The following is a 57,309-nucleotide window of genomic DNA, read 5'->3' on the forward strand; positions in this document are numbered from 1 at the left end:
TAAAGTCGTCGCCATCGGCGCCGGTATTCAGGCGGATATTCTGGTCGGCAACAAGCCGGACAGCGAAATGCTGCTGCTCGACGTGATCCCGCTCTCGCTTGGGCTGGAAACCATGGGCGGCCTGGTCGAGAAAGTGATCCCGCGCAATACCACCATTCCGGTGGCGCGCGCCCAGGAGTTCACCACCTTCAAAGACGGCCAGACCGCGATGTCCATCCACGTGATGCAGGGCGAGCGCGAGCTGGTGCAGGACTGCCGTTCGCTGGCGCGTTTCGCGCTGCGCGGTATCCCGGCGCTGCCGGCGGGCGGGGCGCATATCCGCGTCACCTTCCAGGTGGATGCCGACGGTCTGCTGAGCGTCACGGCGATGGAGAAGTCCACCGGCGTTGAAGCCTCGATCCAGGTAAAACCCTCTTACGGGCTGACCGATGGCGAGATCGCCACCATGATTCAGGATTCAATGAGCTTTGCCGAACAGGATGTGAAGGCGCGTATGCTGGCGGAACAGAAAGTCGAAGCCGCACGCGTGCTGGAGAGTCTGGAAGGCGCGCTCGTTGCCGATGCCGCGCTGTTAAGCGCCGCAGAGCGTCAGGTTATCGACGAGGCCGCTGCCGCATTACGCGCCGCCGCCGCGGGCGATGAGGCTGACGCAATAGAACAAGCCATTAAAAACGTAGACAAACAAACCCAGGAATTCGCCGCACGCCGCATGGACCAGTCGGTTCGTCGCGCGCTGAAAGGCCATTCCGTGGACGAGGTTTAATATGCCAAAGATTGTTTTTTTGCCTCATCAGGATCTCTGTCCGGATGGCGCAGTTCTGGAAGCGAAGCGCGGTGAAACTATTCTTGACGTTGCGCTGCGCAACGGCATCGACATTGAACACGCCTGCGAAAAATCCTGTGCCTGCACTACCTGCCACTGCATCGTGCGTGAAGGTTTTGACTCACTGCCGGAAAGCAGCGAAGACGAAGACGACATGCTCGATAAAGCCTGGGGTCTGGAGCCGGAGAGCCGTCTGAGCTGTCAGGCGCGCGTCACCGACGAAGATCTGGTGGTGGAGATGCCGCGTTACACCATCAACCATGCGCGGGAGCACTGATATGGGACTGAAATGGACCGACAGCCGCGAAATCGGCGAGGCGCTGTATGACAGCCGCCCGGACGTGGACCCGAAAACGGTACGCTTCACCGACATGCACCAGTGGATTTGCGATCTTGAGGATTTTGAAGACGATCCTCAGGCATCAAACGAAAAAATTCTCGAAGCAATTCTGCTAGTCTGGTTAGATGAAGCAGAATAATCATACTCTTCGTATGGCGGGAAGCAGAAAGCCTGAGCGCGCAAGCGCTGAAATATTTCTGCAACGCGCCTCATTCAGGGTATAGCGGGCTGCCTCCGGGCGGCCCGTTTTCATGTTTACTCATGAGCCAACAAGGACACAACAATGACAACAGAAGCCATGAACATTACGCTTACCATGCAACCTGCCGATGCGCGCTGGGGTGAGAACGCAACGTACAGTATCAACAGCGATGGCATCACGCTGCACCTTAACGGGAAAGACGACCTCGGGCTGATTCAGCGCGCGGCGCGCAAAATCGACGGTCTGGGCATCAAGCACGTGCAGCTGGCGGGCGAAGGCTGGGATACCGACACCAGCTGGGCATTCTGGCAGGGCTACAAAGGTCCGAAAGGCTCCCGCAAGGTTGAATGGGCGCAGCTCGACGAGGCGCAGCAGCAGGAGCTGACCAGCCGCCTGAAAATCATCGACTGGGTGCGCGACACCATCAACGCCCCGGCGGAAGAGCTGGGTCCGGAGCAGCTGGCGCAGCGCGCGGTGGATCTGCTGAACGACGCGGGCGGCGACCACGTCAGCTACCGCATCACCAAAGGGGAAGATCTGCGCGAGCAGAATTACATGGGTCTGCACACCGTGGGCCGCGGCTCGGATCGTCAGCCGGTGCTGCTGGCGCTCGACTACAACCCGACCGGTGACGAAAATGCCCCGGTATATGCCTGCCTGGTCGGCAAAGGCATTACTTTCGATTCCGGCGGCTACAGCATCAAGCAGAGCGCGTTCATGGACTCGATGAAGTCCGACATGGGCGGCGCGGCCACCGTGACCGGGGCGCTGGCGTTCGCCATCACTCGCGGGCTGAACAAGCGCGTGAAGCTCTACCTGTGCTGCGCCGACAACATGATCAGCGGCAACGCCTTTAAGCTCGGCGATATCATTCGCTACCGCAACGGTAAAAAGGTTGAGGTGATGAACACTGATGCCGAAGGCCGTCTGGTGCTGGCCGATGGCCTGATCGACGCCTGCGCCCAGAAACCGGAGCTGCTGATTGACGCCGCTACCCTGACCGGCGCGGCGAAAACCGCACTCGGCAACGACTACCATGCGCTGTTCAGCTTCGATGACGCGTTAGCGGGTAAACTGCTGGCGAGCGCGGCGGCGGAAAACGAGCCGTTCTGGCGTCTGCCGCTGGCCGAGTTCCACCGCCATCAGCTGCCGTCTAACTTTGCCGAGCTGAACAACACCGGCAGCGCGGCCTATCCGGCGGGTGCCAGCACCGCGGCGGGCTTCCTGTCACACTTTGTGGATAACTACCAGCAGGGCTGGCTGCATATCGACTGCTCCGCCACCTACCGTAAATCAGCGGTCGAACAGTGGTCGGCGGGCGCCACCGGTCTGGGCGTGCGCACCATTGCTAACCTGTTAACCGCAGAGTAACAGCCTGCCCTGCGGGGTATGGCGGGTCGTAAGGTGGGTAGCTTCGCGCGCCCACCTTCTTCATTGCGGGCACCGGCGGGTAGCCCGGCGCAGTTAATATTGATCCACAGAGCAAAACCATGACACACGAGAAAAATACACTGGAAACCCTGCTGGAGCAGGCGGCCACCGAGCCTGCCTGGCGTCCGGCCTTCTTTCGTGAACTGCTGAACGCCACGGTGTGGGTGCCGGGCAGCGCGGCGGAAGGGGAGGCGGTTGACGCCGACAGCGCGCTCGATCTGCAGCACTGGGAAAAGGATGACGGCGCGTCTGCCATTCCGTTCTTCAGCTCGCTGGACGCGCTGCGGCAGGCGGTGGAAACCGAGCAGGCGTTTGTTGTAATGCCGGTGCGCACGCTGTTTGAGATGACCCTCGGCGAGACGCTGTTCCTGAATCCGAAGCTGCCCACCGGCAAAGAGTTCACCCCGTCGGAAATCCAGCATCTGATCGGCAAAGAGGGCAGCAGCCCTTTGAGTACCCAGCAGGTGCTGGAGGGTGGCGTCTCGCTGCTGCTTTCTGAAGTGGCCGAACCGCCGGCGCAGATGGTGGACTCCCTGACCACACTGTTCCGTGAGCTGAAGACGGTTAAACGGGCGTTTATCTGCTCCATCAAGGAACAGGCGGACGAGCAGCCGAACCTGCTGATCGGTATTGAAGCGGACGGCGATATCGAGTCGGTTATCCAGACGGTAGGAAGCGTTGCCACCGACACGCTGCCGGGGGATGAGCCCATCGATATTTGCCAGGTGGTGGAGGGCGAGAAGGGCATCAGCCACTTTATGATTGCCCACATTACGCCGTTCTATGAACGCCGCTGGGGCAGCTTCCTGCGGGACTTCAAAAACAATCGCATTATCTGATGCTCGCCCTGCTCGTTCCGGGCAGGGTCACTCCGTGGCATTGAGCAGCAGCAAATCCATCAGCAACACCAGGTTGGACTCGAACGAGGTGATGCCCGCGGCTTCAGCGGCAAAGTGCACCGCCTCGTCGTACAGCGGGAAGTGCAGATCCGCCATCCCGGCCAGGGTATTGGGCGAGGCGCGGGTAAACGCCACCACGCTCATTCCCACGTTGCGCGCAATACGCGCTTTATCCAGCACCTGCTCCGTCTCGCCGCTGCGCGATACCGCCACGAACACCTCGTAGCGTGAGGCGTTGCTGAGGAAAATATTGCGGCTGTCCCCCGGCCCGGAGATAAACGCCGTCTTGCCCAGCACCTGCAGTTTTTTGGTCAGGTACTCGGCAAACAGGTAAGAAAACCCCGCCCCGTAGAGAAAGAAGTGCTCCTTCTCGCGCAGCAGCTGAGAAAACGCCGCCATCTTTTCCGCCGTCACCCAGTGAAAGGTCTGCCGGTAGTTAGCCAGAAAGCGGTCAAACAGCGCCGGGAGCTCACGCTCCTGGCTGACAGGATGCGGGGCGATATGCGGTGCATCGGCCAGCAGCTGCTTGCAGTGCCACACCAGCTCGCTGTAGCCGCTGAAGCCGAGCTTCTGACACAGCCGCATGATGGTGGCGGTTGAGACAAAGGTCGCCTGAGCCAGGTCGCGCACCGTGATTTTTCCCACCAGCAGCGGGTGCTTCGTCAGGTGTGACAGCACGCGGTATTCAGCGCGAGTTAACGACTCTCCACGCTGGAGCAGCGAGGCCAGGCGATTATCCATGACTACTGCGCCGGTTCGATGGGGGTATCGCTGCGGCTGCCCCATTCACACCAGGAGCCGTCATACAGCGTGACGTCTTTCACCTCAAGGGTTTCCAGCGCCAGCATCAATACCGCTGCGGTAACGCCCGAGCCGCAGCTGGCAATGATTGGCTTATCGAACGCTACCCCCTGGCGGGCGAAAATCGCCTCCAGCTCGTCGGTGGTTTTCAGCTGGCCATTGATCACCAGATCGGTCCAGGGCACGTTGAACGCGCCGGGGATGTGGCCGCGCTTCAGGCCAGGACGCGGCTCGTCGGCTTCGGCATTGAAGCGCGCCGCGGAGCGCGCATCGACGATCTGTGCGCTGCCTTCGAAACTGGCGACCATCACCTCCGGCAAGCGCTTCACCAGCGCCGGGTCGAAGCTGGCGTTGAACTCGCCTTCGGGTACGGTGACGTCGCCCTGCTCCAGCGGCAGCTCATCGCGCTGCCACTCCGCCAGGCCGCCCGCCAGAATCGACACATTCACCACGCCGAATTTACGCAGCATCCACCAGGCGCGCGGGGCGGAAAACAGGTTACCGCCGTCATACACCACCAGATGCTTATCGCTGTTGACGCCCAGTTCGCGCATCGCCACGGCAAAGCTCTCCGGGCGCGGCATCATGTGGGGAAGGGGGCTGGTGTGATCGGAGAGGGCATTGATATCGAACCAGAGCGCGCCGGGAATATGGCCGGCGCGATAGTCGATGGAGATATCCAGATGCTCCTGGCCGGCCGGGGCCATGCGCGCGTCGAGGATCTGGATTTCCGGGTCATTGATGTGCTCTGCCAGCCAGTCGGCAGCGACAAAGAAAGGGGTCGACATAGGTGCCTCCGTTTCATACATAGTTAACGGATTGTCGGTGTTTTTTGGCATACCGACAAGCACACCCCTGCTAAGTCGCGAGCACGGTTGGATTTATTTCACGGCTTCACCGTCCTGCCAGGCTTTTTTCAGCTCCGGCCAGTACGCCGCGTTGGCTGCGATCATCTCATCCAGAATCGCTTTCGCGTGCTGCATACTCGGCACGGTGCGATTCAGAGTGAATGCCTGCAGCGCTTTCTCGTAGCTGCCCTCAATAGTCGCTTCCACCAGCAGTTGCTCGGAGGCGAGCTGCTGCATCAGCAGGGTCTGGTGGAACAGCGGTACCGCGCCCATGCGCACCGGCTCAGGGCCGTTGGCGGTGATGTAAGCCGGTACTTCCACCATGGCATCGTAAGGCAGGTTGGCGATGGCCCCTTTGTTTTCCACGATCACCAGATGGCGCTGGCGCAAATCAAAGGCCAGCGAGCAGGCGACATCGACAATAAACGCCCCGTGCACCCCGACGTGGAACGCGTCCGGCAGTATCCCGGTGCGCTTGTACTCCTCTGCGGCGGCAAACAGCTTTTTCTCGCGCCCGTCCATCACTTCGTTGGCCCGGGTGTAGTCCGGACGCTGGTGCGCCACGATGTCGTTCGGCATCAGGTAGTACTGCAGATACGGGTTGGGCAGATACTCCGGGAAGTGTTCCATGATCGGCTGGATGTTGCGCCAGGTTTTCACCCATGACGGGTCCGAGTGCTGCGGGTCGGTTTGCGCCGCGTCCTCGGTGAGCAGGCCAAATTTTGCAATGTGGCGACGCAACTCCGGCAGGCGATCTTCCCCGTCTACCATCACGCGGGTAAACCAGCCGAAGTGGTTGAGGCCGAAGTAGTCCACCTCCAGCTTATGGCGATCGACGCCCAGAATCGCACCCATATTGCGCATCGCCGCCACCGGCATATCGCAGATGTTCAGCACCCGCGCCTGCGGGCGCAGACGACGCACCCCTTCAGCCACAATCGCCGCCGGGTTGGAGTAGTTAACAATCCAGGCGTTGCTGTCAGCGTAGTGTTCCACCAGATCGATCAGCTCGACCATCGGCAGAATGGTGCGCAGCCCATAGGCCAGCCCGCCGGGGCCACAGGTCTCCTGACCCGGCACGCCGTGGCGCAGCGGGATCTTTTCATCCTGCTCGCGCATCTTGTACTGGCCGACGCGCATTTGAGCAAAGACGAAATGCGCACCGCGAAAGGCCGTTTCCGGGTCGCTGGTGGTGGTAAAGGTGATGGTCTGACTGTGATCGCGAATCACCTTCTCCACCACCGGCGCGATGGTGTCCTGCCGGCTGCTGTCAATGTCATACAGGCGGATCTCCGCCAGCGGGAAATCCTCCAGCCGCACCATCAGGCTTTTAACGATGCCCGGGGTATAGGTGCTGCCGCCGCCGGCGATGGCTAAGATAAAAGGGGGTTTCAACATGATTTATCTCCTTCAGAGCAGCGGTTCGACTGCTTCACGCATTTTCTTCACATGCAGCCCGTAGACCACCTGAACGTTATTACCTTGTTTGATGATGCCTTTCGCGCCGGTGGCCTTCAGCTGCGGTTCGTCGATGGCGGTCACGTCGCGCACCGTGACGCGCAGGCGGGTGTAGCAGTTATCCACCACGTCGATGTTGTCGCGTCCGCCGAGGCCGGCAACGATAGCCGCGCCCAGCGCGTCGTTATTGCCCTTCGCCTGGTACTCCTGCTTGCTGTAGAGGCGCGTCTCCTCGTCATCCTCTTCCCGGCCAGGGGTCTTCATGTCGAAGTAGCCAATCAGGAAACGGAATACCAGGAAGTAGAGCGCGGCCATGATCAGCCCGACCAGGATGTACATCGGCCAGTTTGATTTGGTGGTGCCGAGCGGCAGGTTATAGAGGATGAAATCGATGAAGCCATTGGCCCCGATGGCATGCACGCCAAAGAGATGGAACAGCATCATGCCAATTCCGGTCAGCACTGCATGCACCACAAACAGCAGCGGGGCGACGAACAGGAACGAAAACTCAATCGGCTCGGTGACGCCCACCAGCATGGAGGTGAGGGCGGCGGGAATAAGGATGGCTTTGGCGGCGGCTTTACGCTCCGGCTTCGCCATCATGTACATCGCCAGCGCGGCGGCGGGCAGGCCAAACATCTTACTGATACCGCGCGCGTCCCACACCGTGGTGGCACTCAGCTGCTGCACCGACGGGCAGGCCATTTCCGCGAAGTAGATGTTGCGTGCGCCCTGATACACCGAGCCGCAGACCTCTTGCGTACCGCCCAGTTCGGTATAAAGGAACGGGGTGTAGACCAGATGATGCAGCCCGGTCGGCACCAGAATGCGCTCCAGGAAGCCGTAGATCGCCACGCCAAACGGCCCGGCCCCTTTGATGCCCAGCGCCAGGGCGCTGATACCCTGCTGGGCAAACGGCCACAGCTCGCTCATGATCACGCCCAGCAGCATGGAGACCGGCAGCATGATAATGGCAACGAAGCAGTGTCCGGAGTAGATCGCCATCGCGCCGGAAAACTGCACCCCCGAATAGCGGTTATACAGGTAACCGGACAACGCGCCGGTGAGGATCCCGGCGAACACCCCCATCTCCAGCACCTGCACGCCCAGCACCATGCCCTGACCGGCAGCGCGCATCTGTTCTGCCGGGGCGATGTCGCCCTGCAACTGCAGCGTCACGTTCATGGCGTTGATAAAAACGATAAAGGTCACGAGGCCAATCAGCGCGGCGTAACCTTTATCGCGACTGGCAAGACCGATGGGGATACCCACCGCAAACACCATCGCCAGGTTCGCCAGCACCGACACCGCTGATTTGGCGATAAACTGCCCGGTATTCTGCACCGCCTGATGGCCGAGGAAGGGCAGGTACTCGGCGAGATTGCCATTGCCGAGAATATTACCAACGGCAATAAACAGCCCGACAATGGGCAGGATCAGTACCGGACCGTAGAGGGATTTACCGAAGTTTTGCAGGGCATTCACGGCTCGTCTCATTTAGCGCTCTCTTGTTATCGTCTGGCTAAAATGCGCACCGGGGTGCGAGATGGGAGTAAAGGTAGCAACCGCGCAGGGGGGATGGCTAACTATCTGCTTGTTTTAAAAACAAATAACCCAAAAGGTAACATGTAACGTTTCAGGCTGTGATCGCGCTGGCATTTCTGTGAAGGCGCGATGCGTTGAGGCTGGCGATTGTCCGGAAGTCACATTACGCACTCATCATGGTGAGGATTGCAGGGCATAATCAGGGTGCAGCGGGAAGGCATATCCCGGCATCAGACGGCAAACTGCGGGTAAATTGCGCGGTGTTGCCGATAATCGCGCAATTTTAAAAAAATGTTACCTTCATCCATAGGCAAGGGCGCAACGGGCCTTTATAATCCGCGCCACGCCAAAAACCGGCAGCGTTTGCTGGTGCTAACAGAACAACTCACAGAGGTAATCAATGGCTATTGAACGTACGTTTTCCATCATCAAACCGAACGCCGTCGCTAAAAACGTAATCGGTGCAATCTTCGCGCGTTTTGAAGCCGCTGGTTTCAAAATCGTCGGCACCAAAATGCTGCACCTGAGCGTAGAGCAGGCTCGCGGTTTCTACGCTGAGCACGACGGTAAGCCGTTCTTCGACGGTCTGGTGGAATTCATGACCTCTGGCCCGATCGTGGTTTCCGTACTGGAAGGCGAAAACGCCGTACAGCGTCACCGCGACATCCTGGGTGCTACCAACCCGGCGAACGCGCTGGCCGGTACCCTGCGTGCCGACTACGCTGACAGCTTCACCGAGAACGGCACCCACGGTTCCGACTCCGTAGAATCTGCTGCGCGTGAAATTGCCTACTTCTTCGCAGAAGGCGAAGTGTGCCCGCGCACTCGCTAATCCTGTCGCCGGGGATATTTACACTTTATTTACCCCCGTCAGCGTTCAGTGATGGCAACCCTGCCTGAGAATTTGTACAATACTGCGCCCCGGCAAGCTTACGCTGCCGGGGCCTTTTTATTTAATTCACCCTCCTGGGGCCACAACGTGTAACAACGAGGCCGGAAGAAAATTATGTCTGAATGCACTACCACGCCTGAGGTGTCATCCTCGGCGCTCTCCCCGAAAGCTGAAAAAATCAACCTGCTGGATCTTAACCGTCAGCAGATGCGCGAGTTCCTTCAAACGCTAGGCGAAAAACCGTTTCGTGCCGACCAGGTGATGAAGTGGATCTATCACTATTGCTGCGACGATTTTGATGAGATGACCGACATCAACAAGGTGCTGCGCGGCAAACTGAAGGAAGTGGCGGAAATCCGCGCACCGGAAGTGGTCGAAGAGCAGCGCTCCTCCGACGGCACCATTAAGTGGGCCATCGCAGTCGGCGACCAGCGGGTTGAAACCGTGTATATCCCGGAAGAAGACCGCGCTACGCTGTGCGTCTCCTCCCAGGTCGGGTGCGCGCTTGAGTGTAAATTCTGCTCCACCGCGCAGCAGGGCTTTAACCGTAACCTGCGCGTGTCGGAAATCATCGGCCAGGTGTGGCGTGCGGCGAAAATCATCGGCGCGCAGAAAGTCACCGGCACTCGCCCTATCACCAACGTGGTGATGATGGGGATGGGTGAACCGCTGCTGAACCTGACGAACGTGGTGCCGGCAATGGAAATCATGCTTGATGATTTCGGTTTTGGCCTGTCGAAACGCCGCGTTACGCTCTCCACCTCGGGCGTGGTGCCTGCGCTGGACAAGCTCGGCGATATGATCGACGTCGCGCTGGCGATCTCCCTGCACGCGCCGAACGATGAAATTCGTGACGAAATTGTACCGATCAACAAAAAGTACAATATCGAAACCTTCCTCGCCGCGGTGCGCCGTTATCTGGATAAGTCGAACGCCAACCAGGGTCGCGTTACCATCGAGTACGTGATGCTCGATCACGTCAACGACGGCACCGAACACGCGCACCAGTTGGCAGAAGTGCTGAAAGACACGCCGTGCAAAATCAACCTGATCCCGTGGAACCCCTTCCCGGGCGCGCCTTACGATCGCAGCTCCAACAGCCGCATCGACCGTTTCTCCAAGGTGCTGATGAGCTATGGCTTTACCACTATCGTGCGTAAAACCCGCGGCGACGACATCGACGCTGCATGCGGACAGCTGGCGGGCGAGGTGATTGACCGTACCAAACGCACCATGAAAAAGCGTTTGCAGGGTGAACCAATCGCGGTGAAAGCCGTCTGACAGTGAGTCAATATGCCGCTCGCCAGGGTTGTCGGGCGGCATGTTCAGCATATCCAGTGGGATATAACTACTGTTTATGCGTTCTGTGCTCTGCCCGGCGTAATAATTACGGTGCGTTTTTTTCCGGTTTGAGGCAGTATGTAACGGCACAACAACAGGTTAGCGAGATGGCATCGTGACGAGCGGACTGGCGTGCGCAGACAGTGGGGTAAAAGCTGTCTATGGTTAACAGAGCCAGAGCGTCCGGATGACCGTTCAGGGGTTAATCTGCAAGGGATGCATCGCTTATACCGGGTGGGTAGCGGGCAACACCGCTTTTCGCAGAGCGCTTACGCGGTGCGGGCTGAACCAACGGGTTCTGGCTCTGCATCAGGTTCTTTTAATTTAAACAGTACCACCAGTCCAGCTAATGAATACTGAAGCCACTCACGACCAAAATACAGCACTCTCCACGGGCCAGCGCCTGCGCACCGCTCGTGAACAACTCGGACTGAGCCAGCAGGCGGTTGCTGAACGCCTTTGCCTGAAGGTTTCTACCGTCCGTGACATCGAAGAGGACACCCTGCCGGCCGACCTGGCAGCGACGTTTCTGCGTGGTTACATTCGCTCTTACGCCCGCGTCGTTCACATTCCTGAAGAAGAACTGCTGCCGGCGGCGAAAAAAGAAGAACCTTTTCGCCCGAAAGTGAATACCGTCCAGGGCATGACCCTCGGCAAGCGCCGCAAAAAGCGCGATGGCCTGCTGTGGAGCTTCACTATCCTGGTGGTACTGGTTGTTGTCGGTCTGACCGGCACCTGGTGGTGGCAAAATCATCAGGCGCAGCAGGACGAGATCACCTCAATGGCCGATCAGTCCAGCGCGCGTCTGAATGAAGGCAACCAGACCAGCCAGCCGATTGACCTGAACACCGGTGCGGCGTCGACAGACACCACTGCGGTGGAACCTCAGGCTATCACCCCGGATCAAACCGTTTCGCAACCGGCTCCGGTTGCGCCAGCCGCAGAACCGGCACAGCCTGCAGAGGCGGCACCGGCTACCGCGGCCACTGACAGCCCGGCTGCCGCAGTGGTTCCTCCTGCGCAAACCGATATCAGTACGCTGCCGCAAACCCCGGCGACTACCGCAGACGCCGCGCCAACCGGTGCGGCGGCGGATGCCAATGCGCTGCAGCTGAGCTTCAACGCCGACTGCTGGCTGGAAGTGACCGATGCCAGCGGCAAAAAACTGTTCAGCGGCATGCAGCGCAGCGGTGGCAACTTAACGCTTGCCGGCCAGACGCCGTACCGCCTGAAAATTGGCGCGCCGGCGGCCGTGCAGATTCAATTCCAGGGTAAACCTGTCGATCTCAGTCGTTTTATCAGAACAAACCAGGTTGCTCGTCTCACCCTCAATGCCGAACAATCAGCAGCACAGTAACAGACGGGCGATTGCTGAGGGAAAAGTATGCATAACGAAGCGCCAATTCAGCGCAGAAAATCGAAACGGATTTACGTAGGTAACGTCCCGATTGGGGATGGTGCGCCGATCGCGGTTCAGTCCATGACCAACACTCGCACCACGGATGTGGAAGCGACGGTGAATCAGATCAGGGCGCTGGAGCGCGTGGGTGCCGATATCGTTCGCGTATCCGTGCCGACAATGGACGCCGCCGAGGCGTTTAAACTTATCAAGCAGCAGGTTAACCTGCCGCTGGTTGCCGATATTCACTTTGACTACCGTATCGCCCTGAAAGTGGCCGAGTACGGCGTCGATTGTCTGCGTATCAACCCGGGCAATATCGGTAACGAAGAGCGTATCCGCCAGGTGGTGGACTGCGCGCGTGACAAAAATATTCCTATCCGCATCGGCGTCAACGCCGGCTCGCTTGAGAAAGATCTGCAGGAAAAGTACGGCGAACCTACGCCGCAGGCGCTGCTTGAATCCGCCATGCGCCACGTTGATCATCTCGATCGTCTCAACTTCGATCAGTTCAAGGTGAGCGTGAAGGCCTCTGACGTGTTCCTTGCGGTGGAATCCTATCGCCTGCTGGCAAAGCAGATCGATCAGCCGCTGCACCTCGGGATCACCGAAGCGGGCGGCGCGCGCAGCGGGGCGGTGAAATCGGCGATTGGTCTCGGCCTGCTGCTTTCTGAAGGTATCGGCGATACGCTGCGCGTTTCGCTGGCCGCCGATCCGGTGGAAGAGATCAAAGTCGGTTTCGACATTCTCAAATCCCTGCGTATCCGCTCGCGTGGCATTAACTTCATCGCCTGCCCAACCTGTTCACGCCAGGAGTTTGACGTGATCGGTACGGTGAACGCGCTGGAGCAGCGTCTCGAAGATATCATCACCCCGATGGACGTCTCCATTATCGGCTGCGTGGTAAACGGGCCGGGCGAAGCGCTGGTTTCGACCCTGGGCGTCACTGGCGGTAACCGCAAAAGCGGCTTCTACGAAGACGGCCTGCGTAAGGATCGTCTCGACAACGACGACATGATCGCCCAGCTCGAAGCCCGCATCCGCGCGAAAGCCACGATGCTGGATGAGAGCCAGCGTATCCACGTCCAGCAACTTGAAAAATAATCTCAACATTGGGAAGCAGATAGCTTCCCGTGTATGATTGAACCCGCGAGGCGCCCGGCAAGCCGGTGTCGCCGGGAACGGGTTCATTTTTTGTATCAGACAGCAGAGAACTAACGTGGCAAAAAATATTCAAGCCATCCGCGGCATGAACGACTACCTGCCTGCCGAGACCGCACTCTGGCAGCGCATTGAAGGTACCCTCAAGCAGGTGCTCGGCAGCTACGGTTACAGCGAAATCCGTTTGCCGATTGTAGAGCAGACCCCGTTATTCAAACGCGCTATCGGTGAAGTCACCGACGTGGTTGAAAAAGAGATGTACACCTTCGAAGACCGCAACGGCGACAGCCTGACGCTGCGTCCGGAAGGCACTGCGGGCTGCGTGCGCGCCGGCATCGAACATGGTCTGCTGTACAATCAGGAACAGCGCTTGTGGTACATCGGGCCGATGTTCCGCCACGAGCGTCCGCAGAAAGGGCGCTATCGTCAGTTCCACCAGTTAGGTCTGGAAGTGTTTGGCCTGCAGGGGCCGGACATCGACGCTGAGCTGATTATGCTGACCGCCCGCTGGTGGCGTGCGCTCGGCATCGCGGAGCACGTCTCGCTGGAGCTCAACTCCATCGGCTCTCTGGACGCGCGCGCTAACTATCGCGACGCGCTGGTGGCCTTCCTGGAGCAGCATAAAGAGAAGCTCGACGAAGACTGTCTGCGCCGCATGTACACCAATCCGCTGCGCGTGCTGGATTCGAAAAACCCGGACGTGCAGGCGCTGCTCAACGACGCCCCGACGCTGGGCGACTATCTCGACGACGATTCGCGCGAGCACTTCGCGGGTCTGTGCGCCTTCCTGGACGCGGCGGGCATCAGCTATACCGTGAACCAGCGCCTGGTGCGCGGTCTCGACTACTACAACCGCACCGTATTTGAGTGGGTGACCAGCAGCCTCGGCTCACAGGGCGCCGTCTGTGCCGGTGGCCGTTATGATGGCCTGGTAGAACAGCTGGGTGGCCGCGCTACGCCAGCTGTGGGCTTCGCGATGGGCCTTGAGCGCCTCGTTTTACTGGTTCAGGCGGTTAATCCGGAATTTAAAGCCGAATCCGTTGTCGATATTTACCTGGTCGCGTCTGGCGAAGGTACGCAGACGGCGGCAATGGGGCTGGCAGAGCAGGTTCGCGATGCTATCCCCGGCATCAAACTGATGACCAACCACGGCGGCGGCAACTTCAAGAAGCAGTTTGCGCGTGCAGACAAGTGGGGCGCACGCGTCGCACTGGTGCTGGGCGAGTCTGAAGTAGCAGACGGCAACGTGGTGGTGAAGGATTTGCGCACCGGTGAGCAGCAGAACATCGCACAGCGCGAGCTGGCCGCTCATCTGCAGGCGCTGCTGGGGTAATCCCGGTAATTTATCGTAAGGAGAAGGACTGCGTGGAAATCTACGAAAACGAAAATGATCAGATGGAAGCGGTTAAGCGCTTCTTTGCTGAGAACGGCAAAGCGCTGATTGTCGGTGTGGTGCTGGGCGTGGGCGCGCTGATTGGCTGGCGCTTCTGGAACGATCATCAGACCGACGCGGCGCGTGAAACCTCGCTGGCCTATGACAACGCTATCGCCGCGGTAAAACCCGGTGATGCGCAGACGCTGGCCCCGGTTGAGAAATTCGCCGCGGACAATAAAAACATTTACGGTGTATTCGCGTCGCTTGAGCTGGCGCAGCAGCACGTGGATAAAAATGAGCTTGATAAAGCGGCACAGCTGCTGAGCCAGGCCCAGGCTGCCACCAAAGATGAAAATATGAAAGCCATCGTCAGCCTGCGCCTCGCGCGCGTTCAGGTTCAGCAGAAGCAGGCCGATAACGCGCTGGCGACGCTGGATACCATCAAGGGTGAAGGCTGGTCAATGATTGTTGCCGATCTGCGCGGCGAAGCACTGCTGAGCAAAGGCGATAAGCAGGGTGCGCTGGATGCATGGCGTAAAGGGGCGGCACTGAATACCTCCCCGGCGCTGAGCGAAATGTTGCAGATGAAAATTAATAATTTGTCCGTCTGAGAGGGACCCGATGCAATTGCGTAAATTACTCCTGCCAGGACTGCTTTCTGCCACACTGCTGAGTGGCTGTTCCCTGTTTAGCGGCGAAGAGGACGTGGTGAAGATGTCACCGCTGCCGACCGTAGAAAACCAGTTTGAACCGCAAACCAACTGGAGCACCTCCGTGGGTGACGGTATTGGCGATTTCTACTCCAACCTGCACCCTGCGGTGCAGGACGGGATTGCCTACGCGGCTGACCGTCATGGCAAAGTGAAAGCGGTCAACCTCAGCGACGGTAAAGAAGTCTGGTCCATCGATCTGGCGGAAAAAACCGGGTTCTTCTCGGCAAACCGTCCGGCGCTGCTCTCTGGCGGCGTCGCCGTTTCCGGCGGCAATGTTTACGTTGGCAGCGAAAAAGCACAGGTTTATGCGCTCAATATCGCTGACGGCAGCGTAGCGTGGCAGACCAAAGTAGCTGGCGAAGCCATCTCCCGTCCGGTGATTGCCGACGGCATGGTGCTGATCCATACCAGCAACGGTATTCTGCAGGCGCTGAACGAAAATGACGGTGCGGTGAAGTGGACCGTTAACCTCGATATTCCGTCGCTGTCACTGCGCGGTGAATCTGCCCCGGCAACCGCGTTCGGCGCGGCAATTGTTGGCGGCGATAACGGTCGCGTCAGCGCTGTGCTGATGCAGCAGGGCCAGATGATCTGGCAGCAGCGTATCTCCCAGGCCACCGGTGCGACCGAAATCGATCGCCTGAGCGATGTCGACACCACGCCGGTTGTCGCGGGCAATGTGGTGTACGCGCTGGCTTACAATGGCAACATGACCGCGCTGGATCTGCGCTCCGGTCAGGTGATGTGGAAGCGTGAGATCGGCTCGGTTAACGACTTCATCGTTGATGGTAACCGCATCTACCTGGTGGATCAGAACGATCGCATCGTGGCGCTGAACACCGAAGGCGGCGTAACGCTGTGGACCCAGAGCGATCTGCTGCACCGTAACCTCACTTCACCGGTGCTGTATAATGGAAATCTGGTGGTCGGGGATAGCGAAGGCTATCTGCACTGGCTGAATACCGCTGATGGTCGCTTTGTCGCCCAGCAGAAGGTAGACAGCTCCGGTCTGCGCACCGAGCCGGTGGTTGCCGAAGGCAAACTGCTGATTCAGGCAAAAGACGGTACGCTGTACGCAATTACGCGTTAATCGCCGGGCGAAAAACCTGACAAAAACGGCTCCTGCAATGCGCAGGGGCCGTTTGCTGTTTATAAAAATGGCGTATTTTCGCGCCATTGAAATAATGAATTATTGAGTAAAGAGGCTTTCAAAATGGTACCTGTGGTCGCGCTGGTCGGGCGCCCTAATGTTGGAAAATCCACATTATTTAACCGCTTAACGCGCACGCGTGATGCGCTGGTCGCGGATTTCCCGGGGCTGACTCGCGACCGTAAGTACGGTCGTGCTGAAGTAGAAGGGCGCGAATTCATCTGTATCGATACCGGCGGTATCGACGGCACAGAAGAGGGCGTGGAAACCCGTATGGCGGAGCAGTCGCTGCTGGCGATTGAAGAAGCTGACGTAGTGCTGTTCATGGTGGATGCGCGCGCGGGCCTGATGCCTGCCGATGAAGCAATCGCCAAACACCTGCGCTCGCGCGAAAAGCCGACTTTCCTGGTGGCCAACAAAACTGACGGTCTCGACCCGGATCAGGCGGTGGCAGATTTCTACTCTCTCGGCCTGGGTGAGATCCATCCGATTGCCGCGTCGCATGGCCGCGGCGTAACCAGCCTGCTGGAGCAGGTGCTGGTGCCGTGGATGGACGATGTCGATCCGCAGGAAGAAGTGGATGAAGACGCCGAATACTGGGCGCAGTTTGAAGCCGAAAACGGCGAAGGCGTGGAAGAAGAGGAAGAAGACGACTTCAACCCGCAGGATCTGCCAATCAAGCTGGCTATCGTTGGTCGCCCTAACGTAGGTAAGTCCACGCTTACTAACCGTATTCTCGGTGAAGACCGTGTGGTGGTCTTCGACATGCCGGGCACCACTCGCGACAGCATCTACATTCCGATGGAACGCGACGAGCGCGAGTACGTGCTTATCGATACCGCCGGGGTGCGCAAGCGCGGCAAGATCACCGATACCGTAGAGAAATTCTCGGTGATTAAAACGCTGCAGGCGATTGAAGACGCTAACGTCGTAATGCTGGTGATCGACGCCCGTGCGGGCATCTCCGATCAGGATCTCTCCCTGCTGGGCTTCATCCTCAACAGCGGTCGTTCGCTGGTGATTGTGGTCAACAAGTGGGATGGCCTGAGCCAGGAAGTGCGCGATCAGGTGAAAGAGACGCTCGATTTCCGCCTGGGCTTTATCGATTTCGCCCGTGTGCACTTTATCTCCGCCCTGCACGGCAGCGGCGTAGGCAACCTGTTTGAGTCGGTACGTGAAGCCTATGACAGCTCCACTCGCCGCGTCAGCACCGCGCTGCTTACCCGCATCATGAACATGGCGGCAGAAGACCATCAGCCGCCGCTGGTGCGCGGTCGTCGCGTGAAGATGAAGTATGCGCATGCCGGCGGTTATAACCCACCGATTGTGGTGATCCACGGCAACCAGGTGAAAGACCTGCCGGACTCCTACAAGCGCTACCTGATGAACTATTTCCGCAAGTCGCTGGACGTCATGGGTACGCCGATCCGCATTCAGTTCAAAGATGGCGACAACCCGTTCGCCAACAAGCGTAACACCCTGACGCCTAACCAGATGCGTAAGCGTAAACGTCTGATTAAGCACCTGAAGAAAGGGAAGTAAGCCCTCACCCTTACTCTCTCTTTGCGCGAGAGGGTAAGGGAAAACCCCACCCGGAGGCTCTATGGAACTCACCTGTCCTGAATGCGGTAACAGCATGGTGCCAGCCGACAGCGGTGCGCACTGCGAATATTGCCAGCGCGATTTCACCCCTGAAGCCCGTTGTCCCGACTGCCATCAGCCGCTTGAGGTGCTCAGAGCCTGCGGTGCAGTGGACTACTTCTGTCAGCACGGCCACGGCCTGATCTCAAAAAAACGCGTCGAGTGGGTGCCGCTCCCGCGCTAGTCACAGATACAGTCTTCGCCACGCTTCCATAAATTCTGCAACCCCTGCGGCGCCGCATTCTCCGGAACCAGCAATACGATGTCGGCATAGCCCGCGCTGTCATGCCGGGTCCAGACGATCTGGATGCGATAGTAGCGCTGATCGCCCCGACCCGGTGAATCAGGCTGGCCCGGCGGAAATGCCTGGGGCAGCGCCTGCTGAAGAATATCGAGCAAGCGCTGACGCTGCTCCGCATTCAGCTCAGCCAGCACAATGCGCCGCGGTGCCGAAAGGCGCGGAATAAACGCCACGCCGCCTTCACGCGCCAGCTCGATGACTGCATCATCGGTCAGCTCGGGCAGCTTCATTACAGTACTCCTGTCGCCTTCCACGCCTCTTCGATGGCGGCCGCTACCCCGGCGTCAAAGCGTCGTTCGCCGTGGCTGATGGTCAGCCGGGCAAAGGTAGCGAAATCGGCATCCTGAGGAAGTGAGCGGTCACAAACGGTGTCATACCAGGCCCGGCCTGCTTTCTCCCAGGCGTAGCCGCCCTGCGCTGTCGCGGCAAGGTAGAAGGCGCGGTTGGGAATGCCGGAGTTGAGGTGTACGCCGCCGTTATCTTCCCGGGTGCGGATAAAATCATCCATATGGCCCGGCTGCGGGTCTTTCCCCAACAGCGGATCGTCATAGGCGCTGCCCGGCTCTGACATCGAGCGTAGCCCGGTGCCATTGATGCCTTCCGCCAGCAGTCCCTCGCCGATGATCCAGTCGGCCTGATCAGCGGTCTGATTACGCTGATACTGCTTTACCAGCGCGCCGAATACGTCAGAGAGCGATTCATTCAGCGCCCCGGCCTGCTCGAAGTAAATCAGTCCTGCTTCGGTTTCCGTCACGCCGTGGCTCAGCTCGTGCGCTACCACGTCAATGGCAATGGTGAAGCGATTGAAAATCTCGCCGTCGCCATCGCCAAACACCATCTGCTGACCGTTCCAGAAGGCGTTCTGGTATTCGCGCCCGTAATGGACGGTGCCCGACAGCACCAGCCCCTGGTTATCAAGCGAGTCACGCTGCCAGTTCTTCCAGAAAAAATCGTGGGTGATGCCGAGGTAATCGTAAGCTTCGTCTACTGCGACGTCGCCGTTCGACGGCTGGCCTTCAAATCGCACCTGCTCGCCGGGCAACTGCTCTTTGTTCTGCGCGTCGTAGATATCGCGCGTCAGCTGGCCCGCTTCGGCGACGTGCGGCGCAGCAGGTTTCGGAATGCCGTGGGCCATCAGGGTCTGGACGTGGGTCAGGGTCTGGCGCGCGCAGCGCTGCTGCAGTTCAGACCCGTGGTCGATAATTTTACGCAGGATGTAGGGCGGGATTACTGAAGCGTACCGGGATGCTGTCATGCCGATCTCCTTGTTAAGGCGGGTGCCGTAAAAAAAGGAATATCAGCAGTATAGTTAATGACCGGCCCTGATGCCGTTACGGATTTTCCGGTTTACGCTTGCGGGTTTTCTTCGCCGGAGTGACGGTTTTCACCTCGCTCTCCACCCAGCCGTCCTGCACGCGGGTAGTCAGCACGTCACCGGGCTGCGCCTGACGCGTCTGCTTCAGCACTGCGCCATCCGGGGCCGTGGTGACGCTGTAGCCGCGTGCAAGGGTCGCCAGCGGGCTGACGGCTTCCAGATGGGTGAGGGCACTACCAAAGCGCTCACGGGTGCTGCTAAGGCGAGCTGCAATCGTCTGGCTGAGACGATACTCCAGCTGCTGATACCGATTCTGCGCCCGGTGTAGCCGTCCCTGGGGATGCTGCTGATTCAGGCGCTGTTCAGCGCGCTGCTGGCGCTGACCACTCCGGCGCAGCTGATTATCGAGCGCGCTGCTCATGCGCTGGCGCAGGCGGATAAGCGCGGTCTGCTGACGCGCCAGCCGCAGCTGGGGATGCTGCTGCTGTAAACGATGCTGAAGCCGGGTCTGGCGCTGGGTGCGGCTCACCAGCAGGTAGTCCATCGCCATCTCCAGCCGCTGGCGGGCGGCCAGCACCTGGCGCAGCAGCTCCTGCTGGTTGCGGCTTACCACTTCCGCGGCGGCAGAAGGCGTGGGCGCGCGCAGGTCGGCAACAAAATCGGCGATGGTGACGTCGGTTTCGTGTCCGACAGCGCTGACCACCGGAATGCGGCTGGCAAAAATGGCCCGCGCCACGCGTTCGTCGTTGAAGCTCCAGAGATCTTCCAGCGAGCCGCCGCCGCGCCCAACGATCAAGACGTCGCACTCGTTACGGCGGTTCGCGAGTTCAATGGCGCGCACAATCTGCGCCGGGGCGTCGTCACCCTGCACCGCGGTGGGATAGATAATCACCGGCAGGGAGGGGTCGCGGCGCTGCAGGACGTGCAGAATGTCGTGCAGCGCCGCTCCGGTTTTAGAGGTGATGACGCCCACCTGGCGCGCCGGGACGGGCAGGGGCTGCTTATGCTGCTGGGCAAACAGCCCTTCATCCGCAAGGCGCTGCTTGAGCTGCTCATACTTCTGCTGCAGGAGCCCCTCACCCGCCGGCTGCATGCTTTCGACGATAATCTGATAGTCACCGCGCGGCTCGTAGAGCGTGATGTTGGCGCGCACCAGCACCTGCTGGCCGTGCTGCGGACGAAACGTCACCCGGCGGTTGCTGTTGCGGAACATGGCGCAGCGCACCTGGGCGGTATCGTCCTTCAGCGTGAAGTACCAGTGACCGGAGGCGGGCTGGGTAAAATTGGAAATTTCGCCGCTGATCCACACCTGACCCATCTCCTGCTCAAGCAGCAGACGGACGGTCTGATTGAGGCGGCTTACGGTAAAAATAGTGGAGCTGGCGTTTGCTGGCATGTGAGCGGGATCAAATTTTAAATCAGGGGGTTAATCAATCGATAGTAACGTGGAACGACGCATTAGCAAGGTTTTTTCTGAAAAAAGTGTGGAAGCAATCGGTTACGCTCTGTATAATGCCGCGGCAATATTTTATCTGTTCTCATTCACCTCCAGGTTGAGATATTGCCATGCTACGAATCGCTAAAGAAGCTCTGACATTTGACGACGTTCTCCTTGTTCCCGCTCACTCTACCGTTCTGCCGAACACCGCAGATCTCAGCACCCATCTGACTAAAACCATTCGCCTGAACATTCCTATGCTCTCCGCAGCAATGGATACCGTGACCGAAGCGCGTCTGGCGATTGCGCTGGCGCAGGAAGGCGGCATCGGCTTTATCCACAAAAACATGTCCATTGAGCGCCAGGCTGAAGAAGTTAAGCGCGTGAAAAAACATGAGAGCGGCGTGGTCACTGACCCGCAGACCGTGCTGCCAACCACCACTCTTCAGGAAGTGAAAGCCCTGACCGAGCGTAACGGCTTCGCTGGCTACCCGGTGGTGACTGAAGATATGGAGCTGGTGGGCATCATCACCGGTCGCGACGTGCGTTTCGTGACCGATCTGAGCCAGCCGGTCAGCGTCTACATGACGCCGAAAGAGCGTCTGGTTACCGTGCGCGAAGGCGAATCCCGCGACGTGGTGCTGACAAAAATGCACGAAAAACGCGTCGAAAAAGCGCTGGTTGTGGATGAGAGCTTCCACCTGCGCGGCATGATCACCGTAAAAGATTTCCAGAAAGCCGAGCGTAAGCCTAACGCCTGTAAAGACGAGCAGGGCCGCCTGCGCGTGGGCGCTGCGGTTGGCGCGGGCGCGGGCAACGAAGAGCGCGTTGATGCGCTGGTTGCCGCTGGCGTAGACGTTTTGCTCATCGACTCCTCCCACGGCCACTCCGAAGGCGTATTGCAGCGCATCCGTGAAACCCGCGCTAAATACCCGGACCTGCAGATCATTGGCGGCAACGTAGCTACCGGCGCAGGCGCTCGCGCGCTGGCCGAAGCTGGCGTCAGCGCCGTGAAAGTGGGTATCGGCCCAGGCTCCATCTGTACTACCCGTATCGTTACCGGCGTGGGCGTTCCGCAGATCACTGCGGTATCTGACGCGGTTGAAGCGCTGGAAGGCACCGGCATCCCGGTCATCGCCGACGGCGGTATCCGCTTCTCCGGCGACATCGCGAAAGCCATTGCCGCTGGCGCAAGCGCGGTGATGGTCGGCTCAATGCTGGCGGGCACCGAAGAGTCACCGGGTGAAATCGAACTCTACCAGGGCCGCTCTTACAAATCCTACCGCGGCATGGGCTCGCTGGGCGCGATGTCCAAAGGCTCATCCGACCGCTACTTCCAGACCGACAACGCCGCCGATAAACTGGTGCCGGAAGGTATCGAAGGCCGCGTGGCGTATAAAGGCCGTCTGAAAGAGATTATTCACCAGCAGATGGGCGGCCTGCGCTCCTGCATGGGCCTGACTGGTTGCGGTACCATCGATGACCTGCGCACGAAAGCGGAATTTGTCCGCATCAGCGGCGCCGGCATCCAGGAGAGCCACGTCCACGACGTGACGATCACCAAAGAGTCGCCGAACTACCGTATGGGTTCTTAATTTTTCTCGCCCGGTGCCAGCACCGGGCGTTTATTTATTGTCAGCTACTTTCTGGAAAACGCGTCAATGACGGAAAATATCCATAAACATCGCATTCTTATCCTCGATTTTGGTTCGCAGTACACGCAGCTGGTCGCGCGCCGCGTGCGTGAGCTGGGCGTCTACTGTGAGCTCTGGGCGTGGGACGTTACCGAAGCGCAGATCCGCGACTTCAACCCGAACGGCATCATTCTCTCCGGCGGCCCGGAAAGCACCACCGAAGAGAACAGCCCGCGCGCCCCGCAGTACGTGTTCGAAGCTGGCGTCCCCGTTCTGGGCGTGTGCTACGGCATGCAGACTATGGCGATGCAGTTAGGCGGCCACGTGCAGGGTTCTGACGAGCGTGAGTTCGGCTATGCGCAGGTGGAAGTGAAAACTGACAGCGCACTGGTACGCGGCATCGAAGACGCTCTGAGCGCCGACGGCAAGCCGCTGCTGGACGTGTGGATGAGCCACGGCGACAAAGTTACCGCGATCCCGTCCGACTTCGTGACCGTTGCCAGCACCGAAACCTGCCCGTTCGCCATCATGGCCAACGAGGAAAAACGTTTCTATGGCGTGCAGTTCCACCCGGAAGTGACGCATACCCGTCAGGGCCTGCGCATGCTGGAGCGTTTCGTTATCGATATCTGCCAGAGCGAAGCCCTGTGGACCCCGGCGAAAATCATCGACGACGCCGTCGAGCGTATCCGCCAGCAGGTGGGTAACGACAAGGTGATCCTCGGCCTCTCCGGCGGCGTGGACTCCTCCGTCACCGCAATGCTGCTGCACCGCGCCATCGGCGACCATCTGACCTGCGTATTTGTCGACAACGGCCTGCTGCGCCTGAACGAAGCCGAGCAGGTGCTGGACATGTTTGGCGACCACTTCGGTCTCAACATCGTTCACGTTCCGGCAGAAGCGCGTTTCCTGGATGCGCTGGCGGGCGAGAACGATCCGGAAGCCAAGCGTAAGATCATCGGCCGCGTGTTCGTGGAAGTGTTCGACGAAGAAGCGCTGAAGCTGCAGGACGTGAAGTGGCTGGCACAGGGCACCATCTACCCTGACGTGATTGAATCGGCGGCCTCTGCCACCGGTAAAGCGCACGTGATCAAGTCGCACCACAACGTGGGCGGCCTGCCGAAAGAGATGAAGATGGGCCTCGTCGAGCCGCTGAAAGAGCTGTTCAAAGACGAAGTGCGCAAGATTGGTCTGGAGCTGGGCCTGCCGTACGACATGCTGTACCGCCACCCGTTCCCTGGGCCGGGACTGGGCGTGCGCGTGCTGGGCGAAGTGAAGAAAGAGTACTGCGACCTGCTGCGTCGTGCCGACGCGATCTTCATCGAAGAGCTGCGCCGTGCGGATCTGTACGACAAAGTCAGCCAGGCTTTCACCGTGTTCCTGCCGGTACGTTCGGTCGGCGTGATGGGCGATGGCCGTAAGTACGACTGGGTGGTTTCCCTGCGTGCGGTTGAGACCATCGACTTCATGACCGCGCACTGGGCGCACCTGCCGTATGATTTCCTCGGCCGCGTCTCCAACCGCATCATCAACGAAGTGAACGGCATTTCCCGCGTGGTGTACGACATCAGCGGTAAGCCGCCTGCGACGATTGAGTGGGAATAATCCCTGCGTCTGTTGCCATTCGTTATCAAGCCCGCAGGATGCGGGCTTTTTTATGGGTGCATTCTGGGCCGGGCAGGGGATATCCGTGCGAGAGGGGTCATCACGTCAGGGCCAACCGCTGGTGCGAGCGTTTTAACAAAACGGTATTAGCGCGTAATCAGGACGCAAAAAATCCCACCCCGCGAAGGGCGTCAAAAAACCGTGGTTAACAAGCTAGCGTTCGGTAGTGGTCGGTTCGATAGTCTGACTGATTTGCTGGATCTGCTGTTTGTCCTGGTGGTGATGCCAGGCGCCAACGGCGGAATAGACGAAGCGGCAGAAAAAGAGGAGGAAGCTGATAAGAAGCACGATGCGCGTCATTCGACTGTTAAAACGATGTCGTCTTCGCATTGCCGTAGCCTGTGTCACGAAATTACCCTTAGTGTTTACCCGGCCTTGCGGGCGATTCGGTTATTAAGTCACAGGGAAGCGGGGAGGTCAATTATTAATCATGTAAAAAAAGGTCAGTTGCGCAGGGTAGCGACGAGATGTGCATTTTTCAGCCTTATTAAGCGCAGCGCTGGCGCGGATCCGGCAATGAAAAAGCGCGATTTGTCTTTTGAGTTCGCCCCCGGAGAGCGGTATCATCTTCCACCGTAGCTACATAATAACCATTATTCTCTACACACCACGGTGGCGCGTGCTTCGTTGCACACAGGTCAGGGTCAGACACCAGCGTGAATCCTCGTCTGGCATACGGTTTTTCTCGAGCATCTATGCACTTAGCAAACTGGTACAAACGTCATAAAGATAAGTGGTGGGGCTTACCCCTGCTGCTGCCGCTGCTGCTGTTGCCGCTGGTCAGGCTCGGTAACACCTATACCACCATGGGCGACAGCACCGCCGTGCTTTACTATCTCCCGGTCGCCCTGTTTATCGCCCTGATGGTGTTTTTCGGCTGGGCAGCACTTCCCGGAATTATGCTGGCGCTGGTGGTACATCATTTAAACGACGTCGGGCCGAAAGAGACCGCCGTGGTGGTAATTCACTTTTTGACCACCATTATTATCAGCTGGGGTTGCTACCGGATATTTGTGCCGCATCGCTACGCCACGCTGTACGGGAATCATCGCGTCGGGGTGCAGCGCCTGTTCTGGCTGGTGCTGTGCAGCGCCTCGCTGTTCCTGATGCTGTTTCAGATGGCGAGCTTCGCCGGATTCTATGACTACCGCACCAGCATGGCGTCACCAAATCCCTTCTCGATACGCACGCTGATTAACTATCAGGGGCTGCTGGTGGGCGGGCTGACCGGGATCCCGCTGTGCTATTTCATCATCCGCGTGATCCGCCATCCACGCTACCTGCGCAGCTTTTTCTCACAGATGCGTAAGCAGTTCGATAAGCGGGTGACGCCGTTTGAAGTGTTGCTCTGGTGCGGAGTTGTGGGATCGCTAATTGCCCTGCTGCTGGTGCCGCTCAACAACAGCAACACGATTTTCAACAGCAATTACACGCTCTCGCTGCTGCTGCCGGTAATGCTGTGGGGGGCGATGCGCTTTGGGGTGATTTTTATCACCGCCGTCTGGACGCCGGTGATCATCCTGTTGACGCACTACTTCTCGCGCTACATTCCCGACTATCAGGGCTTCGACATTCAGCTGGCGATCGCCTCATCGAGCTTTGCGGTGTTCTCGTGCATCATCATCTTTATGGCGTTGGTGAGCACTCGCCAGCGCGAGCTGCATACCCGGGCGCGGCGCGTGGCCTATCTCGACCCGATTATCCAGCTGCCGAACCTGCGCGCGCTGAATCAGGATCTGGCGCGCACCCCCTGGTCGGTACTGTTTTTGATGCGCATGCCCGACCTCGATCTGCTGGGGCGCAACTACGGCGTGATGCTCGGCATCCACTACAAACAGCAGCTGGCGAGCTGGGTGCGGGAGGTGCTGCATCCCGATGAGCTGGTCTATCAGCTGTCGGGGGATGACATGGTGCTGCGCCTGAATACCGAGTTTCACAAAGAGCGCATTGATGAACTGGATAAGCGCATCAAATCTTTCCGCTTCGTCTGGGACGGGATGCCGCTCCAGCCGCAGGTGGGCATGAGCTACTGCTATGTGCGCACCCCGGTGACCCATCTGCCGCTGCTGCTGGGTGAAATGAGCACCATGGCGGATCTGTCGCTGGCGACACATCATCCGGAAAGCTTGCAGCGCACCGGCGCGAATCACGTCCAGCGCGCGGTGAAGATCAAAGTTGAGATGATGAACCGCCTGCAGCAGGCGCTGGATAACGATGAGTTTCGTCTGGTGGCGCAGCGTATTGAGGGCGCGCGCGGGGATCACTACTACGAGATCCTGCTGCGTATGCTGGATGACGACGGCGAGCTGATTACCCCGGACAAATTCCTGCCGGTGGCGCATGAGTTTGGCTTCTCGTCGCGCATCGACAACATGGTGCTGGAGAAAACGCTGCGCTTCATGCATACGCACCGCAAGGCGTTACCCGCCAGCCGCTTCTCCATCAACCTGACTCCCGCCTCGGTGTGCCGCGCGGTATTCACCAGTGAAGTGCGCCAGATGCTGGAACGGTATCAGGTGGAGCCGTGGCAGATTATTTTCGAAGTGACCGAGAGTAACTCACTCTCCAACGTTGAGCAGGCCAACCTGACGCTCTCCCGCCTGCAGGCGATGGGCTGCCGGGTGGCCATCGACGACTTCGGCACCGGGTATGCCAGCTATGCGCGCCTGAAAAACGTCAATGCCGACATCTTAAAAATTGACGGCAGCTTTATCCGTAACCTGCTCTCCAGCAGCCTCGACTATCAAATCGTGGCCTCCATTTGCCATCTGGCGCGCATGAAAAAAATGCAGGTGGTCGCGGAGTACGTGGAAACAGAAGCCATTCGCGACGAAGTGCGCAGGCTGGGCATCGATTATCTGCAGGGCTTTTTGATTGGCTATCCGGTCCCGCTGGAGACGCTGGTCGAGCTGGAAGCTGAAGAAGGGCGTGCAGCCCAGAGCGCGGTTCAGCTTCCTGGCTAATTCGGAAAGATAAAAAAAGCGGCATCCTCTGCCGCTTTTTTATTTACGCCGCCACATCGTCGGGGCTGGCATCCTCTTCAATTTTCAGCCGCCAGCCGGTTACCGCTTCCCAGTACTGCTGCTCACGCTCCAGGTCGAGTAACACCAGCGCGTTCTGGCTGAACCAGTTGTGCGGGAAACGCAGCGTCCAGTGGTTATCATCCGTTTTCAGCGTCAGGGACGGCGGTGTGCTGGTGGCCTGACGCTGGTTGTTAAGCAGCACGCCGAGGCGCAGCAGCTGGATCAGCGGCAGGAACTGCTTTTTCTTGAACAGGGTAAAGCGCGGCAGATCGTCGAGCTTCACCGCCTTGCGATGGCAGCGCACCAGCGTCGCCATCAGCTGCTGCTGCTCCTGGTTGAAGCCAGGCAGGTCGCTGTTCTGCAGGATATAGGCCGAATGGCGGTGCAGGCCGCTGTGATTGATACCCAGCCCCACCTCATGCAGCATCGCAGCCCACTTCAGCAGCGCGGTAAGCTGCGGATGTACCAGCTTCGGATTCTGCTGCTCCCACTGCTGATAGATAAGCGTCGTGGTTTCCAGCACCCGGTGCGCCTGATCGCGGTCAATATGGTACTGGTTCGCCAGACTCTGCGCGGTGCGAATGCGGATATCCTGATGGCGGAAGCGGCCTTCCATCTCATACAGCACGCCTTCACGCAGCGCGCCGTCAGAGAGGCGCAGCTCGCGGATGCCCAGCGCGTCGAACACGCCGCACAGGATCGCCAGCCCCGGCACAAATACCGCTTTACGCTCGTCAGACAGCCCCGGCAGGCTCAGCGCGGCGAAGCTGTTAAAGCCCATGACCGTTTCTGCCAGTTTTTCCAGCCGTTCCGGGGTGATAAGCCCATCCTTTTCGCCCATCTCCACCAGCACTTCATGCGCCGCCTTGATGGTGCCGGACGCGCCCAGCGCGGTGCTCCAGCCGTGAATGCGGTACTGCCAGGCAAGGCTCTCCAGTTTCTGCACCGCCGCCATACGCGCGCGCTTGAAGCTCTCGCGGCTAATCACGCCGCCACGGAAGAAGTGCTGACCGAAGCTGACGCAGCCCATGCGACGGCTCTCTACCAGCTGCGGTTCAAAATCTTCGCCGATCACCAGTTCCGTCGAGCCGCCGCCGATGTCGATCACCAGCTTGCGGCCGCGCTCCGGCTGGGTATGCTCCACGCCCATAAAAATCAGGCGTGCTTCTTCATTCCCGGAGATGATTTCGATGGGGTAGGGGATAACCTTTTCCGCGCGCTGCAAAAACTCGCTGGCGTTTTGCGCCTGGCGCAGGGTGTGCGTGCCCACGATGCAGACGTTAGCTGCCTCAAATCCCTGCAGGCGCTCGGCGAACAGGGATAAGCAGCTCAGGCCGCGCTCCATGGCCTCTTCACTCAGAGTATTGTTCTCATCCAGTCCGTCAGCCAGGTGTACACGCTGCTTCAGGCGACCAATGATCTGCATCGCGCCATCCACCACGCGGGCGATCACCATATGGAAACTGTTTGAGCCAAGGTCAACCGCAGCAAACTCCTGCGGGCGCGGGGCCTGATTCTGTATCGGCATACTTATTCTGGTTGCTCTAGTGATTTGATGTAGTCGTAAATCGCCAGCTGTGCGCGTACTTTGCGGCGGTTGCCGCGCGGCACATAGCGATTGCTCAGCTCTTTATCGATGTAACGCGCTTTTACGGTGTCGCTGAACAGCAGCTCCATAATGTCCAGCACCCGTTGTTTCAGGCGCGGATCCAGCAGCGCGACCGCCACTTCAATGCGGTAGTCGATATTACGCGTCATCCAGTCGGCGGAGGAGAGGTAGACCTTATCGTCGCCGCCATTCTTGAAAATATAGACCCGATCGTGCTCCAGATAACGGTCAACGATACTCATCACGCGAATATTTTCGCTGATCCCTTCGAGTTGCGGGATCAGGGAGCACATACCGCGGATCATCAGGTTGACCGGCACGCCGGAGCAGGATGCCGCATAGAGCCGGTCCACCAGCCCTTTGTCCACCAGGTTGTTCAGCTTCAGGGTGATCCCCGAAGGCTGGCCATTTTGCGCATTTGCGATCTCTTTATCCACCATTTCATACAACAGGCGGCGGCTATTTTGCGGCGAGACCAGCAGGTAGTCGAAATGCACCGGGCGATAGGGGTTTTCGATAAAGTTGAACACCCGACGCACTTCATTGGTGATGCGCGCATCGGCGGTCAGCAGGGAGTAGTCGGTATACAGCCGGGCCGTTTTCTCGTTGAAGTTACCGGTACCGATGTGGGCATAACGCACCACTTCGTCGCCTTCCTTACGCGAGATCAGGAACAGCTTGGCGTGAATTTTCAGCCCGGGTGCCGAGAAGATGACGTGCACGCCCGCTTCGGTCAGGCGCTTCGCCCAGTGGATGTTGGCCTCTTCGTCAAAGCGCGCCTGCAGCTCCACCACCACCGTCACTTTTTTACCGTTGTGCGCGGCGTGGATCATCGAGTCGATGATGCGCGAATCCTTCGCCACGCGATAGATGTTGATTTTGATCGCCAGCACGCTTGGGTCGAAGGAGGCCTGGCGCAGCAGCTCCAGCACGTGCTCGAAGGTGTGATACGGATAGTAGAGCAGCACGTCGCGTTCGCGAATGGCGTCAAAACCGTTGCGGAACTTATCGAACCAGATATGGCGCAGGCGCGGCAGCGGCTTGTTCACCAGGTTGGCTTTGCCGACGTTCGGGAAACCAATGAAGTCTTTGAAGTTGTGGTAGCGTCCGCCGGGGATGATTGAGTCGTAGTGGGTGATGGTCAGCTTATCGCGCAGCATCTCGACCATCGCATCCGGCATGTCACGCTGATAGACAAAGCGCACCGGCTCAGCGGTCAGGCGCTGCTTCAGGCTGGAGGACATCAGCTCCAGCAGGCTCGACTCCATCTCATGCACCAGATCGTATTCCGCGTCGCGCGTCATCTTCATTGAGTAGGCGTTCAGCGCATCGTAATCGAAGAAGCCTTTGAAGATATCGTCGAGGCAGTAGCGCAGGATGTTATCCAGCAGGATCATCGGCTTGCGGCGGCGCGGCGTCTCCGGCGGCAGGTTGACGAAGCGCGGCATCTTATCCGAAGGGATTTCCAGCAGCGCATAGCGGATGTCATCCCCGCGGATAATCTCTACTGCCAGATAGGTGTAATCGTCCTTCAGGAACTGCACCAGGTCGGTGTCGCGATTGATTAACGTCGGAGTGATGTGCTGACGCAGATGCTGTTTGAAGTACTGTCGCAGCCAGGTTTGCTGGTTTGGGGAGAGCTGGCGCTCGTTGATCAGGAAGATCTGATTGCGCGCCATCTCCAGCAGCAGATCGTTATACAGGGTATCGAACTCCTGATCCGCTTTCAGCACCCGGGCCTGGATCTTGCCCAGCAGGTGGCGCGAGTGGGAGGTTAATCCCTGTTCTTCGGTGATAAGAATGCGTCGCTTCAGTTCGGCGAAGCGCACCTTATAGAACTCATCCAGGTTGTTGGAATAGATGCCCAGAAAGCGCATCCGCTCAATCAGCGGGTTACTTTTATCCGCTGCTTCCTGCAGAACACGCTCATTGAAAGACAGCCAGCTTAATTCTTTTTCGGTATATAGCTTTTCCTGACCCATTACTACTCACACTCCGGTTGGTAAACGCGGGACGTGACAACGCCGTCTCGTGGTTATTATGGCGAGCTGAACCCGCTTATGTCCAACTATGCCCGATAAGTATGACAGTTATCCGAAAAGGAGAGGGCGGATTGTGCCCGTAACCTGCAGTTGCACGTCCCGTAGCGCTGCGGGAAGGCGCAGAATAAAAAACGCCCTGCCGGGGCAGAGCGTGGGGTTTTATTCGTCGGCTGCGTGGCCCTGAGGCGGAAGCTTCTGGCCGTCGAGCCAGGCCTCGTTGTCGCGCATCGCCAGCCTGCCTTCAGCAAACCAGCTCACCACCAGGGGATAGATGGCGTGCTCCTGGGCCTGCACCCGGGCGGTGATGTCCGCTTCGTCATCGCCGTCAAACACCGGCACTTTCGCCTGCAGGATCACCGGCCCGCCGTCCAGTTCGTCGGTGACGAAATGCACCGAGGTGCCGTGTTCGCTATCGCCGTTTTCCAGCACCTGACGATGGGTATGCAGCCCCGGATACTTCGGCAGCAGCGAGGGGTGGATATTGATAAGCCGCCCCGCGTAGTGCGCCACAAATTCCGGGCTGAGAATGCGCATATAACCCGCCAGCACCACCAGGTCCGGGGCATATGCGTCGATCTCCAGCATCAGCTCACGGTCAAAGGCGTCACGGGTGGCAAACTGGCTGGCGCTCAACGCATGGGCCGGAATGCCTGCTTCTCTGGCGCGCTCAAGGCCGAACGCGTCGGCCTTGTTGCTGAATACTGCGCGCAGGGTGCCAGCAATTTTTTTACTGGCACAGGCATCAATGATGGCCTGCAGATTGCTGCCGTTGCCGGAGATCAGCACCACGATATTCATTTACTGGATAACCACGCGCTCGTCGGAATCCGAGGCCTTGATGACGCCGATTTTCCAGGCGGTTTCGCCTGCATCGTTCATCAGCTGAATGGCGTTGTCCGCTTCAGCCGCCGGCAGGGCGATCAGCATGCCCACGCCGCAGTTGAAGGTACGATACATCTCGTGCTGGCTGACGTTCCCGGCCTGCTGCAGCCAGTTGAACACGGCTGGCCACTGCCAGGAGGACTCGTTGATCACCGCCTGAGTGTTGTCCGGCAGCACGCGCGGAATGTTCTCCCAGAAGCCGCCGCCGGTGAGGTGGGCGATAGCGTGGACATCGCTCTGCGCAATCAGGCTGAGAATCGATTTCACGTAGATACGGGTCGGGGCCAGCAGATGATCCGCCAGCGGCTTGCCGTCGAGCTCGGTGGTCAGCGGGTCGCTGCCACTGACTTCCAGAATTTTACGCACCAGCGAGTAGCCGTTAGAGTGCGGGCCGCTTGAGGCCAGCGCCACCAGCACGTCGCCGTCAGCGACTTTGCTGCCGTCGATGATTTCTGATTTTTCCACCACGCCAACGCAGAACCCGGCAACGTCGTAGTCATCGCCGTGGTACATGCCCGGCATTTCAGCGGTTTCGCCGCCGACCAGCGCGCAGCCTGACTGCAGACAGCCTTCGGCAATACCGGTGATAACGCTCGAAGCGGTATCGACATCCAGTTTGCCGGTGGCGTAGTAATCGAGGAAGAACAGCGGTTCCGCACCCTGTACCACCAGGTCATTCACGCACATCGCCACCAGATCGATGCCGATGGTGTCGTGACGCTTGAGGTCCATCGCCAGACGCAGCTTGGTGCCGACGCCATCGGTGCCGGAAACGAGTACCGGTTCGCGATATTTTTGCGGCAGTGCGCACAATGCGCCGAATCCGCCCAGTCCACCCATCACTTCCGGGCGGCGGGTCTTTTTCACAACACCTTTGATTCGGTCGACCAGAGCGTTACCTGCGTCAATATCAACACCGGCATCTTTATAGCTGAGAGAGGTTTTATCGGTCACTGCAGAGTCCCCACGCGGTTGCGGTTGGTGGTAAATCAGATGGCCTGTCAGGCTCAGGAAAGGGTGCCATCCGGAAAACGCGGCAATTCTATCAGTGCAGGCAAACGTTTGCGAGCCTCTTGTCTGTACGGTTAGCATTATTGTTCTTTATACTCATTTCCAGTCCGTTTGATTAGGATCAACGGCGCTGGATGTGGCGCGGCGGGAAAAAAGCGGTATAATCCCGCGATTTTTTTTGTGGTTGCCATCTTTTGGGGAGAAAGAGTATGAAGATCGTGGAAGTCAAACACCCACTCGTCAAACACAAGCTGGGGCTGATGCGCGAGCATGACGTCAGCACCAAGCGTTTTCGTGAACTCGCCTCCGAAGTTGGGAGCCTGCTGACTTATGAAGCAACCGCCGATCTGGCAACGGAAAAAGTGACCATCGAAGGCTGGAACGGCCCGGTGCAGGTTGAGCAGATCAAAGGTAAAAAGATCACCGTGGTGCCGATCCTGCGTGCCGGTCTTGGCATGATGGAAGGCGTGCTGGAGCACGTGCCGAGCGCCCGCATCAGCGTGGTTGGCGTCTATCGTGATGAAGAGACGCTGGAGCCGGTGCCCTATTTCCAGAAGCTGGTGTCTAACATTGACGAGCGCATGGCGCTGGTGGTTGACCCGATGCTGGCAACCGGTGGCTCAATGATCGCCACCATCGACCTGCTGAAAAAAGCGGGCTGCACCAGCATTAAAGTGCTGGTACTGGTGGCCGCGCCGGAAGGTATCGCCGCGCTGGAGAAAGCGCACCCGGACGTTGAGCTCTACACCGCCTCAATCGATCAGGGGCTGAATGAGCAGGGATACATCATTCCTGGCCTCGGCGATGCCGGCGACAAAATCTTTGGTACTAAATAAGCGATTTGATAATAAGAGCCGACTTTATAGTCGGCTTTTTTTTGGGCCATAACCCTGGGTGCCTTTTCACGAAGGGCAGGGAATAACGACAACACACAACACGTGAGGAAAACACTATGACGCGCCGTGCTATCGGTGTCAGCGAGCGTCCACCGCTGCTGCAAACCATCCCGCTCAGTTTGCAGCACCTGTTCGCCATGTTTGGTGCCACCGTTCTGGTGCCGATCCTGTTTCACATTAACCCGGCCACCGTGCTGCTGTTCAACGGCGTCGGGACGCTGCTCTATCTCTTCATCTGTAAAGGCAAAATCCCGGCCTATCTGGGGTCAAGCTTTGCATTCATCTCGCCGGTGTTGCTTCTGCTGCCGCTGGGATACGAAGTGGCGCTGGGCGGCTTTATCATGTGCGGCTTCCTGTTCTGCCTGGTATCGCTGATCGTTAAAAAGGCTGGCACCGGCTGGCTGGACGTAATGTTCCCGCCTGCAGCGATGGGCGCTATCGTTGCGGTGATCGGGCTTGAGCTGGCGGGCGTCGCCGCCGGTATGGCCGGGCTGCTGCCGGCAGAGGGCGCGGCGGCGGACAGTAAAACCATCATTATTTCGCTGGTGACGCTGGCGGTGACGGTGTTCGGTTCGGTGCTGTTCCGTGGCTTCCTCGCCATTATCCCGATCCTTATTGGCGTGCTGGCGGGCTACGCGCTGTCGTTTGCGATGGGCGTGGTGGACTTCACGCCGGTTGCCGAAGCGCACTGGTTCGCACTGCCCACCTTCTACACCCCGCGCTTTGAGTGGTTCGCTATCTTCACTATTCTGCCGGCGGCGCTGGTGGTGATCGCTGAACACGTCGGTCACCTGGTGGTGACGGCGAACATCGTGAAAAAAGATTTGATCCGCGACCCTGGCCTGCACCGCTCTATGTTTGCCAACGGCCTGTCGACCATGTTCTCCGGCTTCTTCGGCTCCACGCCGAACACCACCTACGGGGAAAACATTGGCGTGATGGCTATTACCCGCGTCTACAGCACCTGGGTGATCGGCGGCGCGGCAATTATCGCCATCCTGCTCTCCTGCGTCGGGAAACTGGCGGCGGCAATCCAGATCATCCCTGTACCGGTGATGGGCGGCGTATCGCTGCTGCTGTACGGCGTGATCGGTGCATCCGGTATTCGTGTGCTGATTGAATCCAAAGTGGACTACAGTAAAGCGCAGAACCTGATCCTCACCTCGGTGATCCTGATCATCGGCGTCAGCGGTGCGAAGGTACATATCGGCGCAGCCGAGCTGAAAGGCATGGCGCTCGCCACCATCGTCGGTGTTGGCCTGAGCCTGATCTTCAAACTTATCAGCGTCCTGCGTCCGGAAGAAGTGGTGCTGGATGCGCCGGATGAGGAAGGGAAATCGCATTGATCGGTAAAACCGGGTAAGGATCCTTGCCCGGTTCAACAGCGAAGCGAAACTGTGTTACACTCGCCGCGTATTTTTGTAAGCCCGTTTGAGGTACGTCTGAACACACCGGCTCAGCTCTCGTTGCCACTCTTTCTACCCGATGATGAAACCTTCGACAGTTTCTGGCCGGGTGATAATCCCTCTTTACTTGCCGCGCTGCAGAACGTGCTGCGTCAGGATCACAGCGGTTATATCTACTTCTGGTCGCGGGAAGGGGGCGGGCGCAGTCATCTGCTGCATGCCGCCTGCGCCGAACTCTCTCAGCGCGGTGAAGCGGTGGGCTATGTGCCGCTGGATAAGCGCACCTGGTTTGTGCCGGAAGTGCTGGAAGGGATGGAGCATCTGTCGCTGGTGTGTATCGATAACATCGAATGCATCGCCGGGGACGCCCCCTGGGAAATGGCGATTTTCGATCTCTACAATCGGATCCTGGAATCCGGCCAGACGCGCCTGCTGATCACCGGCGATCGTCCACCGCGCCAGCTTAATCTTCAGCTTCCCGATCTCGCCTCGCGCCTTGACTGGGGGCAAATCTACAAGCTGCAGCCGCTCACCGATGAAGAAAAACTGCAGGCGCTCCAGCTGCGCGCCCGGTTACGCGGCTTCGAACTGCCCGAAGACGTGGGTCGTTTTCTGCTCAAGCGCCTCGACCGTGAGATGCGCACCCTGTTTATGACGCTCGATCAGCTCGATCGCGCCTCCATCACCGCCAAGCGCAAACTCACCATTCCGTTCGTCAAAGAGATCCTCGGGCTGTAAATAATAACGCCCTCGCAGGGAGGGCGCTGGTTACAGGATCTCAAGCACCTGCTCGGGCGGACGTCCGAGTCGCGCCTTATCTCCTGCCACGACAATCGGGCGTTCAATCAGTTTCGGGTTTTCTGTCATGACAGCGATCAGATCCGTTTCGCTCAGGGATGCATCCGCCAGGTTGAGGGTTTTATACAGCTCTTCTTTAGTGCGCATCAGTTCACGCGCGCTGGCGAAACCGAGCTTGTGCAGCAACCCCTTCAGCGTCGCCGCATCCGGCGGCGTCTCCAGATAAAGCACCACCTGCGGCTCCACGCCTTTGTCTTTCAGCAGGGCGAGCGTCTCACGGCTTTTTGAGCAGCGCGGGTTGTGATAGAGGGTAATCGTCTCTGACATGGTTATTCCTTACATCTTTTCATAGGGCTTGAAGCGCTGCTGCAGCTGGCGCAGCTGGTCAATGCGCGCATCGTAGCGCGCCTGTTGCAGGCTGCCGGTTTTAACCTGGCTGCTGGCGCTGCTGAGCAGGGAGATTGCCTGGTCGAGACGACCCGTCAAAGACAGCACTTCGGCGCGGGCGGCCAACTCCTGATCGCGGCTGTTAAGCGCTGCCTGCGCCTGCGCCAGCAGATCCCAGCCGTTGGTGTCTTCTTTATTTGCAAACGTATAGCGGTTAAGGATCTTCACCGCCTCGGCCGGCTGGCTGTTTTCCAGATACGCATTGGCGAGGTTGAGCTGCAGCACCGGATTATTGCGCAGGTCCGGCGCATTTTTCAGACGGTTGATGGCGTCGCTGGCCCGGTTAAGGCCAAGGTCGATGTCGGTCGCGAGGTCAAGATACCAGGCGTTGGCCGGGCTGGCGCTCAGCAGCGGCTGCAGTAGCGTTTTCGCTTCGGCGAAGTTTTTTGCTTCCATTGCCTGCAGCGCGCGCCCGTAACGGGCGGCGTTCTGCTCGCGCACGTTGCCTTTTGCCAGCACATCCAGCAGATCGCTGGTGAGCTGATTACGGCCCGACTTATACATGCCGAGGGCGCGCACCTTCGCCATATAGAAGTCTTCTGAGGATTGCGCGACAACGGAACGCATCTGGTTGGCGCGGTTGCGGGCGTCCGAGAGGCGGCTTTCCGGCAGGGGGTGAGTCAGCAGGATCTCCGGCGGACGGCTGGAGTAGCGCGCCTGATCGAGCAGCTTTTCCAGGAACGTCGGCATCGCCTGTGGATCGAAGCCCGAGCGCTGCAGCACCTGAATGCCGATGCGATCCGCTTCCTGTTCGTTTTGCTGGGTGAAGCTGATCATGCCCTGCTGGGTGCCGGCCAGTGTACCGGTGAGGGCTGCCATCCCTGCCTGCGGGCTGGCCATCGCCAGCAGAATCGAGCCGAGCGCGCCGACCCAGGTCAGGGGCGCACTGCGTTTTTGATCTTCCATTGCGCGCGCCAGGTGACGCTGGGTGACGTGGGAGATTTCGTGCGCCATCACCGAGGCGAGCTGGCTTTCATTGTCGGCATAGCGAAACAGCGCCGAGTGCAGCACCACATTGCCACCGAAGAAGGCGAAGGCGTTTATTTCGTCATTATTGATGAGCGAGAAGTGGAACGGCGTGCGCACCGAGTTTGCATGGCTTACCAGCCGCATCCCCAGCTTGTTGACGTACTGCACCAGCAGCGGATCGTTGATTAACGGCGCACTACCGCGCAGCTGGCGCATGTAGTAGTCACCCATCTGCAGTTCCTGTCCGATGGAGAGCGTGCTGCCCGCTGAGGTGCCCATGTCAGGCAGGTCGTCGGTGGTATCGGCCCAGGCGGGCGCCACCTGGGCGGCCATCAGGGTCGTAATGAGGGTCGCAACCAGCGTTTTTCTCAACTGCCTGAACATAACCTCTATCCTGTATCAATCAAATCAACATTTTGACCGGGCCGGCGCGGTTTCGTTCCGCATAATACCGGGCGCTCTCGGAGTGTAGCGGGTCAGCGACGATTTATAAAAACGATATTTACCGGGCCTGCTCTTTTCTGAACGCGGCTCGAAAAAGCGAAGTCTTTTCTGTCACATTTCGCTACAATTCCAGCCCTGTTTTGCCTTCCATCACCTTGTCAGGGACGGGTTATGCTCGAAATGTTAATGCAGTGGTATCGTCGCAGGTTCAGCGATCCTGAAGCGATAGCGCTGCTGGTTATTCTGGTTGCCGGATTTTGTATCCTCTTTTTCCTGCATGGCCTGCTGGCACCGCTGCTGGTAGCAATTGTCCTCGCGTATTTACTTGAGTGGCCGACCGCGCGGCTGGAACGTCTCGGCTGCTCGCGGACGTTGGCCGCCTCGCTGGTACTGATCCTGTTCGTTGGCATTCTGCTGATGTTGCTGCTGGTCGTGGCCCCGGTCGCCTGGCAGCAGGGCATCTATCTGATCCGCGACATGCCAGGCATGCTCAATAAGCTCTCCGATTTCGCCGCCACCCTGCCGAAACGCTATCCGGCGTTGATGGATGCCGGCATCATTGATGCGATGGCGGAGAATATGCGCACCCGCATGATGGGGCTGGGCGACTCGGTGGTGAAATATTCCCTGGCATCGCTGGTCGGTCTGCTGACGCTGGCGATTTACCTGATCCTCGTGCCGCTGATGGTGTTCTTCCTGGTGAAGGACAAAGAGCAGATGCTGAGCGCCGTGCGCCGCGTTCTGCCGCGCAACCGCGGGCTGGCCGGGCAGGTGTGGGTCGAGATGAACCAGCAAATCACCAACTACATACGCGGCAAGGTGCTGGAGATGGTGGTGGTGGGCGTCGCCACCTGGATTGGTTTTGTGCTGTTCGGCCTGAACTACTCGCTGCTGCTGGCGGTACTGGTGGGCATTTCAGTACTCATCCCTTACATCGGCGCCTTTGTGGTGACTATTCCGGTCGTGGGCGTGGCGCTGTTCCAGTTCGGGCTCGGCCCGGAGTTCTGGAGCTGCATGGCGGTTTACCTGATTATCCAGGCGCTGGACGGAAACCTGCTGGTGCCGGTGCTGTTCTCCGAAGCGGTGAACCTGCATCCGCTGGTGATCATTCTCTCGGTAGTGATTTTCGGTGGGCTGTGGGGGTTCTGGGGCGTGTTCTTCGCGATCCCGCTGGCGACGCTGGTGAAAGCGGTGGTGCACGCCTGGCCCGACGGGCTGTCGATAGAAGAGCGCTAAAAGAAAAGCCGACGTCAGTCGGCTTTTTTGTCTTTGTCACAGCGCAAAACTCAGGCGTTCGCTTTCACCCAGTCCAGCACGATATCGTGGTGGTTGCTGGTTTTGAAATTATCGAACACATGCTCCACCACGCCGTCAGGACCAATCAGGAAGCTGATGCGGTGGATGCCGTCATAGGTTTTGCCCATAAAGGACTTTTCGCCCCAGACGCCAAACTGCTGGCAGACGTTATGGTCTTCATCGGAGAGCAGCGTGAAGTTGAGCAGCTCTTTTTCGGCGAAGCGCGAGAGCTTTTCCGGCTTATCGGTGCTGATACCCAGCACTTCGACACCGGCTTTTTTCAAATCGTCCATGTTATCGCGCAGGCCGCACGCCTGAACGGTGCAACCTGGGGTCATGGCCTTGGGATAGAAATAAACCAGAACGCGCTGTCCCTGGAAGTCGGCCAAATTTACTTGTTCACCATCCTGATCGGGCAAGCTAAATTTCGGTGCGATGTCACCGGCTTTCAGTGAATTCATTACTCCTCTCCATCCTGTTCGTCGTGCTACGGGTAGTTCACTACGCTAATAGTGCCTTGCGCGTTGAGTTCTGTACATAGTGCTTTGAACGCCTGCTCGATTATTGATGCGTCGGACGAGGCCGGGCTGTGAGCGGTGATTTGAATAAAAAGCTGCGGCGGCGTGTCCGCTTTTGCCGGCTGGGTGCGCGACACCAGTTCGGCGATGTTCATGCCGTGAGCGTCAAACAATGCGGTGAAACGCTCAATCAAATGCGGCGAGTCGGGCACTTCTACCTGCACCCAGACGGTTTCCGGCATCATGGCGCGAGCCTGGCCGGTGGTACGCTTCATCACGATGAGCAACTCCAGCTCGGCGCCTTTCAGCGGCAGGGTGGATTCGATCATGGTGATCGCGTTCCAGCTTCCCGACAGCAACATGATGAAGGTGAACTCCTCACCCAGCATCGCCAGCCGACTATCCTCAATATTACAACCGCAGCTGCTCACGTGACGCGTGATGGTATTAACGATTCCTGGGCGGTCAGCGCCCAGTGCGGTAATGACAAGAAAATGCTGAGCTGATGCAGTCAAACCTGAACTTCCTGTGATTCGGTGAGGTAATCCTAAGGAAAGCATAAAAAAATCATCGGTACAACAGCCCCGGCGTTGCCTCGTCGCTTGCTTTTACCGGGGCACCAAACGTACCATTGGGATTATTGTCTGCACAGAGGATGGCCCATGTTCACGGGAAGTATTGTCGCGCTTATCACACCGATGGATGACAAAGGTAATGTCTGCCGGTCAAGCCTGAAAAAGCTGGTTGAGTATCATATTGCCAACGGGACGTCGGCGATTGTTTCGGTAGGGACCACGGGTGAATCGGCGACGCTCAGCCACGACGAGCATGGCGATGTGGTAATGATGACGCTGGAACTGGCTGACGGACGTATTCCTGTCATCGCCGGCACCGGCGCGAATGCCACCTCTGAGGCCATTAGCCTGACGCAGCGCTTCAACGACAGCGGTATTGCCGGCTGCCTGACCGTCACGCCGTACTATAATCGTCCTACTCAGGAAGGCCTGTTCCAGCACTTCAAAGCCATCGCGGAACACACCGATCTGCCGCAGATTCTGTATAATGTGCCGTCCCGTACCGGGTGCGATATGCTGCCGGAGACCGTTGGCCGCCTGGCGAAAGTAAAAAATATTGTCGGTATTAAAGAAGCCACCGGGAACTTAACCCGCGTTCATCAGATCAAAGAGCTGGTCGAAGACGACTTCGTGCTGCTCAGCGGTGATGACGCCAGCGCGCTGGACTTCATGCAGCTCGGCGGTCATGGGGTGATTTCCGTCACTACCAACGTCGCCGCGCGTGATATGGCGGACATGTGCCGTCTGGCTGCCGCAGGGCAGTTCAACGAGGCACGCATCATCAATCAGCGCCTGATGCCGCTTCACCATAAATTGTTTGTCGAACCCAATCCGATCCCGGCGAAATGGGCCTGTAAGGAGTTGGGACTTGTGGCGACCGACACGCTGCGTCTGCCAATGACACCGATCACCGACGCAGGTCGTGACGCGGTTGCCAGTGCGCTTAAGTTTGCCGGTTTGCTGTAAAGTTTAGGGAGATTTGATGGCTTATTCAGTTCAGAAGTCGCGTGTAGCAAAGGTCGCTAGCGTTTCATTAATTATGTTGCTGGCTGCCTGCAGTTCCGATTCACGCTACAAGCGTCAGGTCAGCGGAGACGAGTCCTATCTGGATGCGCAGCCGCTGGCGGAGCTTCATGCACCCGCCGGGATGATCCTGCCGGTCGAAAACGGTAACTACAACATTCCAGTGACCAACGGCAGCGGCGCTGTCGGCAAGGCGCTGGATATTCGTCCGCCTGCACAGCCGCTGGCGCTGGTGACCGGCGCACGCACCCAGTTTACCGGTGATACCGCCACGCTGCTGGTTGAAAGCGGCCGTTCTGGCTCGCTGTGGCCGCAGGTTGTCTCCGTATTGCAGGGGCAGAATTATGCCATCGACAAACGTGACGACGCCGCGCAGACCCTGACCACCGACTGGGTGCAGTGGAACCGTGCCGACGAAGACGAACAGTATCGTGGCCGCTACCAGGTTTCCGTGAAGCCGCAGGGCTATCAGCAGGCAATCGTGGTTAAGCTGTTGAATCTTGAGCAGTCCGGCAAGCCGGTTGCGGATGCCGCTTCCCTGCAGCGCTACAGCGCGCAGATGCTGAACGTTATCGCTGCGGATCTGGATAAAACCCAGGCTGCCGCTCAGGCCGCGCAGGAAAACCGTTCCGCTTCCGACCTTGATGTTCAGAGCGGTGCCGATGATGTCGGCCTGCCGGTGCTGATCGTCCGTGGTCCGTTCAATGTTGTCTGGAGCCGTCTGCCCGCAGCGCTTGAGAAAGTCGGCATGAAAGTGACCGATACGACCCGCTCACAGGGTAACATCGCCGTAACCTACAAGCCGCTGTCCGACAGCGACTGGCAGGAGCTGGGCGCGCGCGATCCGGAGCTGCCGGCGGGCGACTACAAGCTTCAGGTTGGCGACCTCGATAACCGCAGCAGCCTGCAGTTCATCGACCCGAAAGGCCATACCCTTACGCAGTCGCAGAACGACGCGCTGGTTGCCGCTTTCCAGGCCGCATTCAGCAAGTAATACCTCAGGCCGGACGCGTCCGGCCTTTTTTTATCCTGTCTACGCAAACGTGTGCGTAGGCACGTAAGCAGCATTTACGCATTAATTATCAGGCCGCGCAGCGGTCACCACACCTGGAGTAATTGAAGATGCAAAAGCAAGCTGAGTTGTATCGTGGCAAAGCGAAAACCGTATACAGCACGGAAAACCCGGATCTGTTGGTGCTCGAATTCCGCAATGATACGTCAGCAGGAGACGGTGCGCGCATTGAGCAGTTCGACCGTAAAGGGATGGTGAACAACAAGTTTAACCACTTCATCATGACGAAACTGCAGGAAGCGGGCATTCCGACCCAGCTTGAAGCGCTGCTGTCCGACACCGAATCGCTGGTGAAGAAGCTGGAGATGGTGCCGGTGGAGTGCGTGATCCGCAACCGCGCCGCCGGGTCGCTGGTGAAGCGTCTGGGTACCGAAGAGGGGATTGAGCTCAGCCCGCCGCTGTTCGATATGTTCCTGAAGAATGACGAGCTGCACGACCCGATGGTGAACGAGTCCTACTGCGAAACCTTCGGCTGGGTGAGCAAAGAGAATCTGGCGCGCATGAAGGAACTGACCTATCGCGCGAACGAGGTGCTGTTTAAGCTGTTCGACGACGCCGGGCTGATTCTGGTGGACTTCAAACTGGAGTTCGGCCTGTTCAAAGGTGAAGTGGTGCTGGGCGATGAGTTTTCCCCGGACGGCGCACGCCTGTGGGACAAACAGACCATGGATAAAATGGACAAAGACCGTTTCCGTCAGAGCCTCGGCGGCCTGATTGAAGCCTACGAGGAAGTGGCGCGTCGTCTGGGCGTAAATCTCGACTGATAATTCACTTTGCCGTATCTGAGCCGGGGCGGACTTTCCGCACCCGGCTTTTTTTCGCCTTTATTCCTTTTCGCGCAGCCAGGCCGCGACATCCGTTACCGCAATGCCATGACGGGCGTTCCACGAAGCGGCTTTGTCCCATGCCACACCATCGGGGCGGGCAAAGGCCAGTCGATAGGCTGCTGAAACATCATCGGGTGCCCTGCGCACCGCCTCGCGCAGGCTGGCGACATCAGCCACTTCAAGCGTAAACGTAGCGCGATAGTGCTGGGTCAGGACTGCGGCCAGTTCGCGCCAGCTCAGGGTATCACCGGCCACATAGACCACGTCGTTTTTGATTTCCGGCTGGTGGAAGAAGAGTGCCGCGGTGAGCATACCAATATCAGCAGGGGTCGTCAGCGTCAGGGCGTAATCCGCCTCGCCCAATGCCACCACGCGTTTTCCGGGAATATCCACCACACCAGACAGCGGCTCGAACAGGAAACTGGTAAACATGCCGGTTGAAACGATAACCCATTCAGTATGGTGCTGGGCCCGAAGCTGCTCCCGCACCGCCAGTTGCTCATCCCACACCGGCTGACCGCTTCCTTTACCGATGCGGTCATAGTCGACGCCAAACTGCCAGGGGAAATAACGCTTCACCCCGGCGAGCAGTACGGCCTGAGTGATTTTCCGCTGGGTTCCGGCACCGCCGACAAAGCCGCTGCAGTTGATAATCGCATCAAACGGGGCAAACAGCGCTGCCAGCTCGCGGTCTGACTGCGCATTAAAATCAGCGCTGAGAACCGCAACGTCATTATCCGCCAGCCACTGCAAACGGCTTTGCTGATCCGGTGATAACGCTCCTTTAATGGATGCAGGGCGCAGCAGCACCGTGAGCTGGGCTTCCCTGTGCGTGGCCCGCTGGTGGATAAACCCGTTCAGCATCGCCATGCCGAGCTCACCGGCACCAAGGATAAGAATTTTTTTTCGTGGTCGGGTAACGGTATTGTTCATACTTTTCTCCTCTTGTTAACGTCATCCTGCCGGGGCGGAATGAAGCTGACAATCAGGCACAACGATGATACCGGAACCAAAAATGACGCTGGATGATGAACAAATTAAAGCCTTTTCAGTGATTTGTGACGCCCTGAGCGATGACGACGATCGGCTGAAAAGGAAGGTGCTGAGCCATGCCGGTAACCGCTGGTCGACTGGCGTTATCTATACGCTGGGGACAAAGGGAACGCTGCGTCATGCTGAGCTGGCGCGCGCCTTACCCGGCGTGACGCAGCGGATGCTGACGCGTACTCTGCGCCAGCTTGAGCGGGATGGCCTGATTACGCGCCACGATCATCAACTAAAAACGCCGCATCCCCGCGTGGATTACACCCTCACCGGCCTCGGGAAAGAGATGTTGCTGGCCATGCTGCCGCTGTGGAACTGGATCATCAGCAACAGCGCCGCTTTCAGGGCATCGCGCGAAGCCCACGAGCAACGTCACCGCGCAGCGTGAGCGTAATTGATGCGTGCGCATGCAGTATGGGCAGGAATGAGATGGTAATCCGCGCGTTAACCACCTACGATCTATACATAAAAACAAATCGTGAAGAGGTTAATTATGCGTTGGCAAGGTCGTCGCGAAAGCGACAACGTAGAGGACAGACGTAATGCCCGCGGGCCGGCGATGGGAGGACGCGGTGTTCGCCTGCCGCGAGGGAAAGGCGGCATCGTGCTGCTGCTGGTCGTGGTGGTGGCCGGGTATTACGGCGTCGATCTCACTTCGCTGCTCACCGGCGAACAGCCGGTCTCCCAGCAGAGTACGCAGCGCTCCATCAGCCCGAACGAGGACGAGGCGGCGAAGTTTACGTCGGTGATCCTCGCGACTACCGAAGAGAGCTGGGGCCAGCAGTTTGAGAAGATGGGCCGCACCTATCAGCAGCCGAAGCTGGTGATGTATCGCGGCTCCACCCGCACCGGCTGCGGCAACGGCCAGTCCATCATGGGGCCGTTCTACTGCCCGGCAGACAGCACCGTCTACATCGATCTCTCATTCTATGACGAGATGAAGCGCAAGCTTGGTGCGGGCGGCGACTTCGCCCAGGGCTATGTGATTGCCCATGAGGTCGGTCACCACGTGCAGAAGCTGCTCGGCATCGAACCAAAAGTGCGTCAGCTGCAGCAGAATGCCAGCGAAGCGGAAGCTAACAAGCTGTCGGTGAGCATGGAGCTGCAGGCCGACTGCTTTGCGGGCGTATGGGGTAAAACCATGCAGCAGCAGGGCGTGCTGGAGTCCGGCGACCTGGAAGAGGCGCTGAACGCTGCTGAAGCCATTGGCGATGACCGCCTGCAGCAGCAGAGCCAGGGCCGGGTGGTCCCGGAGAAATTTACCCACGGCACGTCTGAACAGCGTTACACCTGGTTCAAACGCGGTTTCGACAGTGGCGACCCCGCCCAGTGCAACACCTTTGGTAATGACGTGCGTCTGTGATCCCCTCCTGCGATGACTAATTTGTCTGCCTTTACCGCCGCGCTGGCCCGAACGGGTCAGCGTCGTGTGCTGGTGCTTGAGGGTGATGATGCCTGGACAGAAATGCAGCTGGCACGTTTCTCCGCCGCGTTACCCGGCGACTGGCTAACGGTAAGTGAGCGCCCACAAGGGGAGCAGCACTGCCTGCCAGCCGCGGTTCGCACGCTGCTGGGCCGGGAGTTTACCCACGCCGTGTTTGATGCCCGGGACGGTTTTGCCGCCGACGCGCTGGCGGCGCTGGCAGGTACGCTGCGCGCCGGCAGCTGGCTGGTGCTGCTCACTCCGCCGTGGCAGCGCTGGGCCGCGCAGCCGGATAATGACAGCCGACGCTGGAGCGACAGGCCGGAACCCATTCCCACCCCGCATTTCGTCCGCCATTTTATCGCCTGTTGTCTGGAGGACGACGCCGTCCTGCACTGGCGGCAGGGTGAGCCGTTTCAGTTACCCACGCCGCCGGACGGCCCGGCGTGGTGCATGGCCTCGGGAGAACCCGAGCGCGAGCAGCAGCAGGTGCTGGATGCGTTGCTGTCCCTCCCGCGGGGCACAGCGGTAGTTACCGCTCCGCGCGGACGCGGCAAGTCGGCGCTGGCCGGGATGCTGGTGCGCCGCTGGCCGGGCGCGGTGCTGGTGACCGCACCGGCAAAAGCCGCCACGACGGTACTGGCACAGCATGCCGGAGAAGGCTTTCAGTTTATCGCCCCGGATGCGCTGGTCGCTGCCCTGCAACAGAACACGTTAACTGAATATGACTGGCTCATCATTGATGAAGCTGCCGCCATTCCTGGGCCGCTGCTGCGCAGGTTGCTGGCCGATTTCCCGCGCGTGCTGCTGGTCACCACGGTGCAGGGCTACGAAGGCACCGGGCGCGGTTTCATGCTGAAATTTTGTGCCAGCGTGCCGGGGCTGCGCACCTTCAGCCTCGAACAACCGGTACGCTGGGCGCGGAACGATGCGCTGGAGCGCTTTATCGCTGCGCTACTGCTGTTTGATGACGACGATTTTCGCCTGCGGCCTGCTGGGGAATGCCGCATCGCCCCCCTGACGCAGCGGGCGTGGCGTGATAACCCCGGTCATATCGCAGCGCTCTATCGCCTGCTTTCCGGGGCGCACTACCGCACCTCACCGCTCGACCTGCGGCGTATGATGGACGCGCCTGGGCAGCGTTTTGCTCAGGCGCTGGCGGGCGAACGTCCGGCGGGCGCGCTGTGGCTGGTAGAGGAGGGCGGTCTGAGTACCGCGCTGAGTGCCGCCGTGTGGGCTGGATTTCGCCGGCCGCGCGGCAACCTGGTCGCGCAGTCGCTGGCGGCGCACGGCGGAAGCCCCGATGCCGCAACGCTGCGCGGGCTACGCATCAGCCGTATCGCGGTGCATCCGGCGCGACAGCGGGAGGGTATCGGCGCGCAGCTGATCGCATGGGCGCAGGCGAACGCGCATCCTGATTGTGATTATCTCTCCGTCAGCTTCGGATACACCCCTGAGCTGTGGCGCTTCTGGCAGCGCTGCGGCTTTACGCTGGTGCGTTTCGGTAGCCATCGGGAAGCGAGCAGCGGATGTTATACCGCAATGGCACTCCTGCCGTTGAGCGCAGCCGGACACGCGCTGGCCGGGCATGAACACCAGCGGCTGCGCCGGGATGCCACATGGCTCCAGCCGTGGATCGACGAGGAACTGCCGGTCATTCCTTCACACCAGGCTACCCTTAATGATGAGGACTGGCGCGAGCTGGCGGGATTTGCCTTTGCGCATCGCCCGCCGGAGGCCTGCATCGGCAGCCTGAACCGGCTGCTGCTGGCCGCTGACCTGGCCTTACCCGCGCTGCGTCGCTGGTTTAGCGGGCAGCAGCAGGGCGCAGAGGGCCGAAAAGCACAGGTGAAACAGCTTCGGCAGGAGGTGGGCCTGGCGCTTGCCAGCCTCGATCCCGAGCGCGGCAAAGCGTTACAGAGCACCATCGCCGCACTGCAATTTTTTTAACTGAGTCATTCAGTTAAATGGCATGGTCATTGAGATTACCCGGCGTAGACTGTGACTCAGTACCTGAGGAGGCCGTAATGAAGCATGACCACGTAGTAGTACAAAGCCCGGACGTTCCCCCCAGACAGCTGCTGCTGCTGTTTCACGGCGTGGGCGATAACCCGGTATCCATGAGCGAAATCGGTCGCTGGTTTGCGCCGCATTTCCCGGATGCGCTGGTGGTCAGCGTCGGCGGTCCGGCACCCAGCGGGCCCGAACCTGGACGAGAGTGGTTTTCCGTGCAGGGCGTGACGGAGGAGAACCGTCAGGCGCGTATCGATGAGATTATGCCGCGCTTTGTCGAGACGGTACGCTACTGGCAGCGCCAGAGTGGATTAGCCGGTGCGGCGACGGCGCTGATCGGCTTTTCCCAGGGCGCCATCATGGCGCTGGAAAGCACGCAGGCGGAGCCTGACCTGGCGTCGCGCGTTATCGCCTTCAACGGGCGTTTCGCACGCGTGCCGGCACAGGCATCGACCGGTGTTACCGTGCACTTTATCCACGGCGGTGAAGACCGGGTAATTGAGCTGGCTCATGCCGCAGATGCTGCCGAAGCGCTGGTTCAGCTGGGTGGGGACGTGACGCTGGATATCATTGACGACCTGGGCCACGCCATTGATGAGCGCAGTATGGAGCGCGCCATTGAGCACCTGCGCTTTACCGTGCCGAAGCGCTACTTCGATGAGGCGTTAAGCGGCGGTAAGCCGAAAGATGACGATATCATTGAGCTGCTGTAGGTAGCGAAACGCACCGATAAAAAAAGCCCTCGCAGGAGGGCTTTTTTATTACGGCTTTTTCTTCGGCCAGTCGTCTTCGTCATCCCACTTATCGTTGAAATCACGATGCGGCGGCAGCTCTGGTTTGTTGGCGAGAAATTTCTTGTGATCGACGCGTTTCAAATCTTTAATCACGTTGATCAGCACCCCGACCATAAACACGATCACCAGTACCCACCAGTATTTTGCCAGCAATTCCATGCGCTTATCCTCTTTACGTGGCAGTCGTCAGGCGACGAGCTGTTCCATGATACGTTGATACATCCGGGCCAGCAGTTGCAGATCGGCGGCGTTGACGCACTCGTTGATCTTATGAATCGTCGCGTTGACCGGCCCGAGCTCCACCACCTGCGCACCCATACGCGCAATAAAACGGCCGTCTGAGGTGCCGCCAGTGGTCAACAGCTGCGGTTTAATTTCATTATAGTGCGCAACCGCGTTCACCACCGCATCCACCAGCTTGCCGCGCGAGGTCAGGAATGGCTGACCGGAAAGCCACCAGTCGAGGGTATAGCGTAACTGGTGCTTTTCCAGCAGCGCGATTACCCGGGATTTGATCATCTCGTCGGTCAGTTCCGTACTGAAGCGGAAGTTAAACTGTACGAACAGGTCGCCGGGGATGACGTTGTTGCTGCCGGTGCCCGCCTTAATATTGGCAATCTGCATGCTGGTTGCCGGGAAGAAGTCGTTGCCCTGATCCCACTCAATGGCGACCAGCTCGTTGAGCATCGGCGCAGCGCGGTGCACCGGGTTATCCGCCAGATGCGGATAGGCAACGTGACCCTGCACGCCGTGAATGGTCAGGTTGCAGGTCAGCGAGCCGCGGCGACCGTTTTTCACCACGTCGCCCACCACTTCGGTACTGGATGGCTCGCCCACCAGGCAGTAGTCGAGGCGTTCGTTGCGGGCCATCAGCGCTTCCACCACCTTTACGGTGCCGTTCTGCGCGCTGGCTTCTTCATCGGAGGTAATCAGGAAGGCGAGACGGCCTTTGTGATTCGGGTGCTGGGCCACAAAACGCTCGGCGGCAACCACCATCGCGGCCAGCGAGCCTTTCATATCCGCCGCACCGCGACCAAACAGCATGCCGTCGCGAATGGTGGGTTCAAACGGCGGGTTGATCCAGCGATCGGCATCCCCCGGCGGCACCACATCGGTATGGCCGGCAAACGCCAGCGTTTCACCCTGACCGCGCCATGCCCAGACGTTCTGCGTATCGCCGAAGTCCATCGCTTCGATGGTAAAACCAACGGCGCGCAGTCGCTCGGTGAGCAGCGCCTGGCAACCTGCATCATCGGGGCTCAGGGAAGGGCGACGAATAAGCTGTTGCGTCAGCTCAATGACCGGGCAAGACATAGCACTACACCTCGTTGAAATACTGCTGATAGTTATTTTCATTGAAACCAAGCAGCATAGGCTTACCGGGCGCACAGAGCAATGGGCGTTTGATGATTGCCGGCATCGTCAGCATCAGCGCAGCGGCGGCAGAGGCATCGGTAATGCCGTTGCGGGTTGCCTCATCCAGCTTGCGCCAGGTGGTGCCGCGGGTGTTGAGCAGCGCTTCGTAGCCCAGCTCGTCAATGAAGCTCTGTAGCAGCGCTGGCGTCAGGCCATCGGCGCGGTAGTCGTGAAAGCGGTACTCGACACCGGCGTTTTCCAGCCAGCGGCGCGCTTTTTTGATGGTGTCGCAGTTCTTGATGCCGTACATCACAACCATAAATGAATCCTTTTGATGAAAATTGCAAAAATCGTTCAGTTTTTTAGAATGCTAATCATGATAACTAAAAGTGCGCTAAATATAACCCGGAGACAGGCGGCTTATTCATGAATATAGCCCTGCTCGCGCATGGATAATAAGGACTCCGGACTCCGGACTGCTCGCTACCATTCCGGTGGTCAGCAGTGAAAACTGGTATTTTTTATAAAACTCGACCTTATCGCAAACTGAATAGATAAAGACTTTACCAAAGGGTAATAGCGTACGGCTAATTTCATTCATCAGCTGTGCACCGTAACCACGACCCTGATAATCAGGATCGATCACCACGTCGGCGAGGTAGCTGGCCCAGGTTAAATCGCTGATTGCTCTGGCCGTGGCGATAAGCCTGTCACCCTCATAGCCGTACCAGCAGAAGGTGCTGTGACGATACGCCTGGGCCAGCAGTTGCGGATCGCGGGCGTTCAGGCCGCCTCGCTCGATAAGCAGCGCCAGCGCACGCCAGTCCGGTTCCGGACAATTCTCTTTGGTCAGCAACTGCATCTTCAATACCCTCTCAGCGGCGAAAAATTAATATAAATGCTTGTTGGCTGTCACAGTCATTGCATAAAAAATAGCGGAAAATAGCCTCCAGCAACCCAGCATAGCGCGGTTGTACACTGGTTAAAATATCTTCACTTTGAAAATATATTCTCGTATAATTCTAATAAGAATACGAAGAGGTTGTTATGATTGAACACGAAATGGGGAACTGGAAAGATTTTATCGAAGCCATGCTTCGTAAATAACCTCCAGTAAGAAAAGCAAGAGCACGATGTTCTTAAATTAAAACAGTGCGATTCATCGCATGAGAATAAAGGCGGCTAATTAATAGCCGCCTTTTTTGTTCAGTTTTGCTGATGGTCGCTAAGCGGGAAGCGGCGGCGCACCAGGACAAAGAACAGCGGCACGAAGAAGATTGCCAGCACCGTTGCCGAAATCATTCCGCCCATAACCCCGGTTCCCACCGCATGCTGGCTGCCGGAGCCTGCGCCACTGCTGGTGGCCATCGGCAGCACGCCGAAGACGAACGCCAGTGAGGTCATCAGGATAGGACGCAGGCGCTGACGACAGGCCTCCAGCGTCGCCGCCAGCAACTCCTGCCCCCGGGCGTTAGCATCGTTGGCGAACTCCACAATCAGAATGGCGTTTTTCGCCGATAAGCCAATCACCGTCAGCAGCCCCACCTGGAAATAGACGTCATTCTCCAGGCCGCGCATCCAGGTTGCCAGCAGCGCGCCAATGACCCCCAGCGGCACCACCAGCATCACCGAGAACGGTACCGACCAGCTCTCATACAGCGCGGCCAGGCAGAGGAAGACCACCAGCAGCGACAGGGCGTACAGCGCCGGTGTCTGCGCGCCGGAAAGCCGTTCCTGATACGACATCGCGGTCCACTCCAGCCCGAAATTGCCCGGCAGCTGGCTGACCAGGTTTTCCATCACGTCCATCGCGGTACCGGTGCTGACGCCGGGCGCGGCTTCGCCGACAATCTGCAGCGCGGCATAGCCGTTGTAGCGTTCCAGCCGGGGCGAGCCGGTTTCCCAGTGCGAAGTGGCAAAGGCCGAGAATGGCACCATCCCGCCCTGATTATTACGCACGTACCAGCGGGTGATATCGTCCGGCAGCATGCGGTATTTCGCTGCCGCCTGCACATAGACCTTTTTCACGCGCCCGCGATCCATAAAGTCGTTCACATAGCTGGAACCCCAGGCGGTTTGCAGCGTGTCGTTGATGTCATCTATCGATACCCCAAGCGCGCGTGCTTTACGCTGGTCGATGTCAATTTGCAGCTGTGGGCTGTCATCCAGACCGTTGTGGCGCACCCGGGTCAGTGAAGCGTTGTCGCCTGCCAGTGCCAGCAGACGGTCGCGCGCCGCCATCAGCGCATCGTGCCCGGCACCGGCGTGATCCTGAAGCTCCATGTCGAAACCGGCAGAGCTGCCAAGCCCGCTGATGGCCGGCGGGCTGCTGGCAAATACCCGCGCTTCCTTGATTGAGCTGAATGCCTGAGTGGCGCGCTCAATAATGGCGAAGGAGGTGCCGGTGGTGGCGTCGCGATCGTCCCAGTCTTTCAGGCGTACAAACATCCGCGCCACGTTCTGACCATTGCCGCCAGGTCCGGAACCGATGGTGGCGAATACCGAGGTGACGTTATCTTTCTCATGGGTGAAGTAGTACTGCTCGATCTGTTGCACCACTTTCAGCGTTTGCTGCTGGGTAGCGCCGCTGGGCAGCTGTACCGAGGTGGTAAACATGCCGCGATCCTCTTGCGGCAAAAATGAGGTAGGCAGACGCAGGAACAGAAACACCATTCCGCCCAGCAGCAGGCCGTAGATAATAATCCAGCGCAGGCTGCGGTTGAGGATCTTCGCCACGCCGCGCTCGTAGCGCGCCGCGCTGCGGTTGAACAGGCGGTTGAAGGCACCGAAGAAGCCTTTCTGGCCGTGCTGCTCGCCTTTATGCAGCGGCTTGAGCAGCGTGGCGCACAGCGCCGGGGTGAGGATCATCGCCACCAGCACCGAGAGCACCATCGCAGCGACGATAGTGATGGAGAACTGGCGATAAATAGCCCCGGTGGTGCCGCCGAAGAAGGCCATTGGTACAAATACTGCTGACAGCACCAGCGCAATCCCGACCAATGCCCCCTGGATCTGGCCCATCGATTTACGCGTTGCCTCTTTGGGCGAAAGTCCCTCTTCGCTCATGATGCGCTCGACGTTTTCCACCACCACGATGGCATCATCCACCAGCAGACCGATAGCCAGCACCATCGCAAACATGGTCAGGGTATTAATGCTGTAGCCAAAAGCGTAGAGGGTGGCAAAGGTGCCGAGCAGTACCACCGGCACCGCAATGGTGGGGATCAGCGTGGCGCGGAAGTTCTGCAGGAACAGGTACATTACCAGGAATACCAGCAGCACCGCTTCAAGCAGGGTTTTTACCACATCGGTAATAGAGGCTTTAACGAACGAGGTGGTCTCATAGGCCACCTTATACTCCAGCCCGTGCGGGAAGTAGGCCGCCAGCTCATCGAGCCGCTTCAGCACCGCTTCCGCCGTCGCCATTTCGTTGGCCCCCGAGGCGAGCTTGACCCCCAGTCCGGAAGCGGCATGACCGTTATAGCGGCTGAGGTAGTCATATTTTTCCGCCCCCATCTCAACCTGAGCGACGTCGCCCAGCGTTACTTCCGAACCGTCCTGGTTGACGCGCAGCGTGATAGCGCGGAACTGTTCCGGGGTTTGCAGCAGCGACTGGGCGTTGATGGTCGCGTTCAGCGCCTGGTTATCGACCGATGGCGTACCGCCGAGCTGGCCGACCGCAATCTGGGCGTTTTGCGATGAGATGGCGTCGGTGACGTCCTGCGTAGTGAGCTGATAGCTGTTAAGTTTGTTGGGATCGAGCCAGATGCGCATTGAGTAGGGCGAGCCGTAGGCATCGATATCCCCGACGCCGCTGACGCGGCTGAGCGGATCCTGAATGTTACTCGCCACGTAGTCGGCGATATCCTGCTTATCCATGCGCCCGTCGGTGGAGACGAACGCGATGGTCAGGATGTTGGTGTCCCCGGTTTTACGTACCGTCACGCCCTGATTCTGCACCGCCTGAGGCAGCTTGCGCATCGCGGACTGCAGCTGGTTCTGCACCTGCTGCACCGCTTCATCCGGGTCGGTGCCCGCCTCAAAGCTCAGGGTCACCGTCATCTGCCCGGTGCTGCTGCTCTGAGAGGACATATACATCAGGTTATCCAGCCCGGTCATATTCTGTTCAATGACCTGGGTAACGGTATTTTCCAGCGTCTGCGCCGATGCGCCCGGATAGTTAGCGGAAATGCGTACGTTAGGCGGCGCGAGATCGGGATATTGCTCCACCGGTAGCGAAAAAATTGCCATGCTTCCGCCCAGGCACAGCAGGATCGCTAATACCCAGGCAAATATCGGGCGATCGATAAAGAAATTCGCCATTAAATAAAGACCTCTGGATAAGTCGTTTCGTTATTATTGGTAGCCGCCATCACTGTAGCCGCTAACGGATCATCAAACGTGGAGAAAATAAGGAGATAATGTAAATTATCCTGCCGCTTTCAGGCGGCGCGCCGTCATTTTAATGCAATAAATACAAGAGGTTAACAAACGCAGTGCATCACCCTCACTGCTGCAACCTTCTGTTTTCATCACGGTTTATTTTTTGTCCCGCATCATTACGTTGGTTTTCCTGGCGCCGCGCGCGTCTTTAGCCTGGCGCAAAACCGCACTGCGGCGGCGGCTCTTTACGTTTATTTAATCAGAGGCCCTGTTCAGGACATCCCGTGTCGAAGCGCGTAGAATACGCGCCGGAGCTGTGATTAATGGAGTCGCTATGCCGCTTAAAATTGACGTTATTAAAGATAAAATCCTGTCAGACAACTACTTCATCCTGCGCAACGTTACTTATGATTTGACGCGTAACGACGGGGAAGTGGTGCGCCACAAGCGCGAGGTTTACGACCGTGGCAACGGCGCGACCATTATGCTGTACAACCGTGACAAGAAAACCGTGGTGCTGACGCGTCAGTTCCGCGTCGCCACCTGGGTTAACGGCAATGAAGATGGCATGCTGATTGAAGCCTGTGCTGGCCTGCTGGATGCCGACGAACCTGAAGCCTGCGCGCGTAAAGAGGCCATTGAAGAGACCGGTTTTCAGGTCGGTGCGGTGGAGAAACTGTTTGAGCTGTATATGTCTCCTGGCGGCGTGACCGAGCTTATCCACTTCTTTATGGCGGAATATGACGACTCGCACCGGACCTGGGCGGGCGGCGGCGTAGAGGATGAGGATATCGACGTGCTGGAGATGCCCTTTACCGAGGCGCTGGAAAAAGTCGCCAGCGGCGAGATCCGCGATGGCAAAACGGTGATTCTGCTACAGCAGCTTCAGCTGCGCGGCGTGATGGCCTGACTCACACCTCTTAAGTTGCATTCGAAATAAATCTATCCGATAAATCCGATTGAGCACAGCCGGGCGGCAACCGAAGATACGCGCCAGGCTGTTTCTTCTTCCGGGGTTTTTCTGTCCATGCACTATCGCATCCTTATGCTTCTCCTGGGGCTGTTTCTGGTATCAGCGGCTCAGGCTGCACCCGCGCAGAAGCGTTTCGATGACTGGCAGGTGACCTGTAACAATCAGAACTTCTGCGTAGCGCGCAACGTTGGCGATCATAAAGGTCTGGTCATGAGCCTGACCCGCAGCGCGGGCGCGCATGTTGACGTCAGCCTGCGTATCGATCTCGGCACGCTGGACAATGCTGCCGATAAAGCGCCGCCGGTAGCCGATCGTATGTTGCTTGACGGCGAGCCGCTGCCGCTCTCCACCGGAAAATGGCAGATTACCCCGCATCACCTGCGCACGGACGATCCCGCCACCGTCAACGATTTCCTCGCCCGCATTCAGGAAGCCGGGATCATTGCGCTGCGCGGTGGCGACAGCGTGATTTCGCTGGTGGGTCTGAAGGCCGCGCTACTTTTTGTCGACGCCCAACAAAAGCGCGTTGGCAATGAAACGGCATGGATCAAGAAGGGCAACCAGCCGCCGCTTAGCGTCCCGCCCGCGCCGGCATTAAAAGCGGTGACCATTACCAACCCAACGCCTACGCCGCTCAGCGCTGAGGAGCGCAGTGCGCTGCTGGATTACGGCAGCTGGCGCATGAACAACAGCCAGTGCTCGCTGGACCCTGAACGGCGCACAGTTCGCGTATCGGCGCTCAGCGATGACAAGGCACTGATGCTTATCAGCTGCGAAGCGGGGGCGTACAACACCGTGGATTTGGCCTGGCTGGTGTCGCGCCACAAACCGTTCGCATCGCGCCAGATTCGACTGCGCCTGCCGTTCACACCGGCCAGCGGTAGCCCGGACATGGAACTGATGAATGCCAGCTTCGATGAAAAGAACAAAGAGCTGATTACCCTGGCGAAAGGGCGCGGTATTGGTGACTGTGGTTACGCAACCCGCTGGCGCTTCGACGGGCAGCGCTTCCGCCTGGTGCGCTACGCTGAAGAGCCGACCTGCGACAACTGGCTCAGCCCCGACGCCTGGCCCACGCTGTGGGTAACCAAATAGCATAAGCACCGGTTAAACACTCAGGGCGGGTAAGCCTGAGCCTGCCATGTCGATTTTCAACGGTGGGTGCGCAAGCTTACCCACCCTACGGTAGAGCGCAGTACGCCCGCCACCTCGCGTTTCCAGAGTTGACTGCTGGCATATCCAAAGCGGAGCCATAAAAAAAGGCCCATGCCTGCGCATGAGCCTTTGTTGATTGACGGTATGGGGTTATTTGCCCAGCACCTTCTTCGTTTTCTCGACTACGTTTTCTACGGTAAAGCCGAAGTACCGGAACAGCTTCTCGGCCGGAGCGGATTCGCCGTAGCCGGTCATGCCGACGATGGCACCTTTCAGACCGACATACTTGTACCAGTAGTCCGCGATGCCCGCCTCAATGGCCACGCGTACAGCGATGTCGGACGGCAGTACCGATTCGCGGTATGCTTCGTCCTGGGCATCAAACACGTCGGTGGACGGCAGCGAAACGACGCGGATGTTATGACCCTGCGCGCTCAGTTGCTCAGCGGCCAGCATGGCAATTTCCACTTCCGAGCCGGTAGCAATCAGGATCGCGTCCGGCGTGCCGTTGCTGTCCTTCAGGATGTAACCGCCGCGAGCAATGGCCTCAACCTGCTCCGGCGTACGCTCCATCTGCGCCAGGTTCTGGCGCGACAGGATCAGCGCCGTCGGGCCGTTGTGGCGCTCAATGGCTGCTTTCCATGCCACCGCGGTTTCAACCTGGTCACACGGGCGCCAGGTGCTGAAGTTTGGCGTCAGGCGCAGGCTGGCGAGCTGTTCCACCGCCTGGTGGGTCGGGCCATCTTCGCCGAGGCCAATCGAGTCATGGGTATACACCATGATCTGACGCGCTTTCATCAGGGCTGCCATACGCGCCGCGTTACGGGCGTATTCGACAAACATCAGGAAGGTTGCGGTATAGGGCACAAAGCCGCCGTGATGGGCAATACCGTTGGCAATTGCCGTCATGCCGAACTCACGCACCCCATAGTGGATGTAGTTCCCCGCCGGATCTTCC

At 58.8% G+C, this 57,309-nt stretch carries 54 protein-coding genes (2 of these 54 cut by a window edge); 31 read left to right on the plus strand and 23 right to left on the minus strand.

Translation table 11 applies throughout. From position 1 onward, the window contains the following. The 5 genes from hscA to sseB form a co-directional block, all read left to right on the plus strand. Positions 1-763, plus strand: the 3' portion of a protein-coding gene (gene hscA, locus ET34_RS0105950) for a Fe-S protein assembly chaperone HscA (protein ID WP_031520321.1). 1,088 nt of this gene lie to the left of the window's left edge; only the last 763 of its 1,851 coding nucleotides appear in the window; the start codon falls outside the window, past its left edge; its stop codon occupies positions 761-763. Position 764: 1 nt separating this feature from the next. After that, positions 765-1,100 carry an ISC system 2Fe-2S type ferredoxin gene (fdx, locus tag ET34_RS0105955; protein ID WP_031520322.1) on the plus strand — a complete coding sequence of 112 codons (336 nt, stop codon included), beginning with the start codon at positions 765-767 and terminating at the stop codon, positions 1,098-1,100. A gap of 1 nt (position 1,101) precedes the next feature. Continuing rightward, on the plus strand, positions 1,102-1,302 hold the full coding sequence (gene iscX / locus ET34_RS0105960; RefSeq protein ID WP_031520323.1) for a Fe-S cluster assembly protein IscX: 201 nt from the start codon (positions 1,102-1,104) through the stop codon (positions 1,300-1,302). A gap of 144 nt (positions 1,303-1,446) precedes the next feature. After that, a complete protein-coding gene (pepB, locus tag ET34_RS0105965; protein ID WP_031520324.1) occupies positions 1,447-2,736 on the plus strand; it encodes an aminopeptidase PepB in 1,290 nt (429 codons plus the stop codon). 119 nt (positions 2,737-2,855) lie between these two features. Beyond that, positions 2,856-3,635, plus strand: coding sequence for an enhanced serine sensitivity protein SseB (sseB, locus tag ET34_RS0105970; RefSeq protein ID WP_031520325.1), 780 nt, complete (start codon positions 2,856-2,858; stop codon positions 3,633-3,635). A gap of 27 nt (positions 3,636-3,662) precedes the next feature. Here sseB and ET34_RS0105975 read toward each other — a convergent pair whose 3' ends face one another. From ET34_RS0105975 to ET34_RS0105990, 4 genes are all read right to left on the minus strand, one after another. Further along, positions 3,663-4,436, minus strand: coding sequence for a MurR/RpiR family transcriptional regulator (locus tag ET34_RS0105975; protein ID WP_031520326.1), 774 nt, complete (start codon positions 4,434-4,436; stop codon positions 3,663-3,665). 2 nt (positions 4,437-4,438) lie between these two features. Then, entirely contained in the window at positions 4,439-5,284 is an 846-nt protein-coding gene (gene sseA / locus ET34_RS0105980) for a 3-mercaptopyruvate sulfurtransferase (protein ID WP_031520327.1), read from the minus strand. A 93-nt stretch (positions 5,285-5,377) separates the two neighbouring features. Next, positions 5,378-6,742 carry a 6-phospho-alpha-glucosidase gene (locus ET34_RS0105985; RefSeq protein WP_031520329.1) on the minus strand — a complete coding sequence of 455 codons (1,365 nt, stop codon included), beginning with the start codon at positions 6,740-6,742 and terminating at the stop codon, positions 5,378-5,380. Between the two features lie 12 nt (positions 6,743-6,754). Continuing rightward, positions 6,755-8,299: a PTS transporter subunit EIIC gene (locus tag ET34_RS0105990; protein WP_031520330.1), complete on the minus strand. Its 1,545-nt coding sequence runs from the start codon at positions 8,297-8,299 to the stop codon at positions 6,755-6,757. A gap of 448 nt (positions 8,300-8,747) precedes the next feature. Here ET34_RS0105990 and ndk point away from each other — a divergent pair, with 448 nt between their 5' ends. The 9 genes from ndk to ET34_RS0106035 all read left to right on the plus strand — a co-directional run bounded on the left by ndk (position 8,748) and on the right by ET34_RS0106035 (position 18,203). Beyond that, positions 8,748-9,179 carry a nucleoside-diphosphate kinase gene (ndk, locus tag ET34_RS0105995; RefSeq protein ID WP_024548603.1) on the plus strand — a complete coding sequence of 144 codons (432 nt, stop codon included), beginning with the start codon at positions 8,748-8,750 and terminating at the stop codon, positions 9,177-9,179. A 174-nt stretch (positions 9,180-9,353) separates the two neighbouring features. Continuing rightward, positions 9,354-10,520 carry a dual-specificity RNA methyltransferase RlmN gene (rlmN, locus tag ET34_RS0106000; RefSeq protein ID WP_031520332.1) on the plus strand — a complete coding sequence of 389 codons (1,167 nt, stop codon included), beginning with the start codon at positions 9,354-9,356 and terminating at the stop codon, positions 10,518-10,520. A 409-nt stretch (positions 10,521-10,929) separates the two neighbouring features. Further along, positions 10,930-11,937, plus strand: coding sequence for a cytoskeleton protein RodZ (rodZ, locus tag ET34_RS0106005; RefSeq protein ID WP_031520334.1), 1,008 nt, complete (start codon positions 10,930-10,932; stop codon positions 11,935-11,937). A 27-nt stretch (positions 11,938-11,964) separates the two neighbouring features. After that, complete coding sequence (gene ispG / locus ET34_RS0106010) at positions 11,965-13,083, plus strand: flavodoxin-dependent (E)-4-hydroxy-3-methylbut-2-enyl-diphosphate synthase (RefSeq protein ID WP_031520335.1); 1,119 nt, start codon at positions 11,965-11,967, stop codon at positions 13,081-13,083. Between the two features lie 115 nt (positions 13,084-13,198). Continuing rightward, positions 13,199-14,473: a histidine--tRNA ligase gene (gene hisS / locus ET34_RS0106015; RefSeq protein WP_031520337.1), complete on the plus strand. Its 1,275-nt coding sequence runs from the start codon at positions 13,199-13,201 to the stop codon at positions 14,471-14,473. 32 nt (positions 14,474-14,505) lie between these two features. Then, positions 14,506-15,126 (plus strand): YfgM family protein, encoded by a 621-nt coding sequence (locus ET34_RS0106020; RefSeq protein WP_031520339.1) that lies wholly within the window; start codon positions 14,506-14,508, stop codon positions 15,124-15,126. Between the two features lie 10 nt (positions 15,127-15,136). Then, positions 15,137-16,318: an outer membrane protein assembly factor BamB gene (gene bamB / locus ET34_RS0106025; RefSeq protein WP_031520340.1), complete on the plus strand. Its 1,182-nt coding sequence runs from the start codon at positions 15,137-15,139 to the stop codon at positions 16,316-16,318. Positions 16,319-16,441: 123 nt separating this feature from the next. Next, entirely contained in the window at positions 16,442-17,920 is a 1,479-nt protein-coding gene (der, locus tag ET34_RS0106030; protein ID WP_031520342.1) for a ribosome biogenesis GTPase Der, read from the plus strand. Between the two features lie 61 nt (positions 17,921-17,981). After that, a complete protein-coding gene (locus ET34_RS0106035; RefSeq protein ID WP_031520344.1) occupies positions 17,982-18,203 on the plus strand; it encodes a zinc ribbon domain-containing protein in 222 nt (73 codons plus the stop codon). Here the strand turns inward: ET34_RS0106035 and ET34_RS0106040 are convergent. The 3 genes from ET34_RS0106040 to xseA form a co-directional block, all read right to left on the minus strand. Further along, the gene (locus tag ET34_RS0106040) at positions 18,200-18,550 is read right to left on the minus strand and encodes a protealysin inhibitor emfourin (protein WP_031520346.1); all 351 of its coding nucleotides are present in this window, start codon (positions 18,548-18,550) and stop codon (positions 18,200-18,202) included. The genes ET34_RS0106035 and ET34_RS0106040 overlap by 4 nt on opposite strands. Beyond that, on the minus strand, positions 18,550-19,575 hold the full coding sequence (locus ET34_RS0106045) for a M4 family metallopeptidase (protein ID WP_031520348.1): 1,026 nt from the start codon (positions 19,573-19,575) through the stop codon (positions 18,550-18,552). The genes ET34_RS0106040 and ET34_RS0106045 overlap by 1 nt, the downstream gene beginning before the upstream one ends. Positions 19,576-19,651: 76 nt before the next feature. After that, positions 19,652-21,031, minus strand: coding sequence for an exodeoxyribonuclease VII large subunit (gene xseA, locus ET34_RS0106050; RefSeq protein WP_031520349.1), 1,380 nt, complete (start codon positions 21,029-21,031; stop codon positions 19,652-19,654). A gap of 170 nt (positions 21,032-21,201) precedes the next feature. Here xseA and guaB point away from each other — a divergent pair, with 170 nt between their 5' ends. Then, entirely contained in the window at positions 21,202-22,668 is a 1,467-nt protein-coding gene (guaB, locus tag ET34_RS0106055; protein ID WP_031520351.1) for an IMP dehydrogenase, read from the plus strand. Positions 22,669-22,734: 66 nt separating this feature from the next. Further along, entirely contained in the window at positions 22,735-24,312 is a 1,578-nt protein-coding gene (gene guaA, locus ET34_RS0106060) for a glutamine-hydrolyzing GMP synthase (protein WP_031520352.1), read from the plus strand. 213 nt (positions 24,313-24,525) lie between these two features. On the opposite strand, the gene ET34_RS21610 is transcribed toward guaA, so the two are convergent. After that, positions 24,526-24,720 (minus strand): YfgG family protein, encoded by a 195-nt coding sequence (locus ET34_RS21610; protein WP_072001979.1) that lies wholly within the window; start codon positions 24,718-24,720, stop codon positions 24,526-24,528. A 347-nt stretch (positions 24,721-25,067) separates the two neighbouring features. Here ET34_RS21610 and ET34_RS0106070 point away from each other — a divergent pair, with 347 nt between their 5' ends. Further along, positions 25,068-27,335: a bifunctional diguanylate cyclase/phosphodiesterase gene (locus tag ET34_RS0106070; RefSeq protein WP_031520355.1), complete on the plus strand. Its 2,268-nt coding sequence runs from the start codon at positions 25,068-25,070 to the stop codon at positions 27,333-27,335. Between the two features lie 43 nt (positions 27,336-27,378). On the opposite strand, the gene ppx is transcribed toward ET34_RS0106070, so the two are convergent. From ppx to purM, 4 genes are all read right to left on the minus strand, one after another. Continuing rightward, the gene (gene ppx, locus ET34_RS0106075; protein WP_031520358.1) at positions 27,379-28,923 is read right to left on the minus strand and encodes an exopolyphosphatase; all 1,545 of its coding nucleotides are present in this window, start codon (positions 28,921-28,923) and stop codon (positions 27,379-27,381) included. A 2-nt stretch (positions 28,924-28,925) separates the two neighbouring features. Beyond that, positions 28,926-30,986, minus strand: coding sequence for a polyphosphate kinase 1 (ppk1, locus tag ET34_RS0106080; protein ID WP_031520360.1), 2,061 nt, complete (start codon positions 30,984-30,986; stop codon positions 28,926-28,928). 219 nt (positions 30,987-31,205) lie between these two features. Beyond that, on the minus strand, positions 31,206-31,844 hold the full coding sequence (gene purN / locus ET34_RS0106085; protein ID WP_031520362.1) for a phosphoribosylglycinamide formyltransferase: 639 nt from the start codon (positions 31,842-31,844) through the stop codon (positions 31,206-31,208). After that, positions 31,845-32,882 (minus strand): phosphoribosylformylglycinamidine cyclo-ligase, encoded by a 1,038-nt coding sequence (purM, locus tag ET34_RS0106090; RefSeq protein WP_031520364.1) that lies wholly within the window; start codon positions 32,880-32,882, stop codon positions 31,845-31,847. Between the two features lie 266 nt (positions 32,883-33,148). Between purM and upp the strand changes: the two genes are divergently transcribed. The 3 genes from upp (at position 33,149) to ET34_RS0106105 (ending at position 35,979) form a co-directional block, all read left to right on the plus strand. Further along, on the plus strand, positions 33,149-33,775 hold the full coding sequence (gene upp / locus ET34_RS0106095) for a uracil phosphoribosyltransferase (protein ID WP_031520366.1): 627 nt from the start codon (positions 33,149-33,151) through the stop codon (positions 33,773-33,775). A 116-nt stretch (positions 33,776-33,891) separates the two neighbouring features. Continuing rightward, positions 33,892-35,181 (plus strand): uracil permease, encoded by a 1,290-nt coding sequence (gene uraA, locus ET34_RS0106100; RefSeq protein WP_031520367.1) that lies wholly within the window; start codon positions 33,892-33,894, stop codon positions 35,179-35,181. Positions 35,182-35,277: 96 nt separating this feature from the next. Next, a complete protein-coding gene (locus ET34_RS0106105) occupies positions 35,278-35,979 on the plus strand; it encodes a DnaA inactivator Hda (RefSeq protein ID WP_236633824.1) in 702 nt (233 codons plus the stop codon). A 30-nt stretch (positions 35,980-36,009) separates the two neighbouring features. Here the strand turns inward: ET34_RS0106105 and arsC are convergent, their stop codons facing one another. Then, positions 36,010-36,366 (minus strand): arsenate reductase (glutaredoxin), encoded by a 357-nt coding sequence (arsC, locus tag ET34_RS0106110; RefSeq protein ID WP_031520371.1) that lies wholly within the window; start codon positions 36,364-36,366, stop codon positions 36,010-36,012. A gap of 9 nt (positions 36,367-36,375) precedes the next feature. Further along, a complete protein-coding gene (gene bepA / locus ET34_RS0106115; RefSeq protein WP_031520373.1) occupies positions 36,376-37,839 on the minus strand; it encodes a beta-barrel assembly-enhancing protease in 1,464 nt (487 codons plus the stop codon). A gap of 231 nt (positions 37,840-38,070) precedes the next feature. Here bepA and ET34_RS0106120 point away from each other — a divergent pair, with 231 nt between their 5' ends. Then, a complete protein-coding gene (locus ET34_RS0106120; protein ID WP_031520375.1) occupies positions 38,071-39,135 on the plus strand; it encodes an AI-2E family transporter in 1,065 nt (354 codons plus the stop codon). Between the two features lie 50 nt (positions 39,136-39,185). Here the strand turns inward: ET34_RS0106120 and bcp are convergent, their stop codons facing one another. Next, positions 39,186-39,656, minus strand: coding sequence for a thioredoxin-dependent thiol peroxidase (bcp, locus tag ET34_RS0106125; protein WP_031520377.1), 471 nt, complete (start codon positions 39,654-39,656; stop codon positions 39,186-39,188). Positions 39,657-39,682: 26 nt separating this feature from the next. After that, positions 39,683-40,228: a glycine cleavage system transcriptional repressor gene (locus ET34_RS0106130; protein ID WP_031520379.1), complete on the minus strand. Its 546-nt coding sequence runs from the start codon at positions 40,226-40,228 to the stop codon at positions 39,683-39,685. A 147-nt stretch (positions 40,229-40,375) separates the two neighbouring features. On the opposite strand from ET34_RS0106130, the gene dapA reads away from it, so the two are divergent. From dapA to purC, 3 genes are all read left to right on the plus strand, one after another. Further along, positions 40,376-41,254 (plus strand): 4-hydroxy-tetrahydrodipicolinate synthase, encoded by an 879-nt coding sequence (gene dapA / locus ET34_RS0106135; protein WP_031520381.1) that lies wholly within the window; start codon positions 40,376-40,378, stop codon positions 41,252-41,254. Positions 41,255-41,270: 16 nt separating this feature from the next. Beyond that, on the plus strand, positions 41,271-42,305 hold the full coding sequence (gene bamC / locus ET34_RS0106140; RefSeq protein WP_031520383.1) for an outer membrane protein assembly factor BamC: 1,035 nt from the start codon (positions 41,271-41,273) through the stop codon (positions 42,303-42,305). Positions 42,306-42,433: 128 nt separating this feature from the next. After that, positions 42,434-43,147, plus strand: a complete 714-nt coding sequence (gene purC, locus ET34_RS0106145; RefSeq protein WP_031520385.1) for a phosphoribosylaminoimidazolesuccinocarboxamide synthase — start codon at positions 42,434-42,436, stop codon at positions 43,145-43,147. Positions 43,148-43,207: 60 nt separating this feature from the next. Here the strand turns inward: purC and ET34_RS0106150 are convergent, their stop codons facing one another. Continuing rightward, positions 43,208-44,143: an aromatic alcohol reductase gene (locus tag ET34_RS0106150; RefSeq protein WP_031520387.1), complete on the minus strand. Its 936-nt coding sequence runs from the start codon at positions 44,141-44,143 to the stop codon at positions 43,208-43,210. 82 nt (positions 44,144-44,225) lie between these two features. On the opposite strand from ET34_RS0106150, the gene ET34_RS0106155 reads away from it, so the two are divergent. From ET34_RS0106155 to ypfH, 4 genes are all read left to right on the plus strand, one after another. Continuing rightward, positions 44,226-44,642: a winged helix-turn-helix transcriptional regulator gene (locus ET34_RS0106155; protein WP_031520389.1), complete on the plus strand. Its 417-nt coding sequence runs from the start codon at positions 44,226-44,228 to the stop codon at positions 44,640-44,642. A gap of 105 nt (positions 44,643-44,747) precedes the next feature. Next, complete coding sequence (gene ypfJ, locus ET34_RS0106160) at positions 44,748-45,617, plus strand: KPN_02809 family neutral zinc metallopeptidase (protein WP_031520391.1); 870 nt, start codon at positions 44,748-44,750, stop codon at positions 45,615-45,617. A 12-nt stretch (positions 45,618-45,629) separates the two neighbouring features. Next, positions 45,630-47,627: a tRNA(Met) cytidine acetyltransferase TmcA gene (locus ET34_RS0106165; protein WP_031520393.1), complete on the plus strand. Its 1,998-nt coding sequence runs from the start codon at positions 45,630-45,632 to the stop codon at positions 47,625-47,627. 77 nt (positions 47,628-47,704) lie between these two features. Next, positions 47,705-48,403, plus strand: a complete 699-nt coding sequence (gene ypfH / locus ET34_RS0106170; protein ID WP_031520395.1) for an esterase — start codon at positions 47,705-47,707, stop codon at positions 48,401-48,403. Between the two features lie 48 nt (positions 48,404-48,451). Here ypfH and ET34_RS0106175 read toward each other — a convergent pair whose 3' ends face one another. From ET34_RS0106175 to ET34_RS20870, 4 genes are all read right to left on the minus strand, one after another. Further along, positions 48,452-48,643 (minus strand): YpfN family protein, encoded by a 192-nt coding sequence (locus tag ET34_RS0106175; RefSeq protein WP_031520397.1) that lies wholly within the window; start codon positions 48,641-48,643, stop codon positions 48,452-48,454. Between the two features lie 27 nt (positions 48,644-48,670). Next, positions 48,671-49,798, minus strand: coding sequence for a succinyl-diaminopimelate desuccinylase (dapE, locus tag ET34_RS0106180; protein ID WP_031520398.1), 1,128 nt, complete (start codon positions 49,796-49,798; stop codon positions 48,671-48,673). 4 nt (positions 49,799-49,802) lie between these two features. Continuing rightward, the gene (locus tag ET34_RS0106185) at positions 49,803-50,159 is read right to left on the minus strand and encodes an ArsC family reductase (protein ID WP_031520400.1); all 357 of its coding nucleotides are present in this window, start codon (positions 50,157-50,159) and stop codon (positions 49,803-49,805) included. Positions 50,160-50,264: 105 nt separating this feature from the next. After that, complete coding sequence (locus ET34_RS20870) at positions 50,265-50,702, minus strand: GNAT family N-acetyltransferase (RefSeq protein ID WP_413783765.1); 438 nt, start codon at positions 50,700-50,702, stop codon at positions 50,265-50,267. Positions 50,703-50,887: 185 nt separating this feature from the next. Between ET34_RS20870 and ypfM the strand changes: the two genes are divergently transcribed. Beyond that, entirely contained in the window at positions 50,888-50,947 is a 60-nt protein-coding gene (ypfM, locus tag ET34_RS22465) for a protein YpfM (protein ID WP_106877467.1), read from the plus strand. 99 nt (positions 50,948-51,046) lie between these two features. Here the strand turns inward: ypfM and acrD are convergent, their stop codons facing one another. Then, positions 51,047-54,163, minus strand: a complete 3,117-nt coding sequence (gene acrD / locus ET34_RS0106195) for a multidrug efflux RND transporter permease AcrD (protein ID WP_031520402.1) — start codon at positions 54,161-54,163, stop codon at positions 51,047-51,049. A gap of 394 nt (positions 54,164-54,557) precedes the next feature. On the opposite strand from acrD, the gene nudK reads away from it, so the two are divergent. Further along, positions 54,558-55,133 carry a GDP-mannose pyrophosphatase NudK gene (gene nudK / locus ET34_RS0106200; RefSeq protein WP_031520404.1) on the plus strand — a complete coding sequence of 192 codons (576 nt, stop codon included), beginning with the start codon at positions 54,558-54,560 and terminating at the stop codon, positions 55,131-55,133. Positions 55,134-55,250: 117 nt separating this feature from the next. After that, on the plus strand, positions 55,251-56,291 hold the full coding sequence (locus ET34_RS0106205) for a DUF1176 domain-containing protein (protein ID WP_031520406.1): 1,041 nt from the start codon (positions 55,251-55,253) through the stop codon (positions 56,289-56,291). Positions 56,292-56,501: 210 nt separating this feature from the next. On the opposite strand, the gene tkt is transcribed toward ET34_RS0106205, so the two are convergent. Next, positions 56,502-57,309, minus strand: the final stretch of a protein-coding gene (gene tkt, locus ET34_RS0106210) for a transketolase (RefSeq protein ID WP_031520408.1). Its footprint extends 1,187 nt past the window's final position; 808 of the gene's 1,995 nt are visible here — the last part of the coding sequence; its start codon lies beyond the right edge, outside the window — the gene reads right to left on this strand; the stop codon is at positions 56,502-56,504.

This window comes from Siccibacter colletis (assembly GCF_000696575.1).
Taxonomy (GTDB): Bacteria; Pseudomonadota; Gammaproteobacteria; order Enterobacterales; family Enterobacteriaceae; genus Siccibacter; species Siccibacter colletis.

Bases quoted from the DNA above. Each gene is read 5' to 3' on its own strand.
- fdx (WP_031520322.1), top strand. From the start codon at position 765: ATGCCAAAGATTGTTTTTTTGCCTCATCAGGATCTCTGTCCGGATGGC.
- iscX (WP_031520323.1), top strand. From the start codon at position 1,102: ATGGGACTGAAATGGACCGACAGCCGCGAAATCGGCGAGGCGCTGTAT.
- pepB (WP_031520324.1), top strand. From the start codon at position 1,447: ATGACAACAGAAGCCATGAACATTACGCTTACCATGCAACCTGCCGAT.
- sseB (WP_031520325.1), top strand. From the start codon at position 2,856: ATGACACACGAGAAAAATACACTGGAAACCCTGCTGGAGCAGGCGGCC.
- ET34_RS0105975 (WP_031520326.1), bottom strand. From the start codon at position 4,436: ATGGATAATCGCCTGGCCTCGCTGCTCCAGCGTGGAGAGTCGTTAACT.
- sseA (WP_031520327.1), bottom strand. From the start codon at position 5,284: ATGTCGACCCCTTTCTTTGTCGCTGCCGACTGGCTGGCAGAGCACATC.
- ET34_RS0105985 (WP_031520329.1), bottom strand. From the start codon at position 6,742: ATGTTGAAACCCCCTTTTATCTTAGCCATCGCCGGCGGCGGCAGCACC.
- ET34_RS0105990 (WP_031520330.1), bottom strand. From the start codon at position 8,299: ATGAGACGAGCCGTGAATGCCCTGCAAAACTTCGGTAAATCCCTCTAC.
- ndk (WP_024548603.1), top strand. From the start codon at position 8,748: ATGGCTATTGAACGTACGTTTTCCATCATCAAACCGAACGCCGTCGCT.
- rlmN (WP_031520332.1), top strand. From the start codon at position 9,354: ATGTCTGAATGCACTACCACGCCTGAGGTGTCATCCTCGGCGCTCTCC.
- rodZ (WP_031520334.1), top strand. From the start codon at position 10,930: ATGAATACTGAAGCCACTCACGACCAAAATACAGCACTCTCCACGGGC.
- ispG (WP_031520335.1), top strand. From the start codon at position 11,965: ATGCATAACGAAGCGCCAATTCAGCGCAGAAAATCGAAACGGATTTAC.
- bamB (WP_031520340.1), top strand. From the start codon at position 15,137: ATGCAATTGCGTAAATTACTCCTGCCAGGACTGCTTTCTGCCACACTG.
- der (WP_031520342.1), top strand. From the start codon at position 16,442: ATGGTACCTGTGGTCGCGCTGGTCGGGCGCCCTAATGTTGGAAAATCC.
- ET34_RS0106035 (WP_031520344.1), top strand. From the start codon at position 17,982: ATGGAACTCACCTGTCCTGAATGCGGTAACAGCATGGTGCCAGCCGAC.
- ET34_RS0106040 (WP_031520346.1), bottom strand. From the start codon at position 18,550: ATGAAGCTGCCCGAGCTGACCGATGATGCAGTCATCGAGCTGGCGCGT.
- ET34_RS0106045 (WP_031520348.1), bottom strand. From the start codon at position 19,575: ATGACAGCATCCCGGTACGCTTCAGTAATCCCGCCCTACATCCTGCGT.
- xseA (WP_031520349.1), bottom strand. From the start codon at position 21,031: ATGCCAGCAAACGCCAGCTCCACTATTTTTACCGTAAGCCGCCTCAAT.
- guaB (WP_031520351.1), top strand. From the start codon at position 21,202: ATGCTACGAATCGCTAAAGAAGCTCTGACATTTGACGACGTTCTCCTT.
- guaA (WP_031520352.1), top strand. From the start codon at position 22,735: ATGACGGAAAATATCCATAAACATCGCATTCTTATCCTCGATTTTGGT.
- ET34_RS0106070 (WP_031520355.1), top strand. From the start codon at position 25,068: ATGCACTTAGCAAACTGGTACAAACGTCATAAAGATAAGTGGTGGGGC.
- ppx (WP_031520358.1), bottom strand. From the start codon at position 28,923: ATGCCGATACAGAATCAGGCCCCGCGCCCGCAGGAGTTTGCTGCGGTT.
- ppk1 (WP_031520360.1), bottom strand. From the start codon at position 30,986: ATGGGTCAGGAAAAGCTATATACCGAAAAAGAATTAAGCTGGCTGTCT.
- purN (WP_031520362.1), bottom strand. From the start codon at position 31,844: ATGAATATCGTGGTGCTGATCTCCGGCAACGGCAGCAATCTGCAGGCC.
- upp (WP_031520366.1), top strand. From the start codon at position 33,149: ATGAAGATCGTGGAAGTCAAACACCCACTCGTCAAACACAAGCTGGGG.
- uraA (WP_031520367.1), top strand. From the start codon at position 33,892: ATGACGCGCCGTGCTATCGGTGTCAGCGAGCGTCCACCGCTGCTGCAA.
- arsC (WP_031520371.1), bottom strand. From the start codon at position 36,366: ATGTCAGAGACGATTACCCTCTATCACAACCCGCGCTGCTCAAAAAGC.
- bepA (WP_031520373.1), bottom strand. From the start codon at position 37,839: ATGTTCAGGCAGTTGAGAAAAACGCTGGTTGCGACCCTCATTACGACC.
- ET34_RS0106120 (WP_031520375.1), top strand. From the start codon at position 38,071: ATGCTCGAAATGTTAATGCAGTGGTATCGTCGCAGGTTCAGCGATCCT.
- bcp (WP_031520377.1), bottom strand. From the start codon at position 39,656: ATGAATTCACTGAAAGCCGGTGACATCGCACCGAAATTTAGCTTGCCC.
- dapA (WP_031520381.1), top strand. From the start codon at position 40,376: ATGTTCACGGGAAGTATTGTCGCGCTTATCACACCGATGGATGACAAA.
- bamC (WP_031520383.1), top strand. From the start codon at position 41,271: ATGGCTTATTCAGTTCAGAAGTCGCGTGTAGCAAAGGTCGCTAGCGTT.
- purC (WP_031520385.1), top strand. From the start codon at position 42,434: ATGCAAAAGCAAGCTGAGTTGTATCGTGGCAAAGCGAAAACCGTATAC.
- ET34_RS0106150 (WP_031520387.1), bottom strand. From the start codon at position 44,143: ATGAACAATACCGTTACCCGACCACGAAAAAAAATTCTTATCCTTGGT.
- ET34_RS0106155 (WP_031520389.1), top strand. From the start codon at position 44,226: ATGACGCTGGATGATGAACAAATTAAAGCCTTTTCAGTGATTTGTGAC.
- ypfJ (WP_031520391.1), top strand. From the start codon at position 44,748: ATGCGTTGGCAAGGTCGTCGCGAAAGCGACAACGTAGAGGACAGACGT.
- ET34_RS0106165 (WP_031520393.1), top strand. From the start codon at position 45,630: ATGACTAATTTGTCTGCCTTTACCGCCGCGCTGGCCCGAACGGGTCAG.
- ypfH (WP_031520395.1), top strand. From the start codon at position 47,705: ATGAAGCATGACCACGTAGTAGTACAAAGCCCGGACGTTCCCCCCAGA.
- ET34_RS0106175 (WP_031520397.1), bottom strand. From the start codon at position 48,643: ATGGAATTGCTGGCAAAATACTGGTGGGTACTGGTGATCGTGTTTATG.
- dapE (WP_031520398.1), bottom strand. From the start codon at position 49,798: ATGTCTTGCCCGGTCATTGAGCTGACGCAACAGCTTATTCGTCGCCCT.
- ET34_RS0106185 (WP_031520400.1), bottom strand. From the start codon at position 50,159: ATGGTTGTGATGTACGGCATCAAGAACTGCGACACCATCAAAAAAGCG.
- ET34_RS20870 (WP_413783765.1), bottom strand. From the start codon at position 50,702: ATGCAGTTGCTGACCAAAGAGAATTGTCCGGAACCGGACTGGCGTGCG.
- acrD (WP_031520402.1), bottom strand. From the start codon at position 54,163: ATGGCGAATTTCTTTATCGATCGCCCGATATTTGCCTGGGTATTAGCG.
- nudK (WP_031520404.1), top strand. From the start codon at position 54,558: ATGCCGCTTAAAATTGACGTTATTAAAGATAAAATCCTGTCAGACAAC.
- ET34_RS0106205 (WP_031520406.1), top strand. From the start codon at position 55,251: ATGCACTATCGCATCCTTATGCTTCTCCTGGGGCTGTTTCTGGTATCA.